This window comes from Thermogemmatispora tikiterensis (assembly GCF_003268475.1).
GTDB classification, from domain to species: domain Bacteria; phylum Chloroflexota; class Ktedonobacteria; order Ktedonobacterales; family Ktedonobacteraceae; genus Thermogemmatispora; species Thermogemmatispora tikiterensis.
In genome coordinates this window covers 4,515,250-4,572,920 of record NZ_MCIF01000002.1, presented here as the reverse complement: position 1 = coordinate 4,572,920, position 57,671 = coordinate 4,515,250, and the positions used below count along the sequence as shown (strand labels likewise).

Sequence of the window (57,671 nt, the reverse complement as noted above, 5' to 3'; positions counted from 1 at the left end):
ACAGTACAGCAGTGTCACTGGATTGACCCTCCTGCCCCCCGCCAGGTGAGGCGAAGCCGTTGCTGACTCACAGGTCAGTGCCTTGAGGCCTCACTGAGCACAGGATAACAGGGAAGAGGCCGCCATGTCAACCCCCGGCAGAGAGCCAGAGGGGGCCGCCTTCCTCCCCTGGATGAATCCAGGGGTCCCCGGCGCCACACCTTTATGGAAGAGCAGCCTTCCATCGGTGACAGCGATGACAGCAATCTCTACGACTTGAAAACCTGGGTCAGAGGGCAATCCGGTGGTCTCCGTGTCAAGCACGACGATGTCCCGGGCCAATTCTTCCCGCAGCCAGGCCCGCAGTTCCTGACGCCGCGCGCGCACCCGCTGCGCCTCCTCACAGGCCCAACAGATCCGGAGCCGCCGCCGGCGGCGCTCAGGCTCGATCGTTTCCCCGCAGCTTGAGCAGACGAGTCGTTGGCGCCAGCCCTCCCTCGCCCGCTGAAGCGCCTGCTGTTGCGCCTTCGTCAGCCTCCGCGCTGGCTGCGCTTCCTCTATCCAGTAGAGGAGTACCTGCCGTGGTCGCCCAGCAGCTCGCTCGTAGCAGCCCGCGGGCTGCTGGCCAGGAGAGAGGCGCAGACCGCGTCGGCGCAGGCTGGAGGCGGTCGCCAGCCGCGTCCAGTCAATCTGAGCATAGTTGAACACGCGCAGTCCCACGCAGCTCGTCCGAGGCCTGGTTTGCCATGTTTTCTGACAGACGGTACAACGGTACCATCTGTTGGCAAGCTGCTCTAGCCGATGTGCTTGCTGCGGCAGATATTTTGCCATCCTGGTCCTCTCCGTTCTGGGAGTGACCCCGGCGCCGTGCTCCCACAGGTGTTGGGAGCGGCGTACATCGGACCTCGGGAGCGGCAGCGCGCAGGGGTGGCAGGGGATCGCTGTCATGAGTCTGGTCTGCCTTCTCTTTCCCTCCTTCGAGAGACAGTCAAAGTGACAGCAAACCAAGACCATCACCTTCTAGACAAGACAATCTATTCCTCCTAGAGCTACAAGGCGGGAAGAGGAGGGAGCGCTCTTGGCATCTGGGAAAGTAAAGCGAAATGCTTTCAAGGAACGTCCCTGCCTCCCGAACAGCTCCGCCATTAGGTAGGAGATTCCCTTTCCAGAGAGGAAGACCGAATGAGCGGACGTCTCGATCGCCGTCTGCTGCGGCGCCTCCTCCATCCTGGACTGCCACCCAGCCCGGGCCGGGCCAGTCCCTGGAAAGGAGCAGCGCCCGCCGTGTCGCACTTCGACTAACTCAGCCAGGACGCGAGCAGATTTCTTCTACTTCCAGCCAACACCCTTCTTCTGCCAGTGCGTGCCTAGCTGTTGCATCGGCCAGCGGTAGGAGGAGCCGGCGCCTCCCCCAGAGGGCGGGCGTCGTGCGCGCCCACCCTCCGCCGCTGGCCTCTTGGTTGCAGTGTGGGTCGCAGCTGCCACGCAGCCGCCAGAGCCAGGCGGTCCCCAATCGCGCACCCGCGCGCTACTTCGCCAGATCGCGCGGATCGAACTCGCGCGGCTTCTTCGGCCCCCGCCACAGCCACGGATTGCTCAACTGGCGGCCCAGCAGGCGATAAGCCTTCTCCGTAGAGATCGGCTCTTCGCCCGGTACACGACCCCGGTGCAGCAGCAACAGATCCAGCACCAGCGGCCCCAGCAAAGCCCAGGCCAGAAAGGCAAAGCCGATCAGCAAGAGCCAGGTCGCCACTGGCCAATGATCATCGTAGAAGCCGCGGGGAGAGGTGCGGTAGTCCGCCGTTGTAAAGGTGTACGGCTGGCCCTCTTCGGTCACCAGCGAAAAGGCCACCACGCGGTAGCCGCTGCCCGTCAGGCGCTCGCCGTTCTGCAGATTCAGCTCTACCGACTGCTGCGCATCGCTCTCATAGACCAGCGAGAGCAGCCTGGGCCGCGTATCCGCAAAGACCCCGCCGGGATAGGGCGAAAAATCGGCATCCTTGATCACGTAGAACTGCTGGCCGTGATTGATCTGCAGATAATCGTAGCCCTCGTCAGAAGAATAGTCCTGAAACCAGGCAATCGCGGGGGCATCCTGAAAGTGGACCTGATGGGAGGTCACGCCCCACAGAAAGCCGCTGATCAGCAGGCCCGCGGCAGCCAACAGATTGCCTACGCGCGTTGAGAGCAGGAACCAGAGCAGGCGCAGCAGCGCCATCATCAGATTGATCAGGCCGGCTAGCATTTTGAAACCTCCTTGCTTTCTTTCTTTATCTCGTCCCGCCTCGTCTCACCTCGCCTCGCGAGGAAACTGGCGAGCGAGTCGCAAGCGTTACCCACCGGGGAGACCTGACCCATCGGAGGAGAGTGTGGGCAGTCGGTCCAGCCATTGGCGAGAGCGCCGCCCCGTCCCGGCAATGCCACGCTGAGCAGCACAACGCTGAGAAGGAAAGGCGAATCACCATTGATCACGTACACAAGAGAAGAAACACCCTGTCACACTCAAGTGACATCAAGGTCAGCAAAGAAGCAAGCGGTATACTTTCTTCTCCACCCCCTTTTAGTCTAAGGTCTTGCAAATTTCCATAAAAGGATACATAAATAGAAGTGGGATACAACTTCTGCGACGCGCCTTAGAGACAAGAACGGTTCAGGTCCAGATCACAATAACGGTACATTCGGGAATCCTCATCGAGAACTCTCTTACCTGCGAGACGTACCATATCACAGGAGAGACAAGCAGACAGAGAAATCTGGTTTAGTCAAACCCAGGCGGGGGGCAGTATGTATGCAACACCACACATCGCTGCACTGTGAGCCGACGCTGAGTGAACGCCTGCCGTTAACCATTGGTCTGGTGGGAGGGGCCATCACCGCAGCGGGTCAATTTCTGCTACTCTTCACGCTCTTCTTCGACCAGCTCGGGCTGGCGTGGGCGCCGGAGCTACGGCTGCTCATGCTCCTGGGCCTCTGGCTGGGTCTACCTGGCAGCCTGGCCCTCTTGCTGGCGAGTCTCATCGCGCGCTGCACCGGGGTGCGCGATGACGGTTACACTGTCGGGGGAACGACCGGCTGCATCGCCGCCCTGCTGACCACCGTCGGCAGCGGCGTCTGGCTGGTCATCACCATCGTCTCCATGTTGCCCGCGACCCGGTCACCCCTCATCGACCAGAGCGCCAGCAGCGTCTCCGTCTTCATGCCCAGCACTCAGCTTCTGGAGTTCTACATCGTCCTCATCTTCATCAATCTACTCTCGTTCCTGCTCGCCCTGCTCGGCGGCATCATCGGCGGCCACCTCGGATCAACGCATGCCGACGCCGCCTCGCCGAGCTAGCCTCGCCGGCGGGCGCCTCTCCTCTCCACTCAGTCAGTGAGCCTGCCAGCAGTCTGCCTGCAGGCGAGGGGAGAGAGCCACCGCCCGGCGCTCAGGCCAGGCGCCGGGCAGGCGAGCAGAAAGGCGGGATAGAGAAAAGCGAGCTGGTTGAGCGCAGGCCGACCCGGCGGCCACCTCAACCAGCTCCAGCCCTGTCCAGCTCAGGCATGGCCATCTCACCTCAGCGCCCCGCCGTCCGTCCCAGCACATGGATCGCCTGCCCAAGGGCCTCCTCGGCGCTCTCCAGCAGTCCCTCGCTCAGCGAAGGATGAGCATAGAGCAGCTCGGCCAGATCGGTCAGCGTCGCCCCCATCTCGATCGCCAGCACCCCAGCCATGATCAGTTCGCCGGCGCGCGGCCCCACGATGGTCACCCCAAGAATCGTCTCATCCTCGGCATTCGCCACCACCAGAGCCGTTCCCGTCTCGCCGCCCAGCATCAGCGCGCGCCCGTTGGCCCCCAGCGGAAAGCGCCCCGTCTTCACGCGGTAGCCGGCGCGCTCGGCCTCTTGAGCCGAGTAGCCCACAGTCGCCAGTTCCGGCGACGACAGGACCACGCGCGGCAACGCCAGCGGCGCGAACTGGACCCGGCGCCCGCAGAGCGCCTCAGCCGCCACCTTGCCCTGCTTGATGGCCACACTCGCCAGCGGCGGCGCCCCCGTCGCCGCACAATCGCCAGCGGCATAGATGCGCGCAGCGCTGCTCTGCAGCGATGGCGAGACCAGAACGGCTCCGCGTTCATCGGTCTGTACGCCCGCCGCCTCCAACTGCAGCCCCGCCGTACGCGGACGCAGCTCGCCGCAGACCACCAGTGGGCGCTCTTCCACCTGTTCAGGCGGCTGCCCGCTGCTCACCTGGACCCCAAGCTGACGCAGCCCGGCCTGCACCAGGCGCAGGGCCGCCGCCTCCACGCCCGAGAGCAGCTCCTCGCCCGTCAGACAGAGCCGCACGCGCACCCCCAGACGCGCAAAGAGCGTCGCCAGCTCCAGCGCCAGATAATCGGCCCCGGCCACCGTCAGTCTCTCTGGCAGCTCCGGCAGACTCAGGGCCTGCTCCGGCGTCAGCAGCGTCCGCCCATCGTAGTCCAGGCCCGGCGGTGGCACGGTCTCCGCCCCGACAGCGATCAGGCAGTGCTCGAACTTGAAGCGCTCGCCCTGCTCGCTCTCGACGCGCACCTCCTCGGGACCGAGAAACCAGGCCCGGCCCGCCACATACTGCACGCGATTGCCGGCCAGCAAGCGCCGCACGCCCTCGGCCAGGCGTGCCACAATGCTGGACTTCCAGGCTTGCAGGCGGCCCCAATCGAAAGTCACCCCCGTTAGCGTTATGCCCAGCGGCTCCAGCGTCTCGCGCCGCAGCCCGGCATAGCGCTCACTGGCGGTCAGCAGCGCCTTCAGTGGGATGCAGCCCCGATGCAAACACGTCCCCCCGGGCGGCACCGGATCAACCAGCGTCACCTGACGCCCCAACTGCGCGGCCCGAATAGCGGCCACATAGCCCGCCGGTCCCCCGCCGAGGACCAGGACATCGACCGCGGTGGTCACATCGCCCACAACCATAGCTTCCGTTCTCCTCTCGGTACAGCACTCTTGCCTCTCTGCGCTCTCGCCGCTCCCGGCTCCCAGACGCGCCCGCTCTGGAGAAGGAGAAACAACGGGCCGCTGACCTCCCTGTCTCGGCCCGTTTTCCCCTCCCAAGCAGCGCACGCCTGCTGGTCAACGCCGACCAGAGCAACCAGGCGCTCGCAGCAACTCAGCCGGAGCGCTCTTCGGCCAGTACCTCATCGACCAGGCGCCAGCCATACTCGGTCAGGGTATGCCGCCCATGCTCGACGCGACGGAAGACATCCTTGAAGCGAGGACCCACCTTCAAGGGATGGCTGGCATTCTCCACCCGACGCGGGCGCGCTGTTCCATACTTGATCTTCGAGACACCATCTGAGCGCATCATCTGAAAGATCCCGGTATAGCTGCGCTCCCAGGTCGGGCGATCAACCCCGAGCTGGCGACGAATATCCTCGCGGCTAAAAATCTCCTTGCCCTCTTGTTTTACCAGAACGGCGACAGCCTTAATAATCTCCTCGGCAGTTGCCACGGTCGGCCTCCTTCCGACACGCTTGCCCCAGGAGGGTCGGGCCGCACAGTCCCCTTCCCCGTCCGTGCCGCACGGGCCGGCCCTCCTGACCAGATCTTGAGTTAGTCAATTGTTGCGATTACACCAAATCAAGCAGCAATTGCTGCGGATTCTCGACCAGCTCCTTGAAACGCGCCAGAAAGGCACCCGCCTGGGCCCCATCGATGAGCCGATGATCGAAGGAGAGGGCCAGCGGCAGGACTGGACGCGCCACCAGGGAGCCGTTGCGAACCACGGCCTTCTCCTGGAGCCGGCCCACGGCCAGAATGGCCGCCTCGGGATAATTGATAATGGGGGTGCCAGAGCTACCGCCGAAGCTCCCCACGTTGTTGAGCGTGAAGGTACTGCCCGTCAGCTCGTGCAAGCCCAGCGTGCGCCGGCGTCCGCCCTCGACGAGGCGCTCCAGCTCGCTGGCAACCTGCGCCAGGCTGAGCCGATCGGCATGGCGCAGCACCGGCACAAGCAAACCCTCGGGCGAGGCGGTAGCAATACCAATGTGGTAGACGCGCTTATAGACAATCTCGCGCCGCTCCTCATCGAGACTGGCATTGAAAATGGGGAATTCCTTGAGGACGGGGATAAGTAGCTTGACCAGGAGAGGTAAATAGGTGAGGCGCAACCCACGCCGCTCGGCCACGGGCAAGAGGGCCTCGCGTAGGGCCACCAGGGCGCCGCCATCGGCCTCGTCGAAGGCCGTGGCATGGGGAATGCTGCGCCAGGAGCGTTCCATCCGCTCGGCAATGCGGCGGCGCAGCCCTGTCAGAGCCTGGCGCTCCTCCTCTGGCGCGGGAGCCGCCCCGGGCTGCGGCTGCGCACCGTTAGCAGGGGCCGGCGCCACCGTCCCCGACGGCTGAGCCGTCTCGGGCCTGGGGCCGGCGGTGGCCGTTCGCTGGCGCTCGGCGAAGGCCCGCACATCGGCCAGCGTCACGCGCCCCTCGGGTGTCGACGGTGGGACCTGCTCCAGATCGACCCCCAGCTCAAAAGCCAGCTTGCGTACCGCCGGAGCCGCCAACACGCGGCGCCGTCCGCCGCTCGCCGCCCCCGTCGCGGGAGCCACCGCCGTAGCGACGCCCGCCCCAGTCTGGGCCGTTGATCCACCCGAGGCCAGCGTCGCCTCAGTCGTTGCAGCCGTCGCTGTTGTTGCAGCCGTCACCGGCGACGACTGCGCGCGCTCTCCCGCCGGCGTGGCGGCCTCCTCCTCAAAGACGACCAGCACCTCGCCCTTGCGCGCTCGCGCCCCCTCACCGACGCGAATCTCCGCCACCCGGCCCGTCACCGGCGACGTAATCTCTGTCACCGCCTTATCGGTCTCCACCTCCGCAATCGCCTGATAAGCCGTCACGCGCTCACCAACGCGCACCAGCCAGCGGCGAATCTCCGCCTCCTCCATCCCTTCGCCCAGATCGGGTAATCTGAACTCAACCATAGGAAACCTCTTCCGGCGCGGGTCCGGCCCTGCCGCAGAGGCCAATACCTCCCTTGCGGAGCGGCCAGCAGCATCGCCCGCTCCGCCCAGGCAGCCCAGACCGCGACCTTCGTCTCTTCTCGTGCTCTGCGTCTACTAGATACCTTGCCAGCCAGCCAGCAAGCAAGCAAGCAACGTCGCATAGGCTTGCCGGCTTCGCCCTGAGCGCAGAGAGAGCCGCCTCTCAGCTCGCTCACTCAGGGTTCCATCACCTGGCGCAGCGCCGCCAGCACCTTCGCTGGCGTTGGCAGATAATAGTCTTCCACCCCGGGCACCGGATAGGGCGTATCGTAGCCCGTCACGCGCGCCACCGGTTTCAGCAGCGAATAGAGGCAGTGCTCATTAATAATCGCCGTCACCTCGGCCCCAATGCCGCCGGCGCGCGGCGCCTCATGGACCACCACGGCGCGCCCCGTCTTTTCCACCGAGGAGACAATAGCCTCCTCATCGAGCGGCCAGACGGTGCGCAGATCGATCACCTCCACACTGATCCCCAGCTCCCGTTGTGCCTGCTGGGCCGCCTCCAGCGCCACCGGCACCATCGCCCCATAGGCGAAGAGGCTGACATCCTCGCCCGCCTGCACCGTCTTGGCCTTCCCCAGCGGCACCGTATAGTACTCCTCCGGCGTCTCCTGACGGAAGGAGCGATAGAGCTTAATATTCTCCAGAAAGAGGACAGGATCGGGATCGGCCACCGCCGCCGCCAGCAGGCCCTTGGCATCGTAGGGATTGGAGGGAATGACCACCTTGAGGCCCGGCGTCTGCAAAAAGACCCCTTCCAGACTATCCGAATGCAGCTCGGGCGTACGCACTCCTCCGCCGTAGGGCGAACGAACCACCAGCGGGCAACTAAAGGCCCCGCCGCTGCGGAAGCGCATGCGCGCCGCCTGGGTCACCAACTGGCTCATACAGAGGAAGAGAAAGCCGGCAAACTGAATCTCCGCGATCGGGCGCAGCCCATAGACCGCCATCCCGACCGAGGTCCCGATAATGGCCGACTCCGCCAGCGGCGTATCGAAAACGCGCCGCTCGCCAAAGCGGCGCTGCAGCTGATCGGTCACGCGGAAAACCCCGCCATTGAGGCCGATATCCTGTCCGAGCAAGACCACCCGCTCATCGCGCTCCAGCTCCAAAGCCAGCGCCTGATTGAGCGCCTCAATCATCGTCATGGGACGCAACGCCATTGCGCTCACCTCCCTCCCTTCCTCAGTGCCGCTCGCCCGGCTGCTGCGAGGGCGTCACAAAGCGCAGCAGCTCGGCGCGCTGCTCCTGCAGGCGCGGCGGCAGTGACGCACTGACATAGTCAAAGAAACTGTCGGGAGCCATCGGCGGCATGGCCTCAGCCTCGCGCACCGCCGCATCGATCTCCGCCAGCACGGAGGCCCCAATCTCCTCATCCTGCTCCTCACTGAGCAGATCGCGGCGCCGCAAAAACTTCTGCAGGCGGGCAATGGGGTCCCTGGCACGCCAGGCCTCGACCTCGGCAGGATCACGATAGCGATTGGCATCGTCGGCGGTCGTATGCGAGCCGAGGCGATAGGTGAGCAACTCGATCAGGGTCGGCCCATCGCCAGCGCGCGCCCGCTCCACGGCCTGACGCACCGTCTCATAGACCGCCAGAATATCGTTGCCATCGACCAGAGCTGAGGGCACGCCGAAGCCGATGCCGCGGGCCGCCAGCGTCGGCGCCGCCGACTGCCGATGGCGCGGCACACTGATGGCCCAGCCATTGTTTTGCACAATGATCACCACCGGGGCGCGGAAGACCCCGGCAAAGTTGAGGGCCTCGTTAAAGTCGCCCTCGGAGGTCGCCCCGTCGCCGCAGACGCCAACCGCCACCACCGGATCACCAACGATCTTGGCCGCCATCGCCAGGCCTACCGCATGGGGGATCTGCGTCCCAATCACAATCTGATAGGGGAGACAGCGCGTCTCAGCGGGCCAATTGGGAGGAGTATAGCCCCGGAAGGAATAGACGAGGGTACTCAGCGGAACACCCTTGACGATCAACGAGGCAATCTCACGGTAGGAGGTCGCCAGCCAGTCCTGGGGCTGCAAAGGCGCGGCCAGCCCCACGGTGGCCGCTTCCTGACCAGTCAGGGAGCCGAAGGTCGTGGCCCGCCCCTGACGCTGCAGAGCAATGATGCGGTCCGAGAAGGCCCGCGCCAGGCGCATCATCCGATAGAAATAGAGTAGGCGCTCCGGCGAGAGAGCAGGCATCTCTCCCACCAGGTTGCCCTCGGGATCAAGAATCTGAAAAGGGACCAGACCGGGATCAATCTGGTGAATCGCCACTTTGCGCTCCTTTTCTTGGATATTCGCCCCGCGCGGAGGCGGGCCGCAGCCTGACGCTCGCTGGCCGCACCCACATCCGCGGCGGAGTGACCGGTCTGCTGACGTCCTTGCTCGCAGCCGCGCCGCTCTGCTCCGTCATATCCTCCTGACTGGCCTTGCCTGGCCAATCGAGCGGCCACAGACAGCCCGGCGGCGGAAGGCGGGACAGAGGGCGGCGCAGCCGAGACCACAACGGAAGAGTGACACCCTTGTCACTTCAAGCTGAAGACCCAGGGAGCTTCTTGCTGCCGACGCTCCTCAAAAGCACGGATCTCATCGAGATGCGAGAGCGTCCAGCCGATATTGTCGAGGCCCTGCAGCATGGCCTGCTTGCGGAAAGCATCGATCGGGAACTGGAAGACACGCCCGTCGGGCGTCGTCACCGTCTGGGCCTCCAGATCGACCTCCAGGGTATAGCCCTCGGTCGCCTCGACCTCCTTGAACAGCTCCAGCACCGTTGGCTCGGGGAGCGTCACCGGCAGAATGCCATTGTTGAAGCAGTTATTGTAGAAGATATCGGCGAAGCTGGGCGCGATCACGCAGCGGAAGCCATACTCGCGGATCGCCCAGGGGGCATGTTCGCGCGAAGAGCCGCAGCCGAAATTATCGCCGGCCAGCAGGATCGTCGCCCCCTGATAGCGGGGCTGATTGAGGACGAAATCGGGGTTGGGCGTCTGATCGTCGCCCAGGTAGCGCCAGTTAGCAAACAGGGCCTGGGCGAAGCCGGTGCGGCTAATCGTCTTCAAGAAGCGGGCCGGCGTAATCTCATCCGTATTGACGTTCGTTCGATTCAGCGGGGCGACCAGCCCCTTCAGGCGGGTAAAGGGTTCCATTGTCTTGCTCTGCCTCCTTCTGCAAGGCGCTCTCTCTTTGCGCTCGTCGCTATCTCTGTCCGCGCTGCTGGTCAGGTCCAGACCAGAGCCGTTGATCCTAGAAATCGCGGATATCGACAAAGTGGCCCGCGATTGCGGCGGCGGCGGCCATTGGAGGACTCACCAGATGGGTGCGTCCACCCTTGCCCTGCCTGCCTTCGAAATTGCGGTTGCTGGTGGAGGCACAGCGCTCGCCCTCGCTCAAGCGGTCGCCATTCATGGCGATGCACATGCTACAGCCGGAGGCGCGCCACTCGAAACCGGCCTCGCGGAAAATATCGGCCAGGCCCTCCTCCTCAGCCATGCGCCGCACCTGCATCGAACCGGGCACCACCAGGGCCCGCACGCCCGGCGCCACATGGCGGCCCTTGACCATCTGCGCCGCCAGGCGCAGGTCTTCCAGGCGCGAGTTCGTGCAGGAGCCAATAAAGACCGTATCGACGCGGATATCAGTAATCTTCTGGCCTGGCTCCAGACCCATATACTCCAGGGCGCGCTCATAGGCACGGCGCTTCTGCGGATCAGATTCATCGGCGGGATCGGGCACCCGACCGGTCACATCGACCACCATCCCCGGATTGGTGCCCCAGGTCACTTGCGGGGCCAGCCCATCGATCGAGATCTCGTGCACCGTATCGAAGTGGGCACCGGGATCGCTCGGCAACTGCTTCCAGGCCTCGACCGCCTTCTCGAAGAGGGCGCCTTTGGGAGCGAAGGGGCGGCCTTTCAGATACGCAAAGGTTGTCTCATCGGGGGCCACCATGCCAGCCCGCGCACCCGCCTCAATGGCCATGTTACAGAGCGTCATGCGGCCCTCCATCGAGAGACTGCGCACCGCCGAGCCGCTGAACTCGACCACATGGCCCGTGCCCACGCCCGTGCCCAGGCGCCCAATCATATAGAGCGCGATATCCTTGGCGGTAATGCCCGGGCCAAGGCTCCCCTCGATGCGGATATTCATCGAGCGCGGCTTCTTCTGCAACAGGCACTGCGTCGCCAGCACATGCTCGATCTCGCTGGTGCCGATGCCAAAGGCCAGCGCGCCTACTGCCCCATGCGTCGAGGTGTGCGAATCGCCACAGACGATGGTCATCCCGGGAAGCGTCAGGCCCTGCTCGGGGCCGATAATGTGCACGATCCCCTGACGCTCGTCGTTCATATCGAAGAGCGTAATGCCGAACTCGCGGGCGTGCTGCTCCATCGTCGTGATGCAGAGCGCGCTCGCCTGGTCCACAAGCTCCAGCACCCGCCTGCCGCGCACCTGGAGGGTCGGTACATTGTGGTCAAGCACAGCAATCGTGGCATCGGGGCGCCTGACCTTGCGTCCCGCCGCCTTGAGGCCAGCGAAGGCTTGCGGCGAGGTCGCCTCATGCACCAGGTGACGGTCGATATAGAGAATAGTTGACTCTCCGGGAACGTCGCGCACAACATGCGCCTCCCAGATCTTCTCAAACATGGACTTTGGCATACTTCTCTCTCCAGTTCCTGTCTGAGTCTGGCTGCGGGCCGCTCTGCTCGCTCAACAAGCCTGCCCCAACGCGGGCTTGTCTGCGCGGCGGGCCTGCCTGAACGCATAGCCTCTGCTCGCTATGCAGGAAAAAGCAGGATAAAACAAAAACGTTGGGAAAGCAGCAGGCAATGGTGTTTCCGCCCTCTATCTGTTCCTCTATTTTACCTCATATGGTGAGTTACTCACAATAGCACGAGCCCCATTGACGCCCGGGGCGGCGAGGCCGCCGAGCCGCCAATGGGGGAGAGAGACAAGGCGGTTCGCGCGAGCCGGCCTGGCCGGAGTGAGCGGCCCAGCGCCGGAGCGCGACGCCCAGTCCGCTCAGGGGAGGGCGATGATATCACCAGCGCTATCAATGCGGATCGAGACGCTACTCAGTGGCGCGGGGGCCGGCCCACTCACCACGCGCGCCCCCTGGGCGGGATCATAAGTAGCACCGTGACAGGGGCAAATCAGCAACTGACTGGAAGGATCATATTCAACCTGGCAGCCCGCATGCGTGCAGACAGCGTCGTAGGCAACAAACTGATCTGAGGGCAGATGGACAAGAATGCCAGGATCGCCTGTGCTGGGAACCGTAAAGGAAAGAGCACTGTTGCTGGCCAAAGACGCCTTACGGGCAATGATCGTGCCGCCGCTCGTGCCTGCACCACTTCCCGCGTTCGCCGTGGCCGTAGAGGCTCCGCTCGACGAGGAAGTCGCCGACGCACCGCCCCGCACCAGAGGAGCGCGCACCGGCCCCTGCCGCCCGGCCAGAAAGCTGCGCACAAAGAGCAGGCTGCTGCCCAGCCCCAGCACAATCGTGGCCAGGCCCCCAGCGGCCAGGCCCAGGATAAAACTGCGCCGGACCTCGCGCTGATGCTGCCACTGAACAGACCGCCGCACCTGGCCCTGTGGGCGAGCCGCTACCGCAGCCGCCGAAGACGGGGAGAGCCAGGCCTCTAGCTCGTGTGCGTTGTTGACTCCCAGCACGATCAGAAGCACCTGGGCAAAGATGGATCGGGGCCAGTGTCCATCTTCAGGCCCAAAGAGCTGCAGCAGATAGCCATCGACGCTCGGCAGCCCGCTGTGTAGTGGCCCGACCAGGAGCAGCGTAATCCAGCAAAAGACGAACACGATGTCCGATCCATAAAAATAGGGATAGACATGCCAGCTTGCCGTCAAGAAGAAGATCAGGCTGAGCAACAAGCCACCGAACGCCGCGGGGCGCAGCAGCAAGCCGAGCAGCGTGCCAATGCCAATGGCGATCTCTCCCACGGCCACCAGCAAGCCGACCGCCGTGGCATGTGGTAGCGCGACATAAATCAGGACATTATGGAGAGGCGAGCCGCGGGCAAAGTTGATAAGCTGGTTACCGATGTAGCCAGGGGTACCGGGATGAAAAAACTGTGGATCGCTGAACTTCTGCAGGCCCGCATAGAGAAAGGTGATCCCCAGAAAGAGGCGCAGGGGCAGCAGCGCCACATTCGGAAAGCCCCATCGCCCGCTGCTTTTGCCGCTTCCGGGTTGAGCCGCGGCTGGCAGCTTCTGGGTCGGTTCCAGATAGGCGGGCCGCTTCTTCGAAGACGAACCTGATGTCATGGTCTCCTTCCACCCTTGCAGGCTTAAAAACATCTTCCTGGCTGGCTGGCCGACAAGCACCATTGCTCTCCGCTCTCCGCCTGACCGCGCCAGCCAGCTGCCTTCCGTGCGGATCGCTTTCGCCCCTACCTTACTGAGGAGAGATCAAGCAACTGACAAAAAAATGTAAAGTTTCTGTGAACTACCCTCCTGGACGGCTCAGATTCAGCGAATTTTTAGCAAGCCTGTGCCCAAATTTCAGACAGCAGTGGCATGCTTGGAGGGAAAGGAAAGGAGTTAGATCTCATCACTATGACTGTGACAGGCTTGCGGACCGATACCGGTCTTGCCTTTGAGCCAGAGCGTCTGCGTCGCTACGGCGATCTGGTTCTCGACGAGTTAGAGCGCTACCTCAGCGGTATCGAGGAGCGCCCTGTCTGGCAGCCTCTGCCTGCTGAAATACGCCAGCAGATCAGTGGGCAGGGCCTGCCCGAGGAGGGACAGCCCTTCGAGGAGACCCTGACACTGCTGCGCGAGCAGATTCTGCCCTATCCCCAGGGCAACGGCCATCCGCGCTTCGCCGGCTGGATCAACTCGGCCCCCTCCCATGCCAGCATTCTGCTCAAACCGCTGGCGGCAGCTATGAACCCCAACTGTGGCATCGGCGACCACGCCGGCCAGGAGCTGGAGCGCTGCGCCGTGCGCTGGATGATGGAGCTGGCCGGCCTCCCGACGGAAGGCAGCGCCGGCGTCTTCGTCAGCGGCAGCTCCGAGGCCAACTTTACCTGTCTGCAGGCCGCGCGCTACTGGGCCGCCGAACAAGACGGCTGGAACGTGCGCCGCGAGGGCCTGCAAGGCCACCATCCACCATTTGTGCTCTACCAGTCCGACCAGGGCCACTTCAGCATTCGCCGCTCGGTCGAAGCAATGGGCCTGGGCAGCTCCTCGATTCACATCGTGCCCTCGACCCCTGACTACCGCATGGATCTGGCGGCCCTGGAGCGCCGTATCCACGAGGACCGGGCCGCCGGGCTGCGTCCTTTCTGTGTGGCGGCCACCGCTGGCACCGTCGAGACGGGCGCCATCGATCCCCTGCAGGAGCTGGCCGAACTCTGCCACGCCGAGGGCCTCTGGCTGCACGTCGACGGAGCCTACGGCGCCTTCGGCATCCTCGACGAGCGGGTCGCTCCGCTTTACCGCGGCATCGACCAGGTTGACTCACTGGCCACCGACCAGCATAAGTGGCTCTCGGTCCCCATCGACTGCGGCTGCGCCCTTGTGCGCCACGGCTCCGCCCTCCACGACGCTTTCCGCCTGACCCAGAGCGACGACGAGGACGATGCCAACTGGATGTCTGAATATACCTTACAGCGCACGCGCCGTTTCCGCGCCCTCGATGCCTGGGCCACGGTGCGCACAGCAGGCCGCGCCGGGCTGGCCCGCGCCATCAGCAACAATATCAGTATGGCCCGCCTGCTCGCCCATGAGGTCGCGGCCCAGCCCGAGCTTGAGCTGATCTCAGGCGGTCCCCTGAGCATCGTACGCTTCCGCTACGCGCCGCCCACCCTGCGCGACGAGCCGACGCTGCTCAACCGCCTCAATCGGCAACTGGCGCGCGAGATCCAGCGTCGCGGACGCGTCTTTCTGACCAGCACACGCCTGCGCGGCCAGGAGCTGCTGCGCGCCTGCCTGGTGCACTACGCCACAACCGCCGCCGACATCCAGGCAATGGTCGACGAGGTGCTGACCGTCGGCAGGGCGCTCTGCGATCTCTGAGCCGGGCGCCCTTGAAAGGAGGGAATATCTTCTACCATGTATTACAGCAGCATTCTAGAGACAGTGGGTAATACACCCTTAATCGAGCTGAAGAGTTTCAGCCCGCGTCCGCGCGTGCGCATCTTCGCCAAGATGGAAGGGGCCAATCCCTCGGGGAGCATCAAGGATCGCATCGCCCTCAAGATGATCGAGGAGGCCGAGGCCCGTGGCCTGCTCAAGCCCGATTCCATTCTGCTGGAGCCAACCAGCGGCAACACGGGCGTGGCCCTGGCCCTGATCGCCACCATGAAAGGCTACCGCTTCACAGCGGTGGTCTCGGAGAAGGGGACACAGGATAAGCGGCGCATGCTGGAACTCTACGGGGCCACGGTGATCACCTCGCCGGGCGCGGCGGGCAGCAACGGCGCCATTCGCCTGGCTCAGGAGATCGCGCGAGATGATCCGCGCTATGTGATGCTTTTCCAATATGGGAACGAAGCCAATCCCGCCGCCCATTACGAGACAACCGGGGCGGAGCTGCTGCGTGACCTGCCCGACGTCAGCGTGGTGGTGGCCGGCCTCGGCTCCGGCGGCACCCTGACTGGCATCGGCCGCCGCCTCAAGGAGCATAACCCGGCCATCCGCATTATTGGGGCCGAACCAGTTCAGGGTGACAGCATCCAGGGTTTGCGCAACCTGGCCGATGGCTTCGTCCCCCCGGTGCTGGATCTGCGCGTCATCGACGAGCGCCTGCTGGTCTCCAGTCAACAAGCCTGGGAGCGCACGCTGCAGCTCAAGGAGCAAGAAGGGATCTTTGCCGGTCCGTCGAGCGGGGCCGTGTTGGACGTCGCCCTGCGCGTGGCGGAGCGCATGGAAGAAGGCAAGATTGTGATCATCCTGGCCGACGGCGGCTGGAAGTACCTGAGCGAGCCGCGCTGGCTCGTGCAGCCAGCGGGGCAGAGCGAGCACACTGCCACAGCTACCCTGCAACCTTCACTCTGCTAAGGCGGGACGCCCTCCCCTGGCGTCCCCCTCCCTCCCTTTTCTTTTTCCCGCTGCTCTCCCTCACCCGCCCCCCTGTCTCTTCGACGAGCACGAGCAGAGCCGACCGACCGACCTGGTCTCACGACGGGCGGCTGCCAGGCTGCGACAGGCTGCGATTGCGCACCGTCTCCTCACCGCGCGCCGCGGCGCGTCCATCAACAGCGGCGGGGAAGAGAATCGTGACCGTGGTCCCTTCGCCCAGCCGGCTATCGAGGCGGATCTTGCCGCCCTGGGCCTCCACCAGCTCACGAGTGATGGCCAGCCCCAGGCCGCTGCCACCGGGCCGCCTCCCCAGCCGGCTGCGGGCCGGGTCGGCGCGGAAGAAACGTTCAAAGACATGTGGCAGGGCCTCGGGCGGAATCCCCTCGCCCGTATCGCGCACGCTGAGCATGACCAGACCACCGCTGGCCGGACTGGCCTGCAGCTCGACCGTTCCCTCGGCAGGTGTATATTTCAAGGCATTATCGACAATATTGAGCAGAGCCTGGCGCAGACGGTCCTTATCGCCCAGCAGGGCCGGTGTTCCCGGGGCTACGCTCCAGCGCAGCGTCTGGCCATGCGCCAGGTGCTCCGCCTGCTCACAGACCGTTGCCAGAATGTCATCGGCTCTGATCAACTCACGCCGCATCTCCAGGCGACCCGCATCGAGGCGCGTCAGCACCAGCAAATCTTCCACCATGCGCTGTAGACGCTGCACCTCAGTATACATGCCACGCGCCAGGCGTCGCGCCGCCTCCAGGTCACCACGATCGGCCCCCAGTAGCAACATCTCCAGACTCCCGCTGAGAGCCGTCAGCGGCGTGCGCAGCTCATGGGAGACATCTGAAACAAAGCGCTTCTGGCGCTGGAAAGCCTCCTCCAGCCGCGCCACCATGCGATTAAAGGAGTGAGCCAGACGCCCGATCTCATCATCCGTTGGCGGTGGCTCGATACGCATCGACAGCTCGCCCTGAGCAATGCGCTGGCTGGTACGCTCGATCTCGACCAGCGGATGCAGAGCTACGCTCACCAACGGATAGATCAGGGCCGTGGCCAGGCCCAGCAGGACCACCACCCCCATGAAGAGCGTCAGATGCAGCGTTGTCAGGAAATCATCGATCGGCGTCGTCGAGGTGCTGATCTGGAGAATGCCCAGCGTGTGATCGCGGAAGGTATCGACCAGGGGCAGGAAGACGACCAGCTGCGGCTGCCCATTGGCCCCCTTGAGCACCAGATAGGGGGGGCGCTGGTCATCGCGCTGCAGGGCCTGTTGCACCTGCGCAGGCGGCACATCGATAGGTTGCAAGGCAAAGGGGGAGCTGCTGCCCGGCACCAGTACACTACCGTCGGTGGCCAAAATGGCGGCATTGGTGCTGGGACTCACGAGGCGAAAAGCCAGCGTCGAGGCGGTATAGAGAAAGTCCGTCGAAGGCTTTTCCGGCGGCAAAAAGGTGTACGAGAGGCGGAAAGGGTGATCCTGGTTGCCTTTCATGATGCCTTTGATGGCCACCTGGGCCTCGTTGCAGAGGACGTCGACCTGATTAGAGAGCAGGTCTTGTTCGGCAATCAGGGAGATGATCACTCCGAGCGAGCCGAGCAGGAGGGTCAAGAGGCCAAGAGAGACCAGCACCAGGCGCCAGCGGATCGGCACGTGGCGTAAGAGTCGCGACAGACGATTGGCGCGCTTCTTCATGCTTTAGCCTCGCAGGGTATAGCCAATACCCCGCACCGTTTGCAGCAAGCGTGGCGGATTGTCGTGCAGCTTCTCGCGCAGATGGCGGACGTAAACCTCGACAATGTTGTCGTCTCCGACGTAGTCATAGCCCCAGACGCGCGAGAGAATGGTGTCGCGCGAGAGGACCTGACGCGGATGCATCAGGAACAGCTCTAGCAGGCTGAACTCGCGCGGCGTCAGCTCGACTGGCTCACCGCGCAGGGTGACGGTATGAGTGCCCCGGTCAAGCGTAATGTCCTGGAACGAGAGTATGTCGGCGACGTTGTTGCCGTGACGGCGCAGCACGGCCCGCGTGCGCGCCATCAGCTCGCGAAAGGCGAAGGGCTTGGTCAGGTAGTCGTCGGCGCCGCAGTCCAGCCCGGCCACGCGGTCGTCAACCTCGTCGCGGGCCGTGAGCATGATAATCGGGATATCGTGACTGCGCCGTAGCTGGCGCGTGACCTCCAGGCCATCGCAGCCGGGCAGCATGATATCCAGAATGATGATATCCGGCTGATGCTGCGTGGCCATGCGCACCGCCTCCGGCCCACTGGTGGCCACCAGCACCTGAAAGCCTTCGTAGACAAACCCCATCTGGAGAAAGTCTATGATCTGCGGCTCATCATCGACAATCAGGACCGATGGTTGCTTGCTCTTGCTACCGTTATGCTCCTTATTGCTCGCCAGCATGCTGAAATCCTGTGCCCTATCTTATACAAGTGCCAAAGCAGACGCTCTCTTCTTCCTATACGCTCAGGGGGGCCTGAAGTGGCAAACCTGCCAGCCCCCAGGGATAGTGAACAATACCTGCATGGTATATAGCAAGCCCGGCTGAAAATTCGCTGAATCCCCCCTTTTCCCTTCCTTTCATCCCCCTGCAGCGGGTGCGCCGCCCATTTTTCTTACGGCCAGCCTCAGCGACGAGAGCGCTTGTAGAGCTGCCAGCGACGCCATTTCAGCGAATTTTCAGGCTCGCTGCGGCCTTTTTTCAGCCCCAGGTGGCAAGATGAATGGCAGTTTCAAAAGACAATGCTTGTGCTACTCAAAAGCTGTGCTCACTATGGTGTCAATCCAGCTGCCCTATCTCAGGCAAAGCAAAGCAACGTGATTCGCTTGCAGGTTGTCTGTCTGATTGCAGCAACGCAGAGATAATCTCTCTCAGGAACGGATACGTCTATGACTACTATCAGCCTACCACCAACGAGAAATATCGGGCCAACGCCCCTCTCGCGGACTGTACTCACGCCTGGTCGTCTCCTGGCCAGCCTGCAGCACGGCGCCCGTCAGACGCCGAACAAGGTCCTACTCATCGAGGCCGAGAGCGGCAAAGAGCTGAGCTACAGCCAGGCGCTGGCGGGACTGGCCCTTCTGCGTCAGCTCTTCGGTCCGCCACCCCAGCGCATCATGCTCGCCCTGCCGGGCAGTCTGCTCAGCGGTTTGATCTGGCTGACAGCCCTCAGCAGCGGCTATGACCTGATCCCCGTTCCACCGGCGGCCAGCGCTGACGAGGCCCGGCGCCTGCTGGCGCGTCAGCATCCGAGCCTGCTCTGTGCCGCCGATGAAGGAGAGAGCGCCTGGAGCGCCCGGCTCCTGCCCTCCAGCGCACGTCTCTTCACGGCCTCCCAACTCACCGCCCTCGTCAGCCATGCTCCAGAGCCAGCTCGGCCTCTGCCGGTACGCGAGGGACGCGTCTACCTGAGTACCTCCGGCAGCACAGGAGAGCCGAAGTGGCTGGCCCTCAGCGAGCGCCAGATCACCTGGACCGCCGAGCAGGTGCGCCGCAGTCACGCCCTGACCAGCGCCGATCGCGGCCTGACCACCCTGCCATTCTTCCATATCAACGCGCCCGTCGTCAGCCTCTGTGCCTCGCTGCTGGCCGGCGCCTCGCTCATCGTGGCCCCGCGCTTCAGCCGGCGACGCTTCTGGTCCTGGGTCGAGCGCTACGAAGCCACCTGGATCAGCGTCGTGCCCACCATTGTGGCCTTGCTGCTCGAAAGCGAGGAGTGCCCGGCCTTTCTGCCAGGCCGGCTGCGCTTCGCGCGCAGCGCCTCGGCCCCGCTGCCGCCGGCCAACCTGCGTGCCTTCGAAGAGCGCTTTGGCATTCCTCTGATCGAGACCTACGGACTGTCGGAGGCCGGCAGCCAGGTCGCGGCGAATCCCTTGCCGCCCGCGCTGCATAAGGCCGGCTCGGTGGGCCGTCCGACCGGTGTGGCCATGCGCATCTGCCTGCCGCGCGGCGACGCTCGCAGCCAGAGTCAGGAAGACGAAGAGCTGTACGATCTACCGCCTGGCGAGGTGGGCGAGATCTGCATCTCCGGCCCCAACGTCATCCGCGCCTACGAGGATGGCGCCGGTGCTTCCTCTTTCCAGAACGGCTGGTTCCGCACCGGTGATCTGGGCTACTTCGACGAGGACGGCTATCTCTTCATCAAGGGGCGGCTGCGCGAGGTCATCAACCGCGGCGGCGAGAACATCGCCCCACGCGAGATCGAGGAGACCCTGCAGGAACACCCGGCGGTGCGCGAGGTCGCCGTCGTTGGACGACCCGACCCGCTCTACGGAGAGGTCGTCGTGGCATACCTGAGCCTGCAAGAAGGCCGCCAGCTCAGCGTCGAGGAGCTGCGCAGCTATGCCCGCCAGCGCCTCAGTCCACCGCGCGTCCCCGTCGACTACCTGATCCTGCCCGAGTTGCCGCGCAATGCCACTGGCAAGATCGACCGCCGCCTGCTGCGCACCCGTGAGCAAGCGCGGCGCGAGCTACAGCAGATCGCCAGGGAGGAGGTCAGGAGTTAGCTTTGAGTCAGACCAGTATCAGCCTCAGCAGTAGCAGCAGTAGCGCTCGTCGCCCCAGCGACGGTCATAGCTCCAGCTCGCCAGCCGGTAGCGGCAAGCGACCGCATGTCTATGAGCTTGATCCCTTGCGCGCCTGCACCGCCCTCAGTGTCATCGCGGTGCATGTCCTGGCAGCCACTGCCTTCCTTAATGGGAGCGGCGTGGGCTACGCCATCCAGAACGCCCTGCTGGTCTCATTCCACTTCACGCGCGAGATCTTCATGTTCGTCACGGCCTTCGCCCTCGTCTACGTCTACAACGGGCGCCGTTTTCCAGTTGGGCAGTTCTGGAAGAAGCGCAGCCTGGGGGTCATCTTTCCTTATGTCTTCTGGAGTCTGGTCTACGTCGTCGTTAACACGCACCCCAGCTCCTGGAGTACCTTTCTCAAGACGGCCCTCTTCGATGTGGCGACGGGCAACGCCTCCTATCAGCTCTACTATATTCTGCTCACCATCCAGTTCTACGTGATCTTCCCGCTCTTCATGGGCCTGCTCAAACGCTGGGATCGCCATCCCTGGCTCCTGCTCCTCGGCAGCTTCGTGCTGCAGGTCCTGCTCTTCTACGTCGACTACCATACCGTGCAGCGCAGCGGCAACGCTTTCTGGCACACGGTGGCCGTCTATCAAGATCGCTTCGTTCTGATGTATCAGTTCTACTTTGTGCTGGGTGGACTGGCGGCCCTCCATTTCGAGCAGGTACGTCGTTTTGTCTTGCGGCACGCGCGCCTGATCATGGGCCTCTTCGCCCTGACTTTGCTGGCCCTCTGGGTCCACTTTGCCCAGCAGATCAGCGTCTATCACGAGTCAATGGGCTACGCTACTTCTGTCTTGCAGCCAAGTATGGTATTCTATAGCGTAGCGGTTATCGGCCTGGCCCTTTGGCTTTGCGCCCGTTGGGCAAGAGGACTGGCAGGTCTGCCCAGTCAGGAGATCAACAAGCGCCTGAGCGTGCGCCTCTGGAGCCTCTGCTCGGACGCCTCCTTCGGTGTTTACCTGATCCATGTCTTGATTCTCAACCAACTGCTTGGCCGCTTGCTACCCCTGCTACCAGGCAGCTGGCCTGTTGCCCTGCGTGTGGTCCTGCTCTGGTGTGCCGTTGCCGCGCTCTCGCTGGCGGTCAGTAGTGCGCTTATGTACACACCCTGGCTCAGCCGTCTGGTAGGGCGTGCGGGGCCGCGGCCTCACGCCCGCGCCGCTGGCGGCCATCAGAGTCAGAGGGAGGAGAGCAAAGCCGAGGCCCTGCCCGACGCCGGCAGAAGGCAGCCGGCTCCAGCAGCAAAAGCAACCATCGCCCTCGTGCCGGCAGTCTCGCAGACCGGCCCCACAGATACCGCTGGCGTTTCCGCGCCTCAAGATCTCCGGTCTGGAGCACTGGCCCGCTATGAGCAAGCGCACAAAAACCATAGTCTTGATAGTGCTGGCCCTGGCCTGTCTGATGAGCGCCACGCTCTATAGCCTGCGCGGCCCCCTCGGCCTGCGCCGCAGCGTTGCCTCACCGCTGGCAATCCAGTCTCATCGCGATGAGCAGCAGGAGCCGCTGACGAGTCGGCGCCTGACGCCGGCTCCTACAGCGAGCGCCTCTCTGCTCTCCCCAGCCCTGCCTGGCCTCAACTACCTGGGCTTCACTGCGCACATCTTCTCGCAAGGGGGCAACAGCCTGGTCTACTACCTGTATGTGCCCCAGCCGCTCAATCCCCAGCAACGGTACCCGCTGGTCCTACTCCTCCACGGCGGAGGCGAGCGCAGTCTACCCTACTATACCGCTGCTCAGAATGAGCAACTTCTGCTCAATCAGTCCTACGTGCGTGTCTGGAGCAGCGACTACCAGGGGCCGGCCAACCCACACATCCAGCAGCGCTGGCCCTGCTTCGTCCTGGTTCCACAAATGAAACAGGGGCAGCAATGGGTCAACGTCCCCATCAACGGCGGCTCCTATCATCAGCCAGCTCAGCCAAGTATCCCGCTCCAGCTCACCAAAGCCCTGCTCGATCGAGTACTCCAGGCGTACGCTAACAACATCGATCGCACGCGCCTCTATGTCACGGGCCTCTCGAACGGCGGCTACGGCACCTGGGACGCCATTGAGCGCTGGCCTGACCTCTTTGCCGCTGCCGCCCCCATCGCCGGCGCCGGCGATCCCTCGCTGGCCGCGCGCATCAAGGACCTGCCGATCTGGGCCTTCCACGGCTCCGCCGATCCAGTGGTGCCCGTCAGCGGCTCGCGCGACATGATCGCGGCCCTGCGCGCCGTTGGCGGCCATCCTCGCTATACCGAGTTCGCCGGGGCCGGACACGGCGTCTGGGGCTACGTCTACTCGCTGGAAAATAGCCCCCTGCGTGTCAGCGACTTCTTTCCCTGGCTCTTCTCGCAGCACCGCTGAGCGGAGGAGGCAGGTAGGCAGGCAGCCGCTTCTCAGGTATCTATGGGTAAGGGGCGAGACGAGTATCTATGGGTAAGGGGCGAGACGAGACGCCGCCGCTCTGCCCGGCCCGGTTCCCGCTGGACAGAGCGGCGCTTGCCTCCCCTTCAAGGAGAGGCATATAATGTCTACAGATGACAGGGAGACCGGCAAATAGCAGAAGCTGAGGAAGAGCGAGGAAGGGAGGGCAAGGGTGGGTCCACATGGGCGCAGGCGGAGTTGAGCGAGCGTCTCCTGTCTTGCTTCTCGCGTGTTCACTCGCTGCTCTGCGCAAGGGCGCGCAGGCAGTGTGTTACATTGCAGTAAGGAGAGAACAATGACGACCCAGCCACAGCGACCGCAACCACGCATCGTCAAATTCTATGAAACCACCCTGCGCGATGGCGAACAGACCCCCGGCGTCAATTACTTCCCCGAAGAGAAGCTAGAGATCGCCCGGGCTTTGGCCGACATGGGCTTCGATACCCTGGATGTCGGCTTTCCGGTCTCCTCACCGAGCGAATTCGAGGCCGTGCGCCTGATCGCCTCGCAGGTCGAGAACGCTGAGATCTGCGCCATTGCCCGCGCCGTCAGGGGCGACATTGAGGCCGCCTGGGAGGCCGTCAAAGTGGCCGCCCATCCGGTGATCGAGCCATTCATCAGCGTCTCCCCCATCCATCGCCAGGTCAAGCTGGGCAAGAGCCGCCAGGAAGTGCTGGAGATGGCCCGCACCGCCGTGGCCTACGCCCGCACCCTGACCGACACCGTCGATTTCGCCCTCGAAGATACGACGCGCACCGAGCACGATTTCATTCTGGAAGTCTGCGAAGCCATCCTCAAGGAGGGCGTGCGCTTCGTCACCATCTGCGACACCGTGGGCTACGCCCTGCCCTGGGAGTTCGGCCAGCTGATCGCTGACCTCAAGCGCGAGTTTCCGACGATCCGCATCTCGGCTCACTGCCACAACGATCTCGGTCTGGCCGTGGCCAACGCCCTGGAGGGCCTGCGCAACGGCGCGGAGCGCGTCGATACCTCTTTCAACGGCCTGGGAGAGCGCGCCGGCAATGCCGCTACCGAGGAGGTGGTGATGGCCATCCGCACACGCTCGGCAGACCTGGGCCTGGATGTGCGCGTCGATACCACTAAGATTATTCCTACCAGCCGCCTGATCGCCAAATACTCGGGCATGCAGCCCCAGTGGACCAAGGCCATCGTGGGTCAGAACGCCTTCAGCCACGGCGGCGGCATCCATCAGGATGGGGTGCTCAAGGATGCCCGCACCTACGAGATCATGACCCCTGAGTCAATCGGCCTGAGCCCCACCGAGCGCCGCATTCGCATGGGGAAGCTCTCGGGCCGCGCCGCCCTCGCCGCCCAGATGCGCGAGCTGGGCTATACCCTCGAACAGGAGCAGCTCAATCGCGCCTTCGAGATGGCCAAGCTGCTGCTCGGGAAGAAGCGCGAACTGGAGGAGCTGGACCTGCGCTACATCGCCGAAACAGCAATGAAGTAGTGCTCGCTACGGCGCCGCCTGTCCTGGCGGCGCTTTTCTCCTCTTGCATATTGTTGATTTTCTGGATAAACTAAATCATGTAATGGGTTGTAGGAACGAACGCCGACGGGCCTGAGCTTGATCAGCCAGCCAGGGCGCCCGGCCCGCCGGCCTGGAAGAGGTCAAGCCGGAGGAGAGAATCATGAGTGCTGGAGAACATCACGAGCATGCCCACCATCCAGCAGAGCATGAGCATCATGAGCACCATGAGCACAACGGTGCTGCCTGTGGGCCGGGTTATGCCTCGCCTGAAGAGGCTACCCGAGGGCCGCGCGAGAAGGTGCTCTATACCATTGCCCTGCACGTTGGCACCGGCGTTGAAGCTCCCGACTACCTGGCCACCGTTGACGTTGATCCCGACTCGCCCACCTATTCGCAGGTGATTCATCGCACCGTCATGCCCTACGTCGGCGATGAGCTGCATCACTTCGGCTGGAACGCCTGTAGCTCCTGCCACGGCGACGCCCACAAGTCGCGGCGCTTCCTGGTCATCCCGGGCAATCGCTCCAGCCGTATCTACATCGTCGACGCTCAGGACGAGCGGGCCCCCAGGTTGCACAAAGTCATTGAGCCGGAGGAGATCAAGGCCAAGACCAACCTGAGCGCCCCTCATACCGTGCACTGTTTGCCCGACGGACACGTTATGATTTCGATGCTGGGCGACGGCGAGGGTAACGGCCCTGGCGGCTTTCTGCTCCTCGACGAGGAGTTTCGCATCGCCGGGCGCTGGGAGCAGAAGGCCGACGGTATGCGCTACAACTACGACTTCTGGTATCAGCCGCGGCACAACGTCATGGTCAGCAGCGAGTGGGGGGCGCCGAAGACCTACTTCGACGGTTTCAATCTAGAGGATGTCCAGGCCGGCAAATACGGGCGCCAGATCCATTTCTGGGACTGGCAGCGTCATGAGATCGTTCAGAGCGTCGACCTGGGCGACAAAGGGCTGATCCCGCTGGAGGTGCGCTTCCACCACAATCCCGACAGCACGCATGGCTTTGTCGGCGCCGCCCTCAGCAGCGTCATCTGGCACTGGGAGCGCGCCAATGGGAGCTGGCAAGTGCAGCCGGTGATCGAGGTTCCCTCGGTCGAACTGGAGGGCTGGCCCTTCCCGGTCCCCTCGCTCATCACCGACCTGCTGGTCTCAATGGACGACCGCTACCTGTATTTCTCGAACTGGCTGCACGGCGATATCCGCCAGTACGACATCAGCGATCCGGCCCATCCACGCCTGACTGGCCAGGTCTGGTGCGGCGGCCTGCTCGGCAAGGCCCAGCCGGTCAAAGGCCACGAGCTGGTCGGCGGACCGCAGATGCTGCAGCTGAGCCTGGACGGACGGCGGCTCTACGTGACAAACTCGCTCTACAGCAGTTGGGACAATCAATTCTATCCCGAGTTGGCCAGGCGTGGCTCCTACCTGCTGCAGATCGACTGCGATCCCGAGCACGGCGGCATGCAGATCAACGAGAACTTCTACGTCGACTTCGGTCAGGAGCCAGCGGGGCCAGCGCGCGCCCATGAGATGCGCTATCCCGGCGGCGACTGCACCTCAGACATCTGGATCTAGCTCGCCCAAGGCGGTCACTGTCCTTGCAGCACTCCCTTCCTCTGTCACGAGGCGGACCCGGGTGGGACAAGGAAAGGAACTCCACTCCACGCAGGTCCGCCTCGCTAGACTTTGTCACGCCTCTCTCAGGGCGCTAGTGCAGCTCACGCCAGAGCGAGGCGGCCAGAATCACGGGTAGGGCCACTACCAGGAGCACCGCATGGAGTGGGGCCAGGCCCACCGGCAGCAGCAAAAGCAGGACGAAGAGCAGAACCACCCCACTGAGAATGAGCGGATCGCCCACGAGAAACTGGTACAAGGCCCGCAGCGGCCTGAGCAGTCGCGGCAGCATCAGCGGCCTCCTCTCTCAGGCAGACTGGCGGAGCTGAAGCCCGGAGCGACACGCCGACGGGCCTGGTCCTTGAGCCAGAGCACCAGCAGGGCGGAGCAAAGCAAATAGAAGGCGGCCAGCACCAGCAGAAAAGCATCCTCTAGCGGCCAGTTGATACCCAAACCCTCGCCGCTCCAGAAGGTGCCGAAGGTCGTCAGCATGATGCCGACCAGAAACTTGAGCGTATTCTCCGGGACACGCTTGAGCGGGGCCTGCAGCAGCAGGCCAACGAGCACCACCAACAGCCCGGCAGCGCTGGCGCCGAGGGCCGCCGTGCCAAGGGCGCAGCTGGCGCTGCAGCTGGGAGTGATGGCGCTACTGCCAAAGGAGATCACGATAAAAGCCACCTCCAGCCCCTCTAGCAAGACGGTCTTGTAGGAGAGAGCCACGCCAAACGGCTCCAGACGCGGGCGTGGCTGCTCGCCGCGCGCCCGCAGGGTCGCCATCTGTTCCTCAAAGATAGCCTCCTCGTCGTGCAGCGGCTTGAGGCCACTATAGCGTAGAATAGCCTTCTTGAGCCATTTGAGGCCAAAGAGAATAAGCAGGATGCCGATCACGAGACGCAGCAGGGCCAGCGGAATCCAGTAGACGAGAGCCAAACCCAGGGCCCCCACCAGCAAGGCCAGCGTGGCAGCGGCGGCGACAGTTCCGACCAGCGAGCTGCGCCAGTTGATAGTCAATCCCACAACGAGCACAATGGTGAAGGCTTCGACAAATTCGACCGCCGAGGCCAGGAAGGCAGCAGTCAGAATCGCCCAGGCCATAGAGAGCTGTTCCCCTTTCTGTCTAAACAAGGATGAGAGCCACCCCTAACGCGCTCTGGCAAGGCAGAGCCGCCTCACAGGCAGCCACCGATCACACGGGATAGCCCCGCGCTGAGCGAAGCGACAGGGGCGCACATGAGAAGAGGAGACGAAGAGACGGACGCGCCGCTGAGCAAGTTTTTCTCCCTGATTATAGGCATAATACGACTGCTCTGGCAAGCAAAGGGATGAGCAATTGTAGTAGACGCAACCTATAACGTTATGTTATCATTGAGAAGCCTGTATCCATTCATCTGATGGATTGATTGATCTCTTGTGAGAAGCTGGAAAGGAGCTTACATCGATGAGTTGGGACCCCAACCAGGGAGGGCAAGTGCCACAGCAGCCTACACCGCCACCTAACCCCTATGAGACACCTGCCTCACCCACACCACCACCCGCTAATCCCTATGGGCCGCCAGTCAATCCCTATGGGCAGCCGCCGGTGAACCCCTATATGCCACCGACCTACTATGGCGGGCAGCCCGGCCCCTATCCACCGGTCATGGCCACGCCGCTACCGTTGGAGCAGGCCCTGCGCGAGCTACCACGTCAGTACATGCGCGTGATCTCGCATCCGTCGGCAGAGACCTTTGCCCAAGAGCTGGGGAAGGCTTCCTGGGATATCATTTGGGTACAGCTGCTGGGACTCTCAGTACTGTATGCCATCATTACCTTCTTTACCAGGCTGGCCTCCAGTGCCTTGCTGGCGAGCATCTTACCCAGCGCCTACAGAGCACTGGCGAGTTCGGCCAGCGTCGCTGGCTCTCTTCTCTCTTCGCTCATTTCCCTTATCTTGCTGGTCGGCAGCTTCTTTATTCTTCAAGGGCTGATCTATTTGCTGGCCAGGGCCTTCAAGGGACAGGGCAGTTTTCTGCAGCAATGCTACAGCAGCATGCTCATCTACGGGCCACTGCTAACTCTCTTCATCATCTGCAGCATCATCGGGATCATCCCCTTCGTGAGCATTCTCGGCTTGATTGTGGAGATCATCGCCCTCATCTATGCCCTTGTTCTGCTCGTCTTTGCCACGATGGGCAGCCAGCGCCTGCAGGGCGGTCCGGCAAGCGCCGCGGTGCTGATCCCCACTGGCGGTCTCTTGCTGCTGGCCTGCTGCGGCGCCACCATCCTGGCAGCCATGATTGCCGCCTCACTTAACTCCACCTACTAACTAAGTGGCAGGCGGGTAGGAAGGCCAGCCGAAGAGGAGGAGAGAGTGACGAGCGTGACCAGATCGTTTCTCTAGAATCGCTCAAGATCGGTAGACCAGGTCCCCGATCGGGCCAGCAGCGGTCGACAGGCAGCCCGGCTCATGCTATTATGCCAGGATGGGCTGTTCTGCTGTGGGCAGAGCCAGCATATCGGCAAGTGAGTAAGTCAGAGATGGGTTCCCTCGCGGGTGGACCGTCTCCTGGCTGGCCAACCTGTTACTTACGCGCGCTCTGCCCGCTCCCTGGATGAGATGCAGTCCCGCTAAGCGAACGCTTGACGAGCAGGAGAGACAAAGGCAGTGGATACACTGATCGGCTCAGTGATCGGGGGATACACCATCAAGCAGTTTATCGGCAGCGGCGGTATGGGCACCGTTTACCTGGCCGAGGACCCCATGATTGGTCAGCAGGTCGCCATTAAGGTGGTACGCGCCGAGGCCGGCGACTTCCCCGAGGCCGAGAAAGCACTGGAGCGCTTTAAACAGGAAGCGCGCGCCGTAGCAAGCCTGGATCATTTGCATATTCTGCCGCTCTATCGCTATGGAGAGGAAGAGACCGAGCTGGGTCGGCGCGCCTATATGGTCATGCAGTATCGCCCGGAAGGCTCGCTCTGGGACTGGCTGCGCCGCCGCGCGGGTATGGCCTCCCAGCAGTCGCTCAGCCAGGTTCCTCCTTTGCCCCCAGGTCTGCCCTCGGCCTGGCCTCTCACTCTGAGCGAGGCCGAAGACTACCTTCAGCAAGCAGCTTCCGCCCTGCAGTACGCTCACGATCGCGGCATTGTCCACCGCGATATCAAACCAGCCAATTTCTTGTTGCGCATCGAGGCCGGGCCGCGCGTGCATCTGCTGCTCTCAGATTTCGGTCTGGCCAAGTTTTTTTCTTTTAGCTCAGCTACCAGCCACATTTTTGGGACGCCTCTCTATATGGCGCCTGAGCAGTTCGGCGGCGAGGCGCGCCCCGAAAGCGATCAGTACGCCCTGGCGGTCATGCTCTATTTGCTGCTGACCGGGCGCACGCCCTTCGAAGGCGATCCCGCGCAGTTGATGCATCAGCATCTACATCGGGAGCCGCCTCCGCTGCGCTCCTTCAACCCGGCGCTGCCGGCAGAGTTGGAGCCGGTCTTTGCCCGCGCTCTGGCTAAAAGTCCACAGGAGCGCTATCCTTCGGTTGGAGCTTTTGCTGCGGCCTTCGCCCATGCTGCTCATAGTCGCCCGTCGCCATTGCAGCCACTCTTTGGGCTGCCAACGAAGGGGGAGCCAGCAGGCGACACCGAGACAGCGAGCACCATGCTGCTGCGGGAGCCGCCAGATTCCGCCTTGCCCGCCACCAGGCCCGCAGCGGAGAAGATTGAGCAGTTGAAGTTGCCGCGCGGCGGCCAGCCGCTGACTCTCGGTGGCTCTCCAGGAGCAGCACCCCCATCTCTGAGCCTGCAGCAACGTCAGGAAGCGGCCTCTGCCCCGACCGTTTTCGCTCCTTCAGCTTTGCCAGCCACTTCTCCAGACTTTGGGCAGCTCAGTCCGCCCCTGCTGGCACAGCCCCAGCCGTTGCCAGGGACAGCTCCAGGCCAGAGGGTCCAGCCCCCCCTGCGCCCCCCACAGCCACCGGCCCGGCCAGAGCCAGGCCGTGGAGGGAAGATGAGCCGGCGAAGCGCCCTGGCCTTGATGGCAGCAGGAGTGGTCGGCGTGGGTGCTGTGGGCACCGGCCTCTACTTCTTCCTAAACAGGCGCCCGGCCCAGGCTCTGGCCGTGCTGCAAGGGCATCAAGATAGCGTCACCAGCCTGGCCTGGTCTCCCGATGGGACGCACCTGGTCTCAGGCTCACGCGATCAGACAGCGCGCCTCTGGCTGGCGAGCGAGGCCCGTGCCCTGCTGACCTACAGCCAGCAAGCCACCCCTATTCTGGCAGTGGCCTGGAGCACCGACGGAACCCTCCTGGCTTCAGGGGGAGAGAATCACTCAGTGCAGGTCTGGACAACCAGCGGGGCCTTGCAGCAGACCTTCAATGATCTGGGGGCACCTGTTAGCGCCCTGACCTGGACCGAGAGACGAGATGTGTTGCTGGCTGGCACGCTCGGCAATGGCGGCCATGAGCTGCTTTTGAGCGGCATGACAACGCGCAGCCTGCTGAAGGCCCGCATTCGGGCTTTGGCCCTGGCTCCCGGCGGCGAAACGCTGGCTGTGGCGCTCGATAGCGGCCTGGTGACGACGCTGAGCCTGAGCAGCCGACGCCTGTTGCAAAGTTACTACCGTCACCGCGGCGCCGCCTTGAGCGTGGCCTGGTCCCCTGACGGGACGCAGCTGGCCTCGGGCGGAGCAGATCACCAGGTGGTGATCTGGGACAGCGCCTCGGGCGTCGTTCAAGAGCGTCTGAGCCATCCAGCGGCGGTCAATGGGCTGGCCTGGGACCCGACAACGCCAGGCCGCCTGGCGACAGCGTGCAGCGACGAACGCGTGCGGGTTTGGACATTAGGTAGTAACGGCTCTGCAGCCCGGGCAACGGCCTATAGCGGCCATCACGGCAGCGTTACCGCGGTGGCCTGGAGCCAGCAGGGGCTGGCCTCCGCTTCAACAGATCACACCATCATTCTCTGGCGCCTCACTGGCTCTTCCTAGCTGCCAGCTGCTCAGGCCAGTCCATCAGCTGGGGAAGCGAGGTAAGCGCAGAATCGCTCTGGTCAGGCTCTGGGGCCTGGTTGGCTTGGCCGCCTTCACCGTCCTTCCCCAGGCCCCACCCGGCCATGAGTGAGAGACAGATCCAGTCCTGCTATCCAGGAGCGGAGCCTTTGAGCCTGGCATCGTTGGATAATCCAGATCTCTAGATGAAGCAAAACACTGCGTAGCTATATATATAGCAATGGCTCATAGATGGCATAATTCATGTAGGTCAGACGGCTATAACGATAGCCGCGTGCTATGCGCTGCTGAAGTCTTAGATCTTGAGGAGAACCGACAGGGAAGACATAGCATGGAAGAGCAGGGGCCGCCTGGACCAGGGAGCTATAGGGCGGATAACGATTCAGACCAGGCTGCAACCCGGCATCGAGCACACTGCATATAATGCGTTCCGTGCTCTGAAAGGCTATCCGGTCACAGGTCCAATAGTCGGTATAGATACGTGTAGCGCCCCTTTTCAGAAGAAAGTTGATTAAAGCCTGCTGCTCCTTATTCAACACCTGAACCCCAGGGGCCTGGGCCAGGAGCTGACCACTCCCCAGCCACCAGGTAGCGATCGCCATCACCACTGCTACCATTGATCCCAATCGAGCCACCGGCAAAGGAAGTCCGCAGCGCAGGCGTTGCGAGGACGAGCAGGCAAGACACCAGAGGGGGAAGAGCACCGCCGGGATGCTGATGATCAGTCCTACCAGGTAGCGAGAGGAAGGCCAGGGGGTAAGCGCCGCTGGAGGGAACAGGCAATAGAGAAAAAGGGTGCCACCAGCTCCCCCGAGCACCATCAACCTGGCTCCCTGTCTGGCATGCTCAAGCGCACAGGACCTCTCGTCGGACTCAGGGTTGGGATCTCGTCGTCGCCAGGGCCACCAGGCTTTCAAGGCCAGCCCCGCTGCCAGAAACCAGAGAACAAGGTAGCCAAGAGACCAGGCACCATGCAGCACCGTGCATAACTGCGTCTGAGGGTCTCCCCGAGGTGGCCAGGCCTGGCCAGACCCCAGGGTACAGATGGCGTTGCCTCCCGTCGCTAAGGGCAGGCTGACGAGCAACGCTCCAGCAATCTGCAGCATTGGCGAAGCCTGGATCGCCATCCCGGTCCCTGTCGCTCCCGCTCCACTGCTCGCCGTAACGGGAGGATAGGCAGGCTCATGATAGCCCGGACCGAGCAGAGCTAACCTGGTCGGCGAAGGCGGAACCGTCACTTTGTAGATGATTTCCGGCGCCAGGCCCACCAGCAGGCCCGCCAGAAGGATCAAGAGCAGGGCTAGCTTGAGCTGGCGGCGATAGCTCTCTAGCAGCAATAAGAAAGCCATGCCAACGAAAGGGAGCACGAGCGGATCACTCCAGATGCTGACGCCAGCCAACAGGCCCCAACCTCCCAAAGCCAGCCCATCCCACAGCCCAGCCTGCTCCTGCACCGCGAGCCGCTGCTGCCTGCTCAAGACGATCTTGCAAGTGACCAGGAGCAGACAGGAGCAGAAGAAGAGGACATCCGGTGATCCTCCAGCAGCCTCAAGCTCCCGAAAGACTACCTCGCCAGGACCTGCCCCCACGATGAGCAAAGTGCAGAGCGCCAGCGGTTTATTATAGACCAGACTAGTCAATAAATAGATCTGTATCAGAAAAAAGCAAAAGAGAAGCAATACACTCAGGCGCAGGGTGACAACTGAGGGACCCCAGATGAGGAAAAAGAAGGCCGCCAGATAGGCATCGATGGGAGCTAAGTAGTCCTGACCGTAGAAGACAAGCGGGTGAGCACCCTGATAGGCAATGTGCAGAGCCATCAGCCCCATTGTTCCCTCGTCGCTATCAAGAGATGGCCAGCCCAGGAGGATCAGCGAAAAACGCAGCAGAGAAGAAAGTAGAATAATAATCAACGCAAATACATCATATTTATCAAAAATTCTCCATACCTTCAATGCTGTGCCTCCGATGTTACTACAGCCCTTACTGGAGGGGGAAGAGGAGTAGCCAGAGCAATCTAAATAGATAAACGCCAATCCACACCTCAAAATCTCTGAGTTCACTCCTTATCTGCAAGGAACGCAACTACTGAAGGACCCTCTTATACTTTCCAATATTTATATATGAGTATGTATTAGAGACATGCATAGAACCAGTCATTTTTCAGCTCCACCAGTCTGAGCGGTTCCAGTGATGTTATTTGAGCAGAGGCGCCGCGATCATCATGCAGGGCGAATACTCCCTGCTCGGCTTGCTCCAATCTCTAACCACCCGAAAGCTGGTCAGCCTGAGCGACCAGAATCATCCACTCGTGTCCCGGTCCTCTTGTGGTACTTCCTAGCCTCTGGATTGAAGCGACTTCATACAGGGGATATACTGATCGTGTTGAGGAAGATTCCTGACACCTCCCTGCCAGCCCCCGGTGCCTCTATCACGCCGTGTGGGCTGAGCAGGGCCAGACTTTCTTGCGAGGAAGGTTTCGAGACCGCGATGGAAATCACGGGCAGTCAGCAGATCAAGGCCCCGCGCCAGCGCGTCTTTGACGCCCTGTTTGATCCACAGGTGCTCAAAGAGAGCATTCCCGGCTGCGAGAGCGCCGAGTACGTTGAGAACCCGGATGGGCGCACGGGACGTGAGCTGAAGCTGGTTATTTCTCCCAACGTCCCCGGTCTGAAGGGGCCTTATACCGTTTACGTGCGCACCGGCGAGGTTGTGGCCCCCGAGCGCGTTGTACTGCTGAGCGAGCCATATAACGCCCTGGGCCGCATCAAGGCCAGCTGCACTATCACGCTCGCCGAGGATGGCGCCGCCACCACCAACCTGAGCTACGCCGCCGAGGCCACTCTCGAAGGCAAGATCGCCGCCACTCCCGAGATCGTGATGAAAAATACCCTCAAGCTGGCCCTCGACCAGTTCTTCAAGAACTTCGAGAAGCAGGTCGGCGCCATCACGGCCTGACTGAGTGCGCACGCGTGCGAAAAACAACTCCTATCCACTTGCTCCCTGCGCAGCGCCTGTCAGTCTTCTTGAGGCGCTACGCAGGGGGCACATCTCTGCATCACCTGCAATCATCTCAAGCCACGCTCAGGCCACCACCCTGACCCGCGGTATCCCCAGCCCGATAAAGTGCGCCAGCAGCAGCCGAGCAAGCCGCCGTCGCACCAGCCAGCGGAACCAGGCCGGCACGCGAAAGCGCTCCCCCTCCTTCGCCAGACTAGAGGCAATGATCCGCCTCTGGATCTGCTCCTGGACACGCTGCATCAGCCGCGTCGGCCAGAGGCGCGCCCGCTGCACGCGCGCCAAATCCTTCGTGCTCACACTCCCCTGCTTCAGAGCACTGCTGAGGATATTGGCCGCTACTACGGCATCCTGAATGGCATAGTTAATGCCTACTCCAGCCACCGGCGACATGACATGCGCCGCATCGCCAATGAGCAGCAGCCCCGGGCGGTACCAGCGCCTGAGATAGCTGGACTCAACCGTGAGGACCGCGATCTGCCTCCATTCCTGGAGGGTTTCCAGGCGGGCCGCCAGTTCTGGAGGAAGAAAGCTCGCCAGCTCCTGACGGAGAGCGGCCAGTCCCGCCTGATGGATACGCTGATAGCCTCCTTTGGGAATAAGATAGCCAAGCTGATAATAGCTACCGCGTTCAAGCACGACGACAGCCCTCCCACGCAGGAAGCGACCGCCCGAGCTGAGCTGATCCTCCGGCTGGCGTGGCAACCGGAACCAGAGGACGTCCATCGGTGGCGAGGTCTTCACCGGTAGCAAACCGGCAAGCTGGCGCACCCGTGAGAAGCGACCATCAGCGGCGACCGTCAGCAGCGCTCGCACTTCGCGCCAGCCCTCGCGCGTCCGATAGCGCACGCCCACGACACGCCCTTCTCGCTCTAGCAGCTCTTCGACACGCGCCCCCATCTCCAGCTGGAAGGCTGGCCAGCGCCGGGCCTCGCCTGCCAGAAATGTCAGAAAGTCGACCTGGGGCACCAGCATGATGTAGGGATAGCGCGTCGGGAGCAGGCGAAAATCGCTCAGCTCCAGCCACCCGTCCTCGGTCTGCAGGCCAAACTGCTGCACACGGCTATGGGACAACGCCAGCAGCCTCTCACTCAGGCCGAGCTGATCAATGATCTCCAGCACCGAGGGATGAAGCGTATCCCCCCGAAAATCGCGGTCGAAATCCCCATGCGCCTCCAGTACTCGCACAGAGATGCCCTGACGCGCCAGCAGCAAGCCAAGCATCAATCCGGCAGGGCCTCCCCCAACAATGCAGCAGGCCACTTCCTGCCCCGCCGGAGGCCCGGCCTTCTCCTTTCCTTCAGCAGCTGCCAGCCGCGGGACACCACTCGCTTCTAACATGGGCAAACCCTCCTTTCTGATCTGATCCGACACGGCTTTTCTTTGTGCATCAGGCAACCTGACGCCTCACGGTCACCGCGCTCAGCCCAATCATCAGCAACATGAAGACCAGCAACGCCGCCAGCTGCGGAGCAATCTGAGCGAAGTCGCTTCCTTTGAGCATCACGTCGCGCAGGGCCTCATTGGCATAGGTCAAAGGGAGGAGATAGGAAACGGGCTGCAGCCAGGCAGGAAGTTGCGCTACAGGCCAGAAAATCCCCGAGAGCAGGACCTGCAACCCAAAGACCAAAGGGATAAATTGGATGATCTGAAACTCATTCTGGGCAAACGTCGAGAGAAAGATGCCCAGGTTCACGCCGCTCACTGTCAGCAGGATCGCCACCAGAAAGACCAGACCGAGATTCCCCTGATAGTGCACTCGCAACACAAAGATCACGAAGAGCAGAACGACAACGGCCTGCACCAGGGCGAAGAGGGTGAAGCCGCAGACATAGCCCATGACCAGCTCGCCGCGGCGCAGGGGCGAGGCCAGCACCCGCTCAATCGTCCCCTGGGAACGCTCGCGCAGGAAAGCTACCGAGGTGAGCAGAAAGACGAAGAAGAAGGAGAAGACTCCGATAAAGACAGGAGCCAGAGCGTCGTTAAAGGTATAGTCCGGGCCACCATGCAGGTAGCGCGGCGTCGCCAAGGTCAGCACTGAGGTCGCCGGCACATTGACGGCAGGCACCGGTCCCTGCTGCCCCTGACCCCTCTGACTCTGGGCCTGCACCAACGCCACATCGAGCTGACGAACCAGAGCCGTCACGCTCTCACGCATGGCCGCGGCGACCGTGGGATCAGACCCCTCAAGCACAAGCTGCAGCCTGGGATGCTCGCCGTGCGCCAGTTGGGCGGCGAGATCCGTCGGGAAGATCAGCGCAGCGTCGGCCTCGCCCTTGTTGAGGACGCTCTCCACCTCATCGGCAGCGATCGTCATTGTCTTCAGGCGCGAGGCCGGTGGCAGCAGGCGATCGATGAGGAGATTGAGGGCCTCGCTCCCCGTCCCGGTGGGGCGCACCAGGGCCAGCCTGGGTACAGCGCCGCTGCTTCCTGTGAGCACGACATACAACACGCTCATCACCAGCAAGGGCACGAGAAAGACCAGGGCCAGCGTGCGGCGATCGCGCACGATCTGCCGCATAATGCGCGTTGTCAAGGCTAGAATACGCGTTCCACTCATGCTGTGACCTCTTCCTGCCGTCCACGAGCGGCGTAGTAGAGAAAAGCCGTCTCCATATCGCTGGTGCCAGCCCCCGCCAGCAGCTCCTGGGGCGTACCGCAGGCCAGCAGCTTGCCGAAACGTAACAGTCCCAGTCGACTGCAGCGCGCCGCCTCATCGAGGTGATGCGTTGAGACCACAATAGTCGTTCCCTCGCCATTGAGCTGGGCGAAGTAGTCCCAGAAAGCACGTCGCAGTTCGGGGTCAACTCCAACCGTCGGCTCATCCAACAGGGCCAGCCGCGGGCGATGCACGAGTGCGCAGGCCAGAGAGAGGCGCTGGCGCATACCACCGCTGAAGGTCGCCACCACGCGATCAGCATTGGCACTCAGCTCGACCCGTTCCAGGATCTCATTGATGCGCCGCTCTCGCTCCTGACCGCGCAGGCCATAGATACTGCAAAAGAAGCGCAGGTTCTCGCGGGCCGTCAGGTCAAGATAGAGCGCGCTGAGCTGGGTCATGTAGCCGATCGAAGCGGCAACCGCCGGATCGGGCAGACACCGCCCAAGCACGCGCACACCGCCCGCCGTCGGACGCACCAGACCGGCCAGCATACGCATCAGCGTTGTCTTGCCGGAGCCATTGGGTCCCACCAGCCCGAAGGTCTCGCCCGTTCCAATGGTCAGGTTGAGGCCATCGAGTACGCGCAGCTTGCCAAAGACCTTGACTACCCCCTCGCAGACAACCAGCGGCTCACCAGCACCCGTTGCTAGCGAGTGCGACCCCGTTTGGCTGCTCTCAGCCATGTTGCTTCCTCCTTCGTATTAACTGATTGATTAATTAATAAGTAGGACCAAAAAAGAGCTTAGCCGCCCGACGGCAGCAGGCCCGGCAGAATGGTTCTCAGGACGAGTGACACCAGCTCCCCGTGTGAATAACGCAACACACTGGCGTCGCGTAATATCTGGCGGCGCATTACCAGCCCCATCATCGCGCTCAGCAAGACCTGGGCCGCCTCTTCGGTCGACATCGCCGGGCGTAGAGCGCCTTTCGCCTGCTGCAGCCGCAGGTAGCGCTGCAGAACATCGATGATGCGCGGCAGGAACAGCCCTGGTAGGAGCGGGATCTCCTCGCCGTGGAGCAGCTCCGAGAGGACTGTACGGATCAGGCTAATGACCTGCTCGCTCTCGATAATCTCCAGGGCCTGGAGCAGGATTGCGCGCAGAAACTCGGCAGGGGGCGCATCCCACTGGGCCGGCTCCAGCTGCTCAAAGAGGCGCAGCGGTGAGCGGCTCTCAATCACCGCTTGCAAGAGGGCCTCCTTATCGGCAAAATAGTAGTAGATCAGCCCTGGCGTAATACCCGCCTCGCGAGCGATGTCCTTATTGGTCGCCCGCGCGAAGCCCTTGCGCGCAAAGACCCGCAAGGCCGCATCGATAATCTGCTCGCGGCGATCCTCTGTTCCTTCCGTCTTAGGCCGACGTGCCATCTCTCCCTATTCCATTATTTAACTGACTGATTAATTAAGATGATATACTGGGGAAGAGGGGTTGTCAAGGCTGCCCGCACGGGTGAGCGGAGTGGCCAGCATGATCAGGGATCGACGGTTGGGGGAGCCGTATAGCTGATGCGATAGATATAGCCGCCCTTATCGTCGCTCACGTAGAGGGAGCCTTGAGGATCGACGGCCAGGCCCACGGGGCGCCCGGTGGCGTCGTTATTATTCAGCAGCCAGCCGGTAGCGAAATCCTCGACCGGGCCAGCGACCGCGCCGTGGGCATCGAGCGGGATAAAGACCACCTTATAGCCTGTTGGCACTGTGCGGTTCCACGAGCCGTGGAAGGCCACAAAGAGGCCGTGGTAGTGAGCGGGAAACTGGTTGGCTGTATAGAAGACCAGACCCAGCGGAGCCGAGTGGGCCTGCATCTTCACCAGCGGCTGTACCACGCCGCGGCAATCGCCGGGGTGACCATAGTCGGGATCGATAATATCGCCGGCCTGGCAGCGCGGCCAGCCATAGTTACCGCCCTCCTGGAGGGCATAGATTGTCTCCGGCGGCGTATTATCGCCCATGAGATCGCGGCCATTATTGGTCACCCAGATCTGGTTATTCCACGGATTGATAGCCATGCCGACGGCATTGCGCAGGCCGCGGGCGTAGATCCTGCCGCCGCTGCCATCGAGGTTAAAGACCATGACTGTAGCGCGGCGGGGGTCCGACTCGATACACACATTGCAAGAGGAGCCAATCGAGACATAGAGGCGACCATCGGGGCCGATCAAGACCGTGCGCGTCACATGGTTGCCGCCCGTAGGCAGGTTGGGCACAATCACCTTGCGACTCGTCACATGGAAAGAGGCATCCAGTGTAAAGCGTGTCACGCGTGAAGCCTCGCCCACGTAGAGGGCGCCCTGATAGAAAACCAGACTGGTTGGATCGTTGAGGCCCGAGACCACAACCACGCGGCGGGCAGCTTTCCCGCTGTGCGTTGGATCGGGCAAAGCCACAATGCTCCCGGTGCCGCGCTCGGCCACAAAGAGCGTGCCATCAGGGCTGAAGGTAATAAAGCGGGGAGCAGACAGACCCTGGGCAAAGACCGTAGCGCTGAAGCCGGGGGGAAGATGCAGAGAGGCGATGGAGGCATTGCCGCCCACGAAATGCGAGCCAGTCAACAAGCTACGCACCAGCGCCCGCTGACTATAGAGCAGGGCGGCCAGGATCACCAACACGGCCACCAGGAGCGAGAGAACTATCACCAGGCGCCGCCGTCCGCGGCGGCGCGTCGGCTGTACTGGCTGACCACTTGTGACCGGCAGGCGTTCCTCTTCGTCCGACATAACATTCTCGCTCTGGTCAGGGCCTGCACTGAGCTGTCAGCTGCCCACAGGGCCGTGGCCGTGCAAGCAAGCAAGCAAGCACAAAGCCGTATGACGCTTCTCAAAAGAGTACAGAACCGTGAAATAACGGCAGGCTCCTCAGCCGCCAGCCAACCCGTCCGCCTGGCCTGCCAGCCGGACTGGCTAGGAGACCAGCTCCAGCTGCGAGATCTCCAAAACACGCGCTAAGAGACGAACGTGATAAGGCTGAGGCTCCTCGCGCCCGTCCTCCAGGTGAGCGATCGTCGTCCGACGCAGCCCAGTCATATCGGCTAATTGACCGATGCTGAGACCACGACGCTGTCGCCAGAGACGGAGGTTGGGGAGACCGCGCCGCCGAGACTGTGCCTTCCTTTGCGTAGCCTGTGCCTTCATAGACCCTCTCCTTTGAGGATAAGCTCCTTCCTCCTGGCGCCGCTCAGCGTCGTTGCAGAGTGAAGCGCCGTCGTGAGCAGGATCGCGCCGCTGCTCTTCCCGTGCGAGCAAGCTAGCGCGCGCGAAATGAGCAGCGCTACAATCGTGCTCCTCCTCTTAGAGGATACCAGATCAGCCCGGCCCTTGTCCAGAGAGGAACCACGCCAGAAAACCAGTTCAGATTAAGACCCGCGCAGAGCCGCGAGATAGCCAGGCCAGAACAGGAGAGGCTGGCCCGCCCGGCGCTCCGCTAGGAATGATGCTGGCTCGTCTGGGAAGAAACAGCCGTCGTATGGCCGCCGGCACTCTGATGACTCTGGACCGGTGAGCCATGAGACGACGAGATCTTGGCCTGGCCCAAGCTATCGGCAGGCTGATCCGGGCCAACCAGACGGAGATAAGGGCTATCCAGGCTGCTATCGAGCGAGAGCGAGAGGATCACGCCATCGAAGGGACCAGGCAGGTAGCGATTCAGAGCGGTCGCTGAGACCAGCGAGACGCCGGTATGCAGCAGATGCTGTACCAGCAGCACCTGCAAGGAATTTGCGACAGAGAGCAAAGCCTCCACATTGAGGCCTGTCTGCGGCGAGCACTGGCCAGCAATCCAGAAAACGACGCCATCGCGCTGAGTAAGCAGCTCGCAATGACCGTTGTAGATCCAGCGACGTGCGTAGGTATTAATGGTCACCCACTGACCTTCAATATAGATGGCCGCCGCGCGTCCCTGGCTATCGACCTGGAGAGGGTGAATGGCATCGGCCTCCACCACCTGATAAACCTGGCCCTGGGGCTTAAACTCGCGGATCGCCAGCTCGCTCGCATCATGCCAGGGGGAACCAGGTGCCATTAAGGAGTAGCGGAACTCCACCATCGGCCCGTCAGTCCACACGGGCCAGTCGCGCACGTGATCGCTGTAGAGATAAATGTTGCGTAACACATAGTGATCAGGAACCTCTGCTGGCCAATAGAGAGGGAAATGCAGCTCGCGTTGAACGGCCAGTAAGCTCACCTGATCGTTGTGGCCTGTGGTCGCATTGAGAGGAGAGCTGACCACAGGTCTCGTCAACGGACCATGCACCGGATAGACGCCACTCTGGACCCCCTGCAGCAGAATCACCAGCCCAGAGGCGAACGATGGGGCAGTAATGACCATCGTCAGAATCATGAAGAGCAGGAGCGAGGCGCTGGCCAGCAGCAGACGTCGGCTCAGGCCCACCCCGCGCACCAGCTCTTTCCAGAGACGTCTCTCCTCCAGGTTAAAAAGACGACGTTGCAGCTTCAGACGTTGAAAGACGCGGGCACGTATTCTTTGCTCAAAACCGGAATCGACCGGTGCAAAACGCGGATCTTCAGACTCAAGTAAGGTATGCACAAAGTATGGCGGAATCTCCTCCTCGGGGAGAGAGAAGAGCGTATCCAGCTCTTGGGCGAAGGCCACTTCCTCCTCACTGAAATCGGGAGGAAGCGTCACCCTGCGGCCACCGAATGAGAAAGAGACAGCATCGCGACATTCCCTGTTCTCTGCCTGCTCCTCAAATTCGCTCATACTCATGTGCATACTCCTTGAGCGCCTCGCGCAAGCTCTTCCGCGCTCGCCACAGGCGGGTATCGATCGCGTGGCGAGTGAGACCTGTTCTGGCCGCCAGTTCTTCCGTGCTGGCGAACCGGAAATAGCGTTGATAGATCAGGTAGCGGTCAAGCTCAGGCAACGTCGCCAAGGCCAGGCGCAACTCTTCGCGCCTTTCATTCTGTTCCAGCAGCAGCTCCATGCTGGTATCAGGATGAGGAGGCAAAGGAACGCGATTCTCCGCTTCCTGGCCACCCCATCGGTTCCCTTTTCGCCCACCGCTGCCATCGGCAGCAGCCCACTGGCCATTTTCCTCCGCCGGCTGGACAGCGTGCACCTGTCGTCGACAGAGCTGACGGCGTCGGTCCAGCGCAATGTACTTCGCGCGCATCGTCAGCCAGGTACGGAGCGTACCACGACTGGCATCGAAGGTCTCGATCTCCTGCCAGGCAGCCACAAAGAGATCGTTGACGCATTCCTCCGCATCCTGGACCACCCCCACGCCATTGAGAATCAGCCGAATAAAATAATAAATCTCGCGCGAGTAACGCGCAATGAGGGTTTCCAGGGCATCGGGATTGCGCTCCTTCAACTGCTGAACGAGGTCTTCATCCGACCAGTCCTGTCGCACCATGCTCGCTCCTTGGGATATCAGGTATATCCTCCCACAAACAGGACCTGCTTGCCGACCACCTCTTCAGCAAGTCGTGCGGCGTCACCGCACACCGCGGCAGCGCCCCTGGCCGGGGGATATACCGAGTGGTGGTGCTGCGCCATCATCCAACAACATACTACGCCCCGCCTTGCAGGGCTTCTCACATACTCAGCCGCTGCGGACCCCGCCCGTCCTCCCTTCACCTTCTCTGGCCCGCTCACCTATCAGGTCTCGTAGGCGAATCCGGTGCTTGCTCCCTTATCTCCCTTAGACCCAGGCTGCTTCCCTGCATCTTCTCTGGCGTGTGGGCTTCTTACTCCCTTCTCCCGCGCGTGAGTACTGCTGCTTGTTGCTTGCTGTTGCCAGTGATGGCGTTTTTTCCATTGTGACGGAAAGCTTGCTGAAAGTCAAGGCCGCCAGTGCCCCGGAAGCCAGTGGTGAAGATTCCTCTCCCGACTCCCCTCCTCCCTCGTTCATCGCCCCTCCCCCACCCCTCGCTTTTCCTGGCGATTCTGTATCAGCGCTCGCTTACTTCCAGCAGCTGGGCATGTTATAATACCTCAACATCACAGCTCAACCAACCCAACCAGCTTCACGTAAGGGGTGCCTGAAGATGACCTTCTCCATCGTTGCCCGTGATCCGCAGACGGGTGAACTGGGCGTTGCCGTCCAGTCGAAGTTTTTGGCCGTGGGAGCCGTCGTTCCCTGGGCCAAAGCTGGCGTCGGAGCCATCGCCACCCAATCCTGGGCCAACACCACCTACGGCCCACGCGGTCTAGAGCTGCTGGCCCGTGGTCTTTCGGCTGCTGAGACCCTGGAGCAGCTGCTGGCGGACGACGCCGAGCGCGCCAAGCGCCAGGTGGGCATTGTGCCCGCCAGCGGCGCGCCGGTCACCTATACCGGTAGCGAATGCTTTCCCTGGGCCGGTGGGCGCGTCGGCGAGCATTATGCCTGCCAGGGCAATATTTTGGTGAGTGAGGAAACGGTAAACGCGATGGCGCGCACTTTTGAAGAGACGTCGGGCCAGCTCTGCGATCGCCTGCTGGCAGCCTTAGCCGCAGGTCAGGAAGCTGGCGGCGATAGTCGTGGCCAGCAGTCAGCGGCTCTGCTGGTGGTGCGCGAGAAGGGTGGCTACGGGGGTTTCAACGATCGCTTCATTGACCTGCGTGTCGATGATCATGCTCGTCCGATTGAGGAGCTGGCTCGCCTCTTGCGATTGCACAAACTCTATCTCTTTCCCCCTGATCCCCAGGATATCCTGCCGATCGATGGGGCAATCGCACGCGAGCTGCAGGAACTACTGACGCGCAGCGGTGACTATCACGGCCCGCTCTCGGGTGTCTTTGACGAGCAGACACGTGAGGCTTTCTGGCACTTCTGTGGGCGCGAGAATCTGGAAGAGCGCTGGCTGGAAGGGGAGCGCATCGATCGCGTGGTGCTGACCTTTATGCGCGAGCGTCTGGGCAGTTAGCGTAACGGCATGGGTCCGTCTGAGGTGGACGCGGGGGCCCGCTTTTTGCCATCCGGCGGGCGGCCCGCCACCTCACAGTGCGCTACTGAGAGAGAGGGGGAGCCGCCTGTTTTCTGGGCCGCTCCCCCTCTCTCTTTACTTGCTCTTCTGTGTCCGGCAGCGCTATCAGGCTGAGCTGAGCCGAGCTGAGCGCTGCACCAGCCTCTAGCCTAGCGTCTGGCGTTGGCCTGGCCGCGGTTGAGCACCGGGATCTTGGAGACGGTCCAGCGGTCGTTGGGGCTGGCGACCTCGAACTGCACCATCGAGATGGCGTCGGTCGGACAGCGCACGATGCACAGGCCACAGCGGATGCACTTCTCCTCGTCGATAATCATGTCGGCACCGCCCTGCCAGGTCTCGGCCAGCTGATGGAGGGGATCGCCCTTGACCACCCGCGAGAGGCCTTCCATGCTGATGCAGTCGTACGGACAGATGTCGACGCAGCCCGAGCAGAGGATACAGATCGAGGGATCGATCATGATGTTGAGCTGGCACTGCAGGCAGCGCCGTGCTTGAATGACTGCCTGCTCGGGAGTATAGCCGGTCTCGGTCTCGCGGGTATAGCTATAGCGCTCCTTGACGGGCAGCGATGGTATATTCTCATGCGGGATCGACTCGTAGTCATCGACCATGCCGCGGCGGTAGTCGGGCAGCTCGATCTCTTCAGGTGGCTCCGCCGGCTTATCCTGCCCGCCGAGATAGCGGTTGATGGCAATGGCGGCATCGCGTCCGTCGGCGATGGCCGAGATCAGGTTACGCGAGCCTTCGGTGAAGTCACCGCCAGCGAAGAGGCCGGGATAGCTGGTCATCCAGGTCTCGCGATCGATCAGCGGCACGCCAGTGCGGCGATTGACCTCCAGATTCAGCTCCTTGGCCGGAATCCAGGAGGAATCGCTATACTGACCGAAGGCGGCGATCACCATGTCGATGTCGTCGAGAACAAACTCGCTGCCTGGGATGGGAATCGGACGGCGACGTCCGCTGGAGTCAGGATCGCCGAGCTTGTTGCGCACAAACTTGATGCCGCTGACGTGGACGCCATCCTTGCTCAGAATTTCGGTCTGCGTGACCAGATACTGGAACTCGACGTTTTCGCGAATCGCTTCATCAACTTCGTACTCGTCGGCTGGTTGCTCCTCTTTGGAGCGGCGGTACATGACGTAGACTTTCTCAGCGCCGAAGCGGATGGCGGTACGGCAGCAGTCCATCGCGGTGAAGCCGGAGCCGAGGACGACGACGCGCTTGCCGACAAAGACCGGTTCACCATAGTTGGTCTTGGCTAGAAACTCGATGCCGTTCATGACGCCGACAAGATCGGCGCCGGGGACGACCTTCCCGTCTGGTCCGGTAATCGGGTTGGAGATATAGCAGCCGGCAGCCAGGAAGACGGCATCGTACTGCTTGAGCAGGTCGGTGAGCTGGATGTCGCGCCCAACGCGCGTGTTGTAGACCACCTCGACCCCGAGGTCATCCATGTACTCGTTGCACTCTTCGTAGGTGACGCTGCGCGGCAGACGCCAGATTGGGATACCGTTGACCATGACGCCGCCCGCTACGGGGTCGGCTTCGTAGATGGTCACTGGATAGCCCATCTCGCGCAGATCGCGGGCGCAGGCGAGGCCGGCAGCGCCGGCTCCAACGATGGCAACCTTCTTGTCTCTGGTGATCGGGGGCCGCTCGGCGCGATGGCGGAACTGGCGATGATCGGCGGCGGCACGCTTGAGCCAGCAGATGGCAATGGGTTTGCCATCGATCTTGTTGCGCCGACACACCGGCTCACAGGGACGCGCGCAGGTGCGCCCCAGGACGCCCGGCACGACGTTGGCCTTGCGGTTCAGCAGGTAGGCCTCGTCAAAGCGCGCCTGCGAGATGAGGCCGATGTAGGTTGAGACGTCGGTATGCGCCGGACAGCCTACCTGGCACGGTATATTGGTTTGATACCAGTCAGGGCTGGCCAGGAAGGACTGGTATCGGGGTTCCAGTTCGCGATCAGGATCAATCATAGCGGGAGAATCCTTTCCTGAGCATCCGGTTACTTGCTCTCGTCGCCCGGAGTCACGTTTCGGCTCTGCCTGAACGAATGGGTGGAAGCCAACGCGGGCCGCGGGGCGCTCGCCTCTCTTTATCCTTCTTCCTTACTCTGGCTGGGTATTCGCCTGATCAGTCTGCTTTGCTGGCGGCCTTTCCTTTTGCCTGGTGAGGGGCTACCCCTCTCGGCAGCCTCGTCAGGCTTCCCCTTCCCTCTCCGGTCTTCCGGTCAATGCACAGGTTCGCTTGCTTTGCTTTGTTCGCTGTTGCTAGCGTTGGCTATTGACGAGACTGGACCGCTTTGCGGGGCGGTGTATTTCTTCCGTCCGTCAGATTATAGCATAGCGCATGGAGAGGAACAAGGCGCAAAGGGGCCAGAGCCTGGCTGTCAGGCTGCCTGAAATTGCCTGGATTGAGCGGCTACGCTGCCGAAGCTGCTGCCGGGCTGCTCTGACTCTGAGCCTGGTTGGCGCTGTCGCCCCTCAGTTTTCCACCTGCTGTTGGCCGCATTTAGTGCAGGCGATGGATGACAGTGGCTTCTTCGGCTCCGGCTTCGACAGGCGGCGGCGAGGCGATGAGACCAGCCAGGAGGGCGGCGCGCGGCGGCACGCTGTCCAGTAACAGATATTCATCAGGACTGTGGTCGTTGCCCCCAATGGGACCAAGACCGTCGAGGGCTGGTACTCCATAGAGGGCGGCGTAGCTGGCATCAGAGGCGCCGCCGGTCAGGACATGCTCCAGGGGAAAGCCCAGGAGGGCGGCAATAGCCTGGGCCTGCTCTGCCATGCAGCGCGCAGCAGGGGTACAGACCAGGGGATGCTTGAGATGGGGATCTTCTTCTAGCTCCAGGCGCACGCCGGGGACGCGTTGCTGCTGGAGTAGTCTCAGCCAGCGCTCTTCGGTGGCCTCTTTATCCTCAAGGTGCAGGAAGCGCAGGTCAAAGCGCGCTTCGGCGTAGTCCGGGACGACATTGGTGGCGCTGCCGCCGCTGATGAGGCCCGGTGTGATGGTGAGGCCCTCGCGCCAGCCGGAGAGGCCGGCAAATTGGAGAACCTGATGGGCCAGTTCAACGATGGCGTTGCGGCCTTTTTCGGGTTCGACCCCGGCATGGGCGGCTCTGCCGTAAGCACGCAGGGTGTAGCCGGCGTTGCCCTTGCGCGCGCTGACAATAGCGCCGTTGGCACGGGCAGCCTCCAGTACCAGGGCCCGGTGGGCGTCGTGGAGGACCTGCTCCATGAGGTCATCGCAGTGGCGAACGTTGATTTCTTCGTCGGAGACACAGAGGAAACGCAGCTCGCCGAAGGGACGGTAGCAGAGAGACTGCATGGCCTCCAGAGCGTAGAGCGCGGCCAGGATGCAACCTTTCATATCGCAGACACCGGGGGCATAGAGACGGTTACCTTCCCGACGCAGGGGGCGAGCCGCCGCGGTGCCGACAGGATAGACAGTGTCGCTGTGGGCCAGGAGGACCACAACATCGTCGCTGTCGCCCTGGCCGCGCAGCCTGCCTAGCAGATCGTTGCCCCATTCCTGACGTTCGACAATGGTGACTTCCAGGCCGAGGGCCTGCAAGCGAGTGGCCAGCCAGTCTGTCGCCTGATCTATGCCAGCTTTATGAAAGGTGAAGGTTTCGAAAGCGCAGAAGGTGCTCAGGTCATCAATATAGCGCGCCAGTCGCTGGCGGACGTATTCCTGAACATTGAGTACAAGTGTACGTAGATCCATGACTGCCTCCCCACGAGCCAGGGCTGGTTTCTTGTAATTGAACGAGAGGATAGACGAGATGTGTGCTCTTGTCAAGAGTTTGGAGGACATTTGTCTCTCATTTGGCAGCACATCGCTCTATCATAGGCCCTCAGTCTGTCTCGCCGCCGCTATACCGGCAGTGAGGGAAGAGCCGAGCATCCCGTACCTAACCGCACTACGCTGGACGGCACTTTCATGTACTTGCTGCCCTCCGTTGAAGAGCGGTGACAGAATCCCGGCGATGAAGTTGCGAGCTACCATTGCCCTCTTTGTACCACCATTCAGATCTGCAATAATCGTTTCTTCACGATGATACAGAGTGCTCAGGAACATGTGCCTCTTTCTTACTGATCAGTTAATAATAGTTAAATCATGTTATATACAAAATTTCCAATATTAAAAGATATATTACTGAACAGGCTTGCAGATCTAGTGATAAGGAGAGGCAAGCATCATGGCAGCTAGCTCTTCTGGTCCAGAAGATAAGGGACTGGTGCAGGTGTCACCATCGAGCCTGCAGAGCATCTCTCATCCTTTTGATATGACAGCTAAGCAAATCTCAGATTGGACTGGCTCTTCAGCGCATAGGCTTCAACCTGGGCCTGACAGGCTTGATCTTTGAGGGACTGGATCTGCAGCTCTAGCAGCGATGTGAAGAGATGATTTTCCCTGGTTTTGAGCCTGATTTCGAGCCGAACGGCGCTGTTTGCAGACCGCAGCTGAGTGGTCTGATGCCAGGACAGGAGCATCCTGGTCTGACCACGGATCAGAAGGGATGGTCGCCTGGCGCTATCTCCTCGCACAGTGACAACCAATTCCTTCCAGACGCCCACCACCGGTAGTTTTGAGCCAGATCCAACCTCGACGCCAGAGGCGATTTTCACGGCCATTGCTCAGGAGAATATTGCCCATAACGAGCAGAACAGTCCTTCACTGCAACAGAAGCAGCAAGATTCTGGTTTGCAGACTGGTTCTCCATCGCCATCCTCGTTTACTCCCAACACTGGAGGCATACCTTAGCATAGCTGGCAGTCGTAGCCTCAGCCCCAGCGAGAGCCAGAGGGATCGGGATGGCAAATCGGACCGGGCATCAGCTTTCAGCTCCCTTCTTCTGAGGAGGTGCCTTGATAGATAGTTGCTGGCTGGCGGTCAGGAGCAAGAATCGCTACCTGGCAGTTTCCTGACCACCCCTGACCGTTCTATGCGAGTCCGCAGGCTTTTCCTGCACTGCGATCATCGCTGGAGCTGAGCAGATTTCCGACGCCCTGCGGCCTCAGCCTTGGTAGACAGACAGACGGTGCGTATTGCTAGAGCATGCTCATGAGAGAAGATACATGTCAACGTTACTGTCGAGGTCTGCGCTCAGCCCCCTGTCAGATCCCCCACGTACTGCCGTCCAGCAGTCGCTCGTCTGGCACATCCTGCAGCACTTCTATCACTTCCAGACCATCTCCCGCGATGTCCACTGGCTCCTCAACCTCCGGCTCCCCTAACGCCAAGGGCTACCCTTCTGCTCGCCCGGCAGGCCCTCAGCCCCACCATCGGGTGACCACGCAGGGGGGCTTGCTCCCTCCCAGGCTCAGACCTCCCGTGTCAGGCGACAGGGCCCCGCGTGACTCTCCCCACCTTTCACCAGCCAGAGAGAGATTGTATAACATAAGCGGGGCACCACCCCGCGTCAAGCAGTTTTTCCCGATCCGAACCTGCAGGAACTGATCAATCTGGAAGGAAAGGAAGAAGGACAGCATGTCGCAGCACGAGCACTCAGGCCCGGCAAGGCAGCCGGGCACCAGTGGACCGCGCACCGTCCGCGCCCCGCGAGGCACGCAGCTCTCCTGCAAAGGCTGGCAGCAAGAGGCAGCCATGCGCATGCTCATGAATAATCTCGACCCAGAGGTTGCCGAGCGGCCCGACGAGCTGGTCGTCTACGGCGGCTCGGGACGCGCCGCCCGCTCATGGGAGGCCTTCGACGCCATCGTCCGCGCTCTCAAAGAGCTGGAAGATGACGAAACCCTGCTTGTCCAGTCAGGCAAGCCCGTTGGCATCTTCCGCACCCAGCGCGACGCGCCACGCGTCCTCATCGCCAACGCCAACCTCGTCCCCCATTGGGCCACCTGGGACGAATTTCGCCGCCTTGAAGCCCTGGGACTGACGATGTACGGCCAGATGACCGCCGGCTCCTGGATCTATATCGGCTCTCAAGGCATCGTCCAGGGGACCTACGAGACCTTTGCTGAGGCCGCACGCCAGCACTTTGGCGGCACCCTGCGGGGGAAATTCGTCCTCACCGCCGGCCTCGGTGGCATGGGCGGCGCCCAACCGCTGGCGATCACCATGAATGAAGGCATCTGCCTGGCAGTCGAGGTAGACCCGCAGCGCATCCAACGACGCCTACAGACTGGCTACTGCGACGAGATGGCCAGCACCCTCGACGAGGCTCTGGCACAGATCCGCGAGGCCCGCGATAACGGTCAACCGCTCTCCATCGGCCTCATCGGCAACGCCGCCGAAGTCTACAGCGAGCTGGTCCGTCGCAACCTCATTCCCGACCTGGTCACCGACCAGACCGCGGCTCACGACCTCCTGAACGGCTATATTCCCGCTGGCCTCTCGCTGGAGGAAGCCAACGACCTGCGACGGCGTGACCCGCAGGAATACATCGAGCGCGCTCGTCAGTCGCTCGTCAGCCAGGTACGCGCCATGCTGGAAATGCAGCGGCGCGGCGCCATCGTCTTCGACTACGGCAACAACCTGCGTGGCCAGGCCCTGGCAGCAGGCGAGCCGCACGCGATGGACTTTCCCGGCTTCGTCTCTGCTTTCATCCGCCCTCTCTTCTGCCGGGGCAAAGGACCGTTCCGCTGGGTGGCCCTCTCAGGCGATCCCGAGGATATCTATCGCACCGACGAGACCATCCTCGAACTCTTCCCCGAGGACCAGGCCCTCCGCCGCTGGATCACCCTCGCCCGCGAGAAGATCCACTTCCAGGGTCTGCCCGCCCGCATCTGCTGGCTCGGCTACGGCGAACGCGCCAAAGCCGGCCTGGCCTTCAACGAGCTGGTTGCGCGTGGCCTGGTCAAGGCCCCTATCGTCATCGGGCGTGACCACCTGGACAGCGGATCAGTCGCCTCGCCCTATCGCGAGACCGAGGGCATGAAGGACGGTAGCGATGCCATTGCCGATTGGCCCATTCTTAATGCCCTCCTCAATACGGCCTCGGGCGCTACCTGGGTCTCCTTCCACCACGGCGGCGGCGTTGGCATCGGCTACTCGCTCCACGCCGGCCAGGTGATCGTCGCCGACGGTACCCCCGAGGCGGTGCGACGCCTGGAACGGGTGCTGACGAACGACCCCGGCATCGGCGTCGTTCGCCACGTCGACGCTGGCTATGAGGAAGCCCTGACCTGCGCTCGCCAGTGGGGCCTGAAGCTGCCGATGTCTCCACCGTCATCCACACAATAATCATCGCCCCCATCACCGACCGTAATAACATCAGGCTGGGGTCCCCTCCGAGAGACGAAGGGGACCCCAGCCTGTCTAAGTGACCCAGCCTCGGCCTCAATCAGGTCTGCACCTGATTGCCGTTCGTCTGTGGGGCCCGATCGATCTTCCAGGTCCCGTTTTCGCGCACAAAGTTCATTGTGCCCGTCACTATGCGCGGACTTCGCTGGAAGGCCAACGATAGCTGTGCAGTGGCATGGTCCCCATTCTGCTGAAAATTGGTGGCCGAGCAACTGGTAACTGGTCCCACGAGAGTCGTGATAGTCTGAAAAGCTTGAGTAAACTGCTGCTCGCTCTCACTAGCCTGCAGCGTGGATGAAAATTGCCCATAGGCCGTATGATAGTCACTCTTCTTCAGAGCGCTGCAGAAGGTGTCAACTGTCTTCTGAGGCGAGGAAGCAAGCAAGCCGAGAGGGCCAGGAAAATTGAGAGGGTTAAAGAGCACTACAACCAAAACAAGCAACAAAAGCACCAACACCAGGAGACCGGCGATCAGGCAACCTGCGCGTCCGCCGCGCCGCGCTGGCGGTTGCGGCTGCGGTGGGAACTGCGGATAGCCTGGCGCCTGACCGGGGAAGGATGGCGCCCCCTGGGGAGGTGGACCATAGGGTGCCGGCTGTACGGGGTAGCCCGGCGGGGCTGCCGGTGGCTGTTGACCATAGCCCTGGGGAGCCGGCCCTCCATAGGGCTGAGCCTGCCAGCCTCCTTGCTGGGCATACCCTTGCCCCTGGAGGGGAGAGGCAGCAGCAGGGGGCGACTGATATGCTGACTGAGGATAGGAGGGCGCTGCCGGAGAGGGCTGGAACTGATCGGGTGAACCAGCCACCACCGTACGCTCCTCGGCCTCGCTCCCAGCACCAGCAACCTCATAGGTAAAGACTGTCTCGCCAAAACGAATGCGATCGCCCGAGTGCAGTCGCCAGGGAACCTGACTGGTCAGGCGCTGATCATTGACAAAAGTGCCATTGGTACTGCCTCGATCAACCAGGCTGTACCCTCCGTCCTCAGCCCGAAATTCCGCATGGTGTGACGAAACCTGTTGATCGTTCAACCGAATCTGATTATCGGGCGCACGTCCCACACTCGTCACGCCTGGCCCCAGGGTGATACGCCCCTGTGGGCCGTTCAAGCTGGCTTCCACAAGAGAACTCCTTCTTCCTTATCGAGGTCTACGTCCTTCCCGCTTGTCTGCTTAGAGCCATTCACCCGACCAGACCACCTTGGTCACAGTGGACCAGACCGCTCTGCCTGGTGACTGTACCACTGATTACTACGCAAGCGAAGCTGATGTGGCTTCGACACGCCATTCACTGACTTGAGCCTGCCCCTGGCCGGCCTGCGATTGCCTCACGGCTAGCAGCCTTTTTCTTCTTGGTCAGCCTCGCTCGCTCACTTCAAACAAGAAGTGGTTGGAGCATTTAGAGTGACAAACAATCGGCTTGAGGTGTTCCGGCAGCCCAATCTTCGCTATACCCCAGAGGAAACTCCCGCTTTGCCTGGCACAGTTCACCCTTTCCTATCCCTTTCCAAAAAACGCAGCAAGCGTCCTTTTTTCAAGGAGAGCTATGCCCAGAGCTGGACCATGCCCTGTCAAAGGTACTCAGGAGAGAGAATTGAGGCGCCAGAGGTCGGCCTCCAGCACCAGCTCATCCTCATCCGTTTCCGTTTTGCCATTGGCATAGGTAATGACTCCATCCACCATGAACCGATCAGCTCTTTTCTGTACCGCTCCCACGGAGCAGCTCTTGATCCCCCCATTGCTCTTGATTACCGGACTCACTATGTTGACAAACTGACGCAGGCTGCCAAAGTGGGCCTGGAAGTCCAGGCTGAGTAGTTCATAGGCGATGCTATAAGTGCCCTGCTGCAATGCCTTGCAGAAACTCAAGAGGGAGCGCTCCGGCGTCGACAAAGACGACAGAGCATCGATCAACCAGTCATCCATTGCAGGTACCAGCAGGGCCGTGCCCTGCTCCGGCTGGGCCTCCAGCTGGTAGCGTACCACGACCAGGGCCTTGGCCTGGGTGGGGGCCACCCTCTCAAGCTGTGAGGAGCAGGAGGTGATACCATCCACGAGCAAACGGAAAAGCCCAAGAGAGACATGACGCTGAAAAAGCGGGGTCAACTTTGCGTAAGCGGCTTCAGCTTTGCCTTTTTCCAATCCTGAACACAGGGCGCTGAGCGAGCGCGGCAGCGCTGTGAGCGTCTCGTCCTCGCTAATCAGCCAGATTCCGCCCTGCTCGTTCAGGCTGACCTGCTGGGTCTGCAGCTGACCAGCCCTGGTGAGTCGCAGCACTGCTGTTGCTGTTGTTCCCCGCACATGCAAGGCCTCATAGCTACAGCGCTCGGTCTTGCCCAACACGCCAGAGAAGACCAGAAAAGAAGCCTGACGCTGCAAAGCTGAGTCCAGATAGCGATAGGCCGAGCCGGGATCACCCTGGCTCAGAGCAGAACAAAAAGCGGCTAATGACTTTTCTGGGGTCGAATGGAGCGCAGAGCCGTAGTAGAAGGCCGCCCCAGCGATCAGTGCCAGCAGCAGAGTTGCGGCCAGGGCGACCAGGAGCAGCCGTCGACGCGCGCGCCGACGCCCTCCACTGGCTGGTGGCGCTGGCGGTGACCAGCTCGACTTGTCAGCTGTCACAGTCCACGGCGGCTCAGGGCTGCCATAAGCTATCTGACCATTGGCATGACCGTTGGAACCGGCGTGCAGATCTGGCAAACGCCCATTATCAGGATCAATAGACCACATTGGTGCCTCTTTTCCTTCCGTCCCTCCGCCCTCCCGTCCCCTCCCATCAGGCAAAGTCAACATCCTTTCCTCGCTTCTTACCCTGCCTCTCAGCCGGTCACCGACCAGGATGTCAAAGGCGCGAGCCAGCAGAGCAACCTTCCCTTGTGTTGAGCAACAGGGCAGGACGGCAATAGAGCCATACAGGCTACTGGCCAGCTACTTGCCAGCACAGGGCAAACAGGGCATACTAAAGAGACAGCAAGAGCGCCATAGCAGCAGAGGAACCAAAGCCAGCCAGCGACTGGCTCCGGCGCGAGATCGACGCCGACCTTTCACTCCCCGCGCGTGCCGCAGGCTGAAGTATCCAGCAAAGCTGACCCAACTGGCCTTCAGGGGCGAGCACGCCACAAGGAGCAAAGCATGAACGACATCATGCTCACCGAAGAAGATGACATCATCATCAGCACCACCAGACTCACAAAGGCCTTTGGCAACCTCGTGGCAGTCAACGATCTGAATCTGCGCGTGATGCGAGGCGACGTCTTCGGCTTTCTCGGCCCCAACGGCTCGGGCAAAACCACCACCATTCGGATGCTGCTGGGGCTGATCCGTCCCACAGCGGGGCGCGCCTTTATCTTTGGCATGGACACCCACTATCAGCTGCCGCGCATCCTGCGGCGCATCGGTGCTGTCGTTGAAACGCCCGTCTTCTATCCCTACCTCTCTGGGCGAGACAATCTGCGCATCATCGCCGCGGCCTCAGACATGGCGCGGCATCCTCTCACCGACAAGCGCATCGAAGAGATCCTTGAACTGGTCGAATTGCGCTCCCAGGCCGGGTTAGCCTATCACAAATACTCGCTCGGTATGAAGCAGCGGCTCGGCATCGCCGCAGCTCTCCTGACCGACCCCGAGCTGATCCTCCTGGATGAACCAACCAACGGCCTGGACCCGGTCGGCATGGTTGAGATTCGCCAGCTAATCGTGCGTCTGGCCCAGCAAGGAAAGACCATCTTTCTCTCCAGCCACATTTTACACGAAGTTCAGCAGGTCTGTAACCGCGTAGCCATTCTGCACCGGGGCAATCTGATCAAGCAAGGTGACGTCAGCGCCCTCCTGCGCCAGAGCGAGCACATTCTGATCCGTATGAACAGCGCTGCCGAGGCCCGGGCGGCCCTGCAGGCCTTGCAGGAGGCACGTGAGCGCGGAGCCAGCTGGATCAAAGCCATTGTAGCGGTGGGAGTTGGCCCCAGCGAGCAGCCTGGAAAAGCGAGCGAGGCCAGCGGGGAGGTGGCGACAACACTGCGTGTCGAGGCGCCGGCGGAGCGCTCTGCAGAGATTAATGCCTTACTGGCTCAGCGGAACCTTTTCGCGGCAGCAATCCATCCCCAGGAGGGTAGCCTGGAAGAGGCCTTCCTGGAACTCACGGCAGCTGCGCAACTCCACGGGGCAGCGGCCTCTGGCCTCGGCGGCCTTCCTGCCCCTGCGCCATATGGCAGAATCGTGCCGGGAGAAGGAAAACGTCAGTAAGCGAAAGGAGCAAGGAGAAACAGAGCCTATGCATCCCATAGACACAGGTCTTTCTACGTCGGCTAGAGAGGGCCAGCCGCTAGCCGAGCAGTTTGCCAGCGCGCCGGTCCTCCTGGGTCGGCGCGACTACCTGAGTGTTCTGCTGCGTCTGACCGCGATGGAACTCTACAAGCTTCGCCGCCGTCCGCTGACGCGGATCTCAGCCCTGATCGCCTTGCTAACCACCCTGCTCGTTTTTTTTGCCCTCTTCCTCTTCTCGACAGGAGACGGGAGTGGCCAGGTAGTCAGGCTGCTCCTGCCTCCCACCTCTCTCAATATTGCCGTGCAAACAGCCCTTACACCTTTTACCATTTTAATTATTATTATCGCGGGAAGCACAGCTGGAGGCGAGTACACTCAGGGAACGATTCGCCTGCTCTTCACCCGGGGGCCTACACGCACGCAGTTTCTGCTTGCCAAGGTGGGGGCCATGCTCATCTGCTGCATCGTGGGCATCAGCGTTCTGAGCATCAGCGGCCTGGTGATTGGCTACTTGCTCAGTCTTCTCAGGCAGGCGCCGAGTCCAGCTCCTTTTCTCACGACGAGCTGGCTGCTCCATACTGGCCTTTTTCTGCTTCTGGCTATTTTCAACTGGTTCATCTTCGCTGTCATTGCTCTTTTCTTCGGCATCCTGGGCCGCTCCAGTGCTGCAGGTATTGGAGGAGGCATCGTCTGGTATCTGCTAGAGCCGATCATTGGGCAAATCTGCCAGCTGAGCAGCGAGCTGGTACAAGGTCCAGTCAGCGCCTTCCTGCGCGCTCTTCCCGACTATCTGATTGGTAACAATCTCGCTACCTTGATGGCTCACCAGGGATATTATATCTTTGGGAGTAGTAGTATCTCTACACTGCCCGATGCGGAAGCCCTTACAGTGCTGCTCGCCTACATCGTGCTCCTCTTGAGCATTGCTGGCTGGCTGAACCATAGGCGAGACATCACCAACTGACCTTGACTGAAACAGAATCGAGCGAGGCCTAGCCATGAAAATGCTCGATGCCGCCCCAATCAAAGCATATGGCTATGAATTGGGCTTTGACCTCGTGCAGATCACAGGGGCAGAAGCTTTCCCCGAGACCGAGCGCGTCATCAAGGAGCGTATTGCAGCGGGTCTCATGGACGGCCTCCCCTGGTTCACCAGCGAGCGAGCGGAAGTCTCTTGCCATCCCGACGCCCTCCTGCCGGAGGCTCGTTCGATCATCGCCCTGGCCATGTCTTACCTCAGCGAGCCGCCGGAGGAGCCAGAGGATGACCAGCCACGGGGCCGTATCTCGCGCTACGCCTGGGGTGAGGACTATCATGAGATCATCAAGCCCAAGCTGAAGCAGTTTGCCGACTGGCTGCGGGAATATGCGCGTCGTGAGGCCGGGCAAGAGCTAGAAGCACGACTATTCGTCGACACCGGGCGCATGGTTGACCGCGCTGTCGCCCAGCGTGCTGGCATCGGCTGGTATGGCAAAAATACAACCATTCTCACACGCGGCTGGGGTTCCTGGGTCTTTCTTGCCGAGATTGTGACAAACCTGCCACTTCCTGCAGACGAGCCTTTGCAGGCCAACTGCGGCAAGTGTGAACGCTGCCTACACGCCTGCCCTACGGGAGCTTTACCCGCTCCCTATGTGCTGGACAACCGGCGCTGCATCTCCTATCTCACGATCGAGCTACGCGGTAGCATCCCGCTAGAGCTGCGTCCTCTCATGGGGAACCTGATCTTCGGCTGCGACATCTGCCAGGAGGTCTGTCCCGTCAATCAGGTTGTGGAGAAGCGTCTCGGGCTGCGTCAGGCCGAACGAGCAGTGGAGCAGGCCGGCGATGGGAAGACGGAAGCAGCAACGGTGAGGTCCAAACAGCGACCGCAGATGTGGCTGAGGAGGCGCGATGAGTTCCGCCCGCGGCCCCAGGTTGGCGGCGTACCCGAGCTGATCCCGCTGCTGGCCCTCAGCGAAGAGGAGTTCCGCGCCCGCTTTCGTCATACACCTATCTGGCGGGCCAAGCGACGCGGTTTGCTGCGTAACGTCTGTGTAGCGCTGGGAAATCTCGGCGACAGGCGGGCCGTACCGGCCCTGATTCAAGCCCTCTGGGATGCAGAGGCCCTTGTGCGCGGGCATGCAGCCTGGGCACTGGGGTGCATCGGGGGAGAGGAGGCTCGGCGGGCGCTCACAGAGCGGCTTGAACAGGAAGAAGATCCAGAGGTTCGTCAAGAGATCCTGCAGGCACTGACCATGCTGGATGGCAAGAATTAAGGAAATAAAAAAAGGCGTTGATCACGCCTTTTCCCATGTAAAGCAGCAGCTACCGACCGCCCTTCATTGAGCGGCGAGAGACAACTGATCGCGAGACACTTGCCTCAATTTTGCCGAGAGAAAGCAGACAACAGCTACAAGCCGGTCAGCGACATTTGGCCAACAAGAACGCAGCGCCATGAAGTGCATAGGAAGGAAGG

General features: G+C 62.0%; 45 protein-coding genes (1 of these 45 running past the window's edge). 16 read left to right on the top strand and 29 right to left on the bottom strand.

Annotated features, from left to right (window positions below):
* The 3 genes from A4R35_RS18335 to A4R35_RS18325 all read right to left on the bottom strand — a co-directional run.
* On the bottom strand, window positions 1–18 hold the start of the coding sequence (locus tag A4R35_RS18335; protein ID WP_112431879.1) for a 3'-5' exonuclease. The gene continues 405 nt to the left of window position 1, outside the view; 18 of the gene's 423 nt are visible here — the first part of the coding sequence; the start codon lies at window positions 16–18; its stop codon lies beyond the left edge, outside the window.
* Between the two features lie 72 nt (window positions 19–90).
* Window positions 91–699 carry a 3'-5' exonuclease family protein gene (locus tag A4R35_RS18330; RefSeq protein WP_112431877.1) on the bottom strand — a complete coding sequence of 203 codons (609 nt, stop codon included), beginning with the start codon at window positions 697–699 and terminating at the stop codon, window positions 91–93.
* 808 nt (window positions 700–1,507) lie between these two features.
* Complete coding sequence (locus A4R35_RS18325; protein WP_112431875.1) at window positions 1,508–2,224, bottom strand: hypothetical protein; 717 nt, start codon at window positions 2,222–2,224, stop codon at window positions 1,508–1,510.
* A gap of 543 nt (window positions 2,225–2,767) precedes the next feature.
* On the opposite strand from A4R35_RS18325, the gene A4R35_RS18320 reads away from it, so the two are divergent.
* Window positions 2,768–3,313 (top strand): hypothetical protein, encoded by a 546-nt coding sequence (locus A4R35_RS18320; protein ID WP_112431873.1) that lies wholly within the window; start codon window positions 2,768–2,770, stop codon window positions 3,311–3,313.
* A gap of 220 nt (window positions 3,314–3,533) precedes the next feature.
* Here A4R35_RS18320 and A4R35_RS18310 read toward each other — a convergent pair whose 3' ends face one another.
* The 8 genes from A4R35_RS18310 to A4R35_RS18275 form a co-directional block, all read right to left on the bottom strand.
* Window positions 3,534–4,910 carry a dihydrolipoyl dehydrogenase family protein gene (locus A4R35_RS18310; RefSeq protein WP_112431869.1) on the bottom strand — a complete coding sequence of 459 codons (1,377 nt, stop codon included), beginning with the start codon at window positions 4,908–4,910 and terminating at the stop codon, window positions 3,534–3,536.
* Window positions 4,911–5,103: 193 nt separating this feature from the next.
* Window positions 5,104–5,445 (bottom strand): hypothetical protein, encoded by a 342-nt coding sequence (locus tag A4R35_RS18305; RefSeq protein WP_069802171.1) that lies wholly within the window; start codon window positions 5,443–5,445, stop codon window positions 5,104–5,106.
* Between the two features lie 118 nt (window positions 5,446–5,563).
* On the bottom strand, window positions 5,564–6,910 hold the full coding sequence (locus A4R35_RS18300) for a dihydrolipoamide acetyltransferase family protein (protein WP_112431867.1): 1,347 nt from the start codon (window positions 6,908–6,910) through the stop codon (window positions 5,564–5,566).
* 236 nt (window positions 6,911–7,146) lie between these two features.
* Window positions 7,147–8,112, bottom strand: coding sequence for an alpha-ketoacid dehydrogenase subunit beta (locus tag A4R35_RS18295; protein ID WP_399358752.1), 966 nt, complete (start codon window positions 8,110–8,112; stop codon window positions 7,147–7,149).
* A 43-nt stretch (window positions 8,113–8,155) separates the two neighbouring features.
* Entirely contained in the window at window positions 8,156–9,244 is a 1,089-nt protein-coding gene (gene pdhA / locus A4R35_RS18290; protein ID WP_112431866.1) for a pyruvate dehydrogenase (acetyl-transferring) E1 component subunit alpha, read from the bottom strand.
* A 251-nt stretch (window positions 9,245–9,495) separates the two neighbouring features.
* Window positions 9,496–10,116 (bottom strand): 3-isopropylmalate dehydratase small subunit, encoded by a 621-nt coding sequence (gene leuD, locus A4R35_RS18285; protein WP_112431864.1) that lies wholly within the window; start codon window positions 10,114–10,116, stop codon window positions 9,496–9,498.
* A 97-nt stretch (window positions 10,117–10,213) separates the two neighbouring features.
* On the bottom strand, window positions 10,214–11,623 hold the full coding sequence (gene leuC, locus A4R35_RS18280; protein WP_112431862.1) for a 3-isopropylmalate dehydratase large subunit: 1,410 nt from the start codon (window positions 11,621–11,623) through the stop codon (window positions 10,214–10,216).
* Window positions 11,624–11,986: 363 nt separating this feature from the next.
* Entirely contained in the window at window positions 11,987–13,246 is a 1,260-nt protein-coding gene (locus A4R35_RS18275; protein ID WP_189362011.1) for a TQO small subunit DoxD, read from the bottom strand.
* 252 nt (window positions 13,247–13,498) lie between these two features.
* Here A4R35_RS18275 and A4R35_RS18270 point away from each other — a divergent pair, with 252 nt between their 5' ends.
* Window positions 13,499–15,001, top strand: a complete 1,503-nt coding sequence (locus A4R35_RS18270) for a pyridoxal phosphate-dependent decarboxylase family protein (RefSeq protein WP_112431858.1) — start codon at window positions 13,499–13,501, stop codon at window positions 14,999–15,001.
* 36 nt (window positions 15,002–15,037) lie between these two features.
* Window positions 15,038–15,985, top strand: coding sequence for a PLP-dependent cysteine synthase family protein (locus tag A4R35_RS18265; RefSeq protein ID WP_112431856.1), 948 nt, complete (start codon window positions 15,038–15,040; stop codon window positions 15,983–15,985).
* Window positions 15,986–16,103: 118 nt separating this feature from the next.
* Here the strand turns inward: A4R35_RS18265 and A4R35_RS18260 are convergent, their stop codons facing one another.
* Complete coding sequence (locus A4R35_RS18260) at window positions 16,104–17,696, bottom strand: sensor histidine kinase (protein ID WP_112431854.1); 1,593 nt, start codon at window positions 17,694–17,696, stop codon at window positions 16,104–16,106.
* 3 nt (window positions 17,697–17,699) lie between these two features.
* Window positions 17,700–18,407, bottom strand: a complete 708-nt coding sequence (locus A4R35_RS18255) for a response regulator transcription factor (RefSeq protein WP_112431852.1) — start codon at window positions 18,405–18,407, stop codon at window positions 17,700–17,702.
* 486 nt (window positions 18,408–18,893) lie between these two features.
* On the opposite strand from A4R35_RS18255, the gene A4R35_RS18250 reads away from it, so the two are divergent.
* The 5 genes from A4R35_RS18250 to A4R35_RS18230 all read left to right on the top strand — a co-directional run bounded on the left by A4R35_RS18250 (window position 18,894) and on the right by A4R35_RS18230 (window position 26,062).
* Window positions 18,894–20,510, top strand: a complete 1,617-nt coding sequence (locus A4R35_RS18250) for an AMP-binding protein (RefSeq protein WP_112431850.1) — start codon at window positions 18,894–18,896, stop codon at window positions 20,508–20,510.
* A gap of 2 nt (window positions 20,511–20,512) precedes the next feature.
* The gene (locus A4R35_RS18245) at window positions 20,513–22,003 is read left to right on the top strand and encodes an acyltransferase (RefSeq protein ID WP_112431848.1); all 1,491 of its coding nucleotides are present in this window, start codon (window positions 20,513–20,515) and stop codon (window positions 22,001–22,003) included.
* On the top strand, window positions 21,930–22,928 hold the full coding sequence (locus tag A4R35_RS18240; protein WP_223258392.1) for a carboxylesterase family protein: 999 nt from the start codon (window positions 21,930–21,932) through the stop codon (window positions 22,926–22,928). Before A4R35_RS18245 ends, A4R35_RS18240 begins: the two co-directional genes overlap by 74 nt.
* 355 nt (window positions 22,929–23,283) lie before the next feature.
* Window positions 23,284–24,459: a 2-isopropylmalate synthase gene (locus A4R35_RS18235; protein ID WP_112431846.1), complete on the top strand. Its 1,176-nt coding sequence runs from the start codon at window positions 23,284–23,286 to the stop codon at window positions 24,457–24,459.
* Between the two features lie 181 nt (window positions 24,460–24,640).
* Complete coding sequence (locus tag A4R35_RS18230; protein WP_112431844.1) at window positions 24,641–26,062, top strand: selenium-binding family protein; 1,422 nt, start codon at window positions 24,641–24,643, stop codon at window positions 26,060–26,062.
* A 133-nt stretch (window positions 26,063–26,195) separates the two neighbouring features.
* On the opposite strand, the gene A4R35_RS18225 is transcribed toward A4R35_RS18230, so the two are convergent.
* Both A4R35_RS18225 and A4R35_RS18220 read right to left on the bottom strand, forming a co-directional pair.
* Window positions 26,196–26,393: a hypothetical protein gene (locus tag A4R35_RS18225; RefSeq protein WP_112431842.1), complete on the bottom strand. Its 198-nt coding sequence runs from the start codon at window positions 26,391–26,393 to the stop codon at window positions 26,196–26,198.
* Window positions 26,393–27,196 (bottom strand): COG4280 domain-containing protein, encoded by an 804-nt coding sequence (locus A4R35_RS18220; RefSeq protein ID WP_112431840.1) that lies wholly within the window; start codon window positions 27,194–27,196, stop codon window positions 26,393–26,395. The genes A4R35_RS18225 and A4R35_RS18220 overlap by 1 nt, the downstream gene beginning before the upstream one ends.
* 343 nt (window positions 27,197–27,539) lie before the next feature.
* Between A4R35_RS18220 and A4R35_RS18215 the strand changes: the two genes are divergently transcribed.
* Both A4R35_RS18215 and A4R35_RS18210 read left to right on the top strand, forming a co-directional pair.
* On the top strand, window positions 27,540–28,406 hold the full coding sequence (locus A4R35_RS18215; RefSeq protein WP_112431837.1) for a Yip1 family protein: 867 nt from the start codon (window positions 27,540–27,542) through the stop codon (window positions 28,404–28,406).
* A gap of 339 nt (window positions 28,407–28,745) precedes the next feature.
* A complete protein-coding gene (locus tag A4R35_RS18210) occupies window positions 28,746–31,058 on the top strand; it encodes a WD40 repeat domain-containing serine/threonine protein kinase (protein ID WP_112431835.1) in 2,313 nt (770 codons plus the stop codon).
* 227 nt (window positions 31,059–31,285) lie between these two features.
* Here A4R35_RS18210 and A4R35_RS18205 read toward each other — a convergent pair whose 3' ends face one another.
* Complete coding sequence (locus tag A4R35_RS18205) at window positions 31,286–32,992, bottom strand: hypothetical protein (protein WP_112431833.1); 1,707 nt, start codon at window positions 32,990–32,992, stop codon at window positions 31,286–31,288.
* A gap of 577 nt (window positions 32,993–33,569) precedes the next feature.
* Between A4R35_RS18205 and A4R35_RS24370 the strand changes: the two genes are divergently transcribed.
* Complete coding sequence (locus A4R35_RS24370) at window positions 33,570–34,037, top strand: CoxG family protein (RefSeq protein ID WP_151728762.1); 468 nt, start codon at window positions 33,570–33,572, stop codon at window positions 34,035–34,037.
* A 126-nt stretch (window positions 34,038–34,163) separates the two neighbouring features.
* Here A4R35_RS24370 and A4R35_RS18195 read toward each other — a convergent pair whose 3' ends face one another.
* The 8 genes from A4R35_RS18195 to A4R35_RS18160 all read right to left on the bottom strand — a co-directional run bounded on the left by A4R35_RS18195 (window position 34,164) and on the right by A4R35_RS18160 (window position 42,128).
* Window positions 34,164–35,438 carry an FAD-dependent oxidoreductase gene (locus A4R35_RS18195; protein WP_112431829.1) on the bottom strand — a complete coding sequence of 425 codons (1,275 nt, stop codon included), beginning with the start codon at window positions 35,436–35,438 and terminating at the stop codon, window positions 34,164–34,166.
* Between the two features lie 49 nt (window positions 35,439–35,487).
* Entirely contained in the window at window positions 35,488–36,657 is a 1,170-nt protein-coding gene (locus A4R35_RS18190; RefSeq protein WP_112431827.1) for an ABC transporter permease, read from the bottom strand.
* Complete coding sequence (locus tag A4R35_RS18185) at window positions 36,654–37,442, bottom strand: ABC transporter ATP-binding protein (protein WP_112431825.1); 789 nt, start codon at window positions 37,440–37,442, stop codon at window positions 36,654–36,656. Before A4R35_RS18185 ends, A4R35_RS18190 begins: the two co-directional genes overlap by 4 nt.
* Window positions 37,443–37,501: 59 nt before the next feature.
* Window positions 37,502–38,125: a TetR/AcrR family transcriptional regulator gene (locus A4R35_RS18180; RefSeq protein ID WP_112431823.1), complete on the bottom strand. Its 624-nt coding sequence runs from the start codon at window positions 38,123–38,125 to the stop codon at window positions 37,502–37,504.
* Between the two features lie 104 nt (window positions 38,126–38,229).
* Window positions 38,230–39,474 carry a PQQ-dependent sugar dehydrogenase gene (locus A4R35_RS18175; RefSeq protein WP_112431821.1) on the bottom strand — a complete coding sequence of 415 codons (1,245 nt, stop codon included), beginning with the start codon at window positions 39,472–39,474 and terminating at the stop codon, window positions 38,230–38,232.
* Window positions 39,475–39,657: 183 nt separating this feature from the next.
* Window positions 39,658–39,888, bottom strand: a complete 231-nt coding sequence (locus A4R35_RS18170; RefSeq protein ID WP_069802127.1) for a helix-turn-helix transcriptional regulator — start codon at window positions 39,886–39,888, stop codon at window positions 39,658–39,660.
* 289 nt (window positions 39,889–40,177) lie between these two features.
* Window positions 40,178–41,479 carry a hypothetical protein gene (locus A4R35_RS18165; protein WP_146747259.1) on the bottom strand — a complete coding sequence of 434 codons (1,302 nt, stop codon included), beginning with the start codon at window positions 41,477–41,479 and terminating at the stop codon, window positions 40,178–40,180.
* Window positions 41,460–42,128 carry a sigma-70 family RNA polymerase sigma factor gene (locus A4R35_RS18160; protein ID WP_112431817.1) on the bottom strand — a complete coding sequence of 223 codons (669 nt, stop codon included), beginning with the start codon at window positions 42,126–42,128 and terminating at the stop codon, window positions 41,460–41,462. Before A4R35_RS18160 ends, A4R35_RS18165 begins: the two co-directional genes overlap by 20 nt.
* Window positions 42,129–42,762: 634 nt before the next feature.
* Here A4R35_RS18160 and A4R35_RS18155 point away from each other — a divergent pair.
* Window positions 42,763–43,620: a DUF1028 domain-containing protein gene (locus tag A4R35_RS18155; RefSeq protein ID WP_112431815.1), complete on the top strand. Its 858-nt coding sequence runs from the start codon at window positions 42,763–42,765 to the stop codon at window positions 43,618–43,620.
* A 209-nt stretch (window positions 43,621–43,829) separates the two neighbouring features.
* Here A4R35_RS18155 and A4R35_RS18150 read toward each other — a convergent pair whose 3' ends face one another.
* The 3 genes from A4R35_RS18150 to A4R35_RS25030 all read right to left on the bottom strand — a co-directional run bounded on the left by A4R35_RS18150 (window position 43,830) and on the right by A4R35_RS25030 (window position 48,932).
* Complete coding sequence (locus A4R35_RS18150; RefSeq protein ID WP_112431813.1) at window positions 43,830–45,662, bottom strand: FAD-dependent oxidoreductase; 1,833 nt, start codon at window positions 45,660–45,662, stop codon at window positions 43,830–43,832.
* A gap of 535 nt (window positions 45,663–46,197) precedes the next feature.
* Window positions 46,198–47,412, bottom strand: a complete 1,215-nt coding sequence (locus A4R35_RS18145) for a M20 family metallopeptidase (protein WP_189362009.1) — start codon at window positions 47,410–47,412, stop codon at window positions 46,198–46,200.
* 1,394 nt (window positions 47,413–48,806) lie between these two features.
* On the bottom strand, window positions 48,807–48,932 hold the full coding sequence (locus tag A4R35_RS25030) for a hypothetical protein (RefSeq protein WP_262982342.1): 126 nt from the start codon (window positions 48,930–48,932) through the stop codon (window positions 48,807–48,809).
* Between the two features lie 247 nt (window positions 48,933–49,179).
* Between A4R35_RS25030 and hutU the strand changes: the two genes are divergently transcribed.
* Complete coding sequence (hutU, locus tag A4R35_RS18125; RefSeq protein ID WP_112431803.1) at window positions 49,180–50,892, top strand: urocanate hydratase; 1,713 nt, start codon at window positions 49,180–49,182, stop codon at window positions 50,890–50,892.
* Window positions 50,893–50,992: 100 nt separating this feature from the next.
* Here the strand turns inward: hutU and A4R35_RS18120 are convergent, their stop codons facing one another.
* Window positions 50,993–52,072 (bottom strand): Rv0361 family membrane protein, encoded by a 1,080-nt coding sequence (locus A4R35_RS18120; RefSeq protein WP_112431801.1) that lies wholly within the window; start codon window positions 52,070–52,072, stop codon window positions 50,993–50,995.
* A 459-nt stretch (window positions 52,073–52,531) separates the two neighbouring features.
* On the bottom strand, window positions 52,532–53,680 hold the full coding sequence (locus tag A4R35_RS18115; RefSeq protein WP_112431799.1) for a hypothetical protein: 1,149 nt from the start codon (window positions 53,678–53,680) through the stop codon (window positions 52,532–52,534).
* 402 nt (window positions 53,681–54,082) lie between these two features.
* On the opposite strand from A4R35_RS18115, the gene A4R35_RS18110 reads away from it, so the two are divergent.
* From A4R35_RS18110 to queG, 3 genes are read left to right on the top strand one after another with little or no spacing between them, the layout of a single operon-like run.
* A complete protein-coding gene (locus tag A4R35_RS18110; protein WP_223258391.1) occupies window positions 54,083–55,192 on the top strand; it encodes an ABC transporter ATP-binding protein in 1,110 nt (369 codons plus the stop codon).
* Window positions 55,193–55,220: 28 nt separating this feature from the next.
* A complete protein-coding gene (locus A4R35_RS18105; protein ID WP_189362008.1) occupies window positions 55,221–56,177 on the top strand; it encodes an ABC transporter permease in 957 nt (318 codons plus the stop codon).
* Window positions 56,178–56,211: 34 nt separating this feature from the next.
* A complete protein-coding gene (gene queG, locus A4R35_RS18100; RefSeq protein WP_112431795.1) occupies window positions 56,212–57,471 on the top strand; it encodes a tRNA epoxyqueuosine(34) reductase QueG in 1,260 nt (419 codons plus the stop codon).
* Window positions 57,472–57,671 lie beyond the last annotated feature (200 nt).

Bases quoted from the DNA above. Each gene is read 5' to 3' on its own strand.
- A4R35_RS18325 (WP_112431875.1), bottom strand. From the start codon at position 2,224: ATGCTAGCCGGCCTGATCAATCTGATGATGGCGCTGCTGCGCCTGCTC.
- A4R35_RS18180 (WP_112431823.1), bottom strand. From the start codon at position 38,125: ATGGCACGTCGGCCTAAGACGGAAGGAACAGAGGATCGCCGCGAGCAG.
- A4R35_RS18225 (WP_112431842.1), bottom strand. From the start codon at position 26,393: ATGCTGCCGCGACTGCTCAGGCCGCTGCGGGCCTTGTACCAGTTTCTC.
- leuC (WP_112431862.1), bottom strand. From the start codon at position 11,623: ATGCCAAAGTCCATGTTTGAGAAGATCTGGGAGGCGCATGTTGTGCGC.
- A4R35_RS18260 (WP_112431854.1), bottom strand. From the start codon at position 17,696: ATGAAGAAGCGCGCCAATCGTCTGTCGCGACTCTTACGCCACGTGCCG.
- A4R35_RS18295 (WP_399358752.1), bottom strand. From the start codon at position 8,112: ATGATTGAGGCGCTCAATCAGGCGCTGGCTTTGGAGCTGGAGCGCGAT.
- A4R35_RS18155 (WP_112431815.1), top strand. From the start codon at position 42,763: ATGACCTTCTCCATCGTTGCCCGTGATCCGCAGACGGGTGAACTGGGC.
- leuD (WP_112431864.1), bottom strand. From the start codon at position 10,116: ATGGAACCCTTTACCCGCCTGAAGGGGCTGGTCGCCCCGCTGAATCGA.
- A4R35_RS18320 (WP_112431873.1), top strand. From the start codon at position 2,768: ATGCAACACCACACATCGCTGCACTGTGAGCCGACGCTGAGTGAACGC.
- A4R35_RS18275 (WP_189362011.1), bottom strand. From the start codon at position 13,246: ATGACATCAGGTTCGTCTTCGAAGAAGCGGCCCGCCTATCTGGAACCG.
- A4R35_RS18115 (WP_112431799.1), bottom strand. From the start codon at position 53,680: ATGTGGTCTATTGATCCTGATAATGGGCGTTTGCCAGATCTGCACGCC.
- A4R35_RS18105 (WP_189362008.1), top strand. From the start codon at position 55,221: ATGCATCCCATAGACACAGGTCTTTCTACGTCGGCTAGAGAGGGCCAG.
- A4R35_RS18185 (WP_112431825.1), bottom strand. From the start codon at position 37,442: ATGGCTGAGAGCAGCCAAACGGGGTCGCACTCGCTAGCAACGGGTGCT.
- A4R35_RS18265 (WP_112431856.1), top strand. From the start codon at position 15,038: ATGTATTACAGCAGCATTCTAGAGACAGTGGGTAATACACCCTTAATC.
- A4R35_RS18160 (WP_112431817.1), bottom strand. From the start codon at position 42,128: ATGGTGCGACAGGACTGGTCGGATGAAGACCTCGTTCAGCAGTTGAAG.
- hutU (WP_112431803.1), top strand. From the start codon at position 49,180: ATGTCGCAGCACGAGCACTCAGGCCCGGCAAGGCAGCCGGGCACCAGT.
- A4R35_RS18110 (WP_223258391.1), top strand. From the start codon at position 54,083: ATGAACGACATCATGCTCACCGAAGAAGATGACATCATCATCAGCACC.
- A4R35_RS18145 (WP_189362009.1), bottom strand. From the start codon at position 47,412: ATGGATCTACGTACACTTGTACTCAATGTTCAGGAATACGTCCGCCAG.
- A4R35_RS18195 (WP_112431829.1), bottom strand. From the start codon at position 35,438: ATGTTAGAAGCGAGTGGTGTCCCGCGGCTGGCAGCTGCTGAAGGAAAG.
- A4R35_RS18255 (WP_112431852.1), bottom strand. From the start codon at position 18,407: ATGCTGGCGAGCAATAAGGAGCATAACGGTAGCAAGAGCAAGCAACCA.
- queG (WP_112431795.1), top strand. From the start codon at position 56,212: ATGAAAATGCTCGATGCCGCCCCAATCAAAGCATATGGCTATGAATTG.
- A4R35_RS24370 (WP_151728762.1), top strand. From the start codon at position 33,570: ATGGAAATCACGGGCAGTCAGCAGATCAAGGCCCCGCGCCAGCGCGTC.
- A4R35_RS18250 (WP_112431850.1), top strand. From the start codon at position 18,894: ATGACTACTATCAGCCTACCACCAACGAGAAATATCGGGCCAACGCCC.
- A4R35_RS18300 (WP_112431867.1), bottom strand. From the start codon at position 6,910: ATGGTTGAGTTCAGATTACCCGATCTGGGCGAAGGGATGGAGGAGGCG.
- A4R35_RS18270 (WP_112431858.1), top strand. From the start codon at position 13,499: ATGCTTGGAGGGAAAGGAAAGGAGTTAGATCTCATCACTATGACTGTG.
- A4R35_RS18230 (WP_112431844.1), top strand. From the start codon at position 24,641: ATGAGTGCTGGAGAACATCACGAGCATGCCCACCATCCAGCAGAGCAT.
- A4R35_RS18215 (WP_112431837.1), top strand. From the start codon at position 27,540: ATGAGTTGGGACCCCAACCAGGGAGGGCAAGTGCCACAGCAGCCTACA.
- A4R35_RS18170 (WP_069802127.1), bottom strand. From the start codon at position 39,888: ATGAAGGCACAGGCTACGCAAAGGAAGGCACAGTCTCGGCGGCGCGGT.
- A4R35_RS18240 (WP_223258392.1), top strand. From the start codon at position 21,930: ATGAGCAAGCGCACAAAAACCATAGTCTTGATAGTGCTGGCCCTGGCC.
- A4R35_RS18175 (WP_112431821.1), bottom strand. From the start codon at position 39,474: ATGTCGGACGAAGAGGAACGCCTGCCGGTCACAAGTGGTCAGCCAGTA.
- A4R35_RS18310 (WP_112431869.1), bottom strand. From the start codon at position 4,910: ATGGTTGTGGGCGATGTGACCACCGCGGTCGATGTCCTGGTCCTCGGC.
- A4R35_RS18165 (WP_146747259.1), bottom strand. From the start codon at position 41,479: ATGAGTATGAGCGAATTTGAGGAGCAGGCAGAGAACAGGGAATGTCGC.
- A4R35_RS18220 (WP_112431840.1), bottom strand. From the start codon at position 27,196: ATGGCCTGGGCGATTCTGACTGCTGCCTTCCTGGCCTCGGCGGTCGAA.
- A4R35_RS18150 (WP_112431813.1), bottom strand. From the start codon at position 45,662: ATGATTGATCCTGATCGCGAACTGGAACCCCGATACCAGTCCTTCCTG.
- A4R35_RS18190 (WP_112431827.1), bottom strand. From the start codon at position 36,657: ATGAGTGGAACGCGTATTCTAGCCTTGACAACGCGCATTATGCGGCAG.
- A4R35_RS18235 (WP_112431846.1), top strand. From the start codon at position 23,284: ATGACGACCCAGCCACAGCGACCGCAACCACGCATCGTCAAATTCTAT.